Source organism: Paraburkholderia domus (assembly GCF_905220705.1).
Classification (GTDB): Bacteria; Pseudomonadota; Gammaproteobacteria; order Burkholderiales; family Burkholderiaceae; genus Paraburkholderia; species Paraburkholderia domus.
In genome coordinates, this window is sequence record NZ_CAJNAT010000014.1 from 1 (window position 1) to 56,120 (window position 56,120).

At 60.0% G+C, this 56,120-nt stretch carries 53 protein-coding genes and 8 pseudogenes (1 of these 61 running past the window's edge); 32 read left to right on the top strand and 29 right to left on the bottom strand.

The window, feature by feature from the left end:
• The 7 genes and pseudogenes from KHO31_RS22235 to KHO31_RS22265 all read left to right on the top strand — a co-directional run.
• Positions 1–280: pseudogene (locus KHO31_RS22235) on the top strand (ABC transporter substrate-binding protein); the annotation flags it as partial.
• Positions 277–1,260, top strand: a complete 984-nt coding sequence (locus tag KHO31_RS22240) for an ABC transporter permease (protein WP_201085421.1) — start codon at positions 277–279, stop codon at positions 1,258–1,260. The pseudogene KHO31_RS22235 and the gene KHO31_RS22240, both read left to right, overlap by 4 nt.
• Complete coding sequence (locus KHO31_RS22245; protein WP_201078280.1) at positions 1,257–2,138, top strand: ABC transporter permease; 882 nt, start codon at positions 1,257–1,259, stop codon at positions 2,136–2,138. The genes KHO31_RS22240 and KHO31_RS22245 overlap by 4 nt, the downstream gene beginning before the upstream one ends.
• A 49-nt stretch (positions 2,139–2,187) precedes the next feature.
• On the top strand, positions 2,188–3,261 hold the full coding sequence (locus KHO31_RS22250; RefSeq protein WP_211624187.1) for an ABC transporter ATP-binding protein: 1,074 nt from the start codon (positions 2,188–2,190) through the stop codon (positions 3,259–3,261).
• Between the two features lie 53 nt (positions 3,262–3,314).
• Complete coding sequence (locus KHO31_RS22255; RefSeq protein WP_201085420.1) at positions 3,315–4,139, top strand: transporter substrate-binding domain-containing protein; 825 nt, start codon at positions 3,315–3,317, stop codon at positions 4,137–4,139.
• A 67-nt stretch (positions 4,140–4,206) separates the two neighbouring features.
• Positions 4,207–4,959 (top strand): amino acid ABC transporter permease, encoded by a 753-nt coding sequence (locus KHO31_RS22260; RefSeq protein ID WP_201085419.1) that lies wholly within the window; start codon positions 4,207–4,209, stop codon positions 4,957–4,959.
• Positions 4,960–4,961: 2 nt separating this feature from the next.
• A complete protein-coding gene (locus tag KHO31_RS22265) occupies positions 4,962–5,618 on the top strand; it encodes an amino acid ABC transporter permease (RefSeq protein WP_201078273.1) in 657 nt (218 codons plus the stop codon).
• A 77-nt stretch (positions 5,619–5,695) separates the two neighbouring features.
• Here KHO31_RS22265 and KHO31_RS22270 read toward each other — a convergent pair whose 3' ends face one another.
• Genes KHO31_RS22270 through KHO31_RS22280 form a run of 3 tightly spaced genes read right to left on the bottom strand, consistent with a single transcriptional unit; the run spans position 5,696 to position 9,689 of the window.
• Positions 5,696–6,976 carry a c-type cytochrome gene (locus KHO31_RS22270; protein WP_201078271.1) on the bottom strand — a complete coding sequence of 427 codons (1,281 nt, stop codon included), beginning with the start codon at positions 6,974–6,976 and terminating at the stop codon, positions 5,696–5,698.
• Positions 6,977–6,988: 12 nt separating this feature from the next.
• Complete coding sequence (locus KHO31_RS22275; protein ID WP_211624189.1) at positions 6,989–9,232, bottom strand: xanthine dehydrogenase family protein molybdopterin-binding subunit; 2,244 nt, start codon at positions 9,230–9,232, stop codon at positions 6,989–6,991.
• Between the two features lies 1 nt (position 9,233).
• Positions 9,234–9,689, bottom strand: a complete 456-nt coding sequence (locus KHO31_RS22280) for a (2Fe-2S)-binding protein (protein WP_201078267.1) — start codon at positions 9,687–9,689, stop codon at positions 9,234–9,236.
• Between the two features lie 126 nt (positions 9,690–9,815).
• Here KHO31_RS22280 and KHO31_RS22285 point away from each other — a divergent pair, with 126 nt between their 5' ends.
• From KHO31_RS22285 to KHO31_RS22295, 3 genes are all read left to right on the top strand, one after another.
• Complete coding sequence (locus tag KHO31_RS22285) at positions 9,816–10,013, top strand: hypothetical protein (RefSeq protein WP_201078265.1); 198 nt, start codon at positions 9,816–9,818, stop codon at positions 10,011–10,013.
• Positions 10,014–10,133: 120 nt separating this feature from the next.
• Positions 10,134–10,532 (top strand): hypothetical protein, encoded by a 399-nt coding sequence (locus tag KHO31_RS22290; RefSeq protein ID WP_201078264.1) that lies wholly within the window; start codon positions 10,134–10,136, stop codon positions 10,530–10,532.
• A gap of 454 nt (positions 10,533–10,986) precedes the next feature.
• Positions 10,987–11,805, top strand: a complete 819-nt coding sequence (locus tag KHO31_RS22295) for an alpha/beta fold hydrolase (protein WP_201139031.1) — start codon at positions 10,987–10,989, stop codon at positions 11,803–11,805.
• A 138-nt stretch (positions 11,806–11,943) separates the two neighbouring features.
• On the opposite strand, the gene KHO31_RS22300 is transcribed toward KHO31_RS22295, so the two are convergent.
• The 6 genes from KHO31_RS22300 to KHO31_RS22325 form a co-directional block, all read right to left on the bottom strand.
• Entirely contained in the window at positions 11,944–12,885 is a 942-nt protein-coding gene (locus tag KHO31_RS22300) for a peptidoglycan DD-metalloendopeptidase family protein (protein ID WP_201078260.1), read from the bottom strand.
• A gap of 503 nt (positions 12,886–13,388) precedes the next feature.
• Positions 13,389–13,805 carry a hypothetical protein gene (locus KHO31_RS22305; RefSeq protein ID WP_201078258.1) on the bottom strand — a complete coding sequence of 139 codons (417 nt, stop codon included), beginning with the start codon at positions 13,803–13,805 and terminating at the stop codon, positions 13,389–13,391.
• A gap of 298 nt (positions 13,806–14,103) precedes the next feature.
• On the bottom strand, positions 14,104–15,363 hold the full coding sequence (locus tag KHO31_RS22310) for a c-type cytochrome (protein ID WP_407945955.1): 1,260 nt from the start codon (positions 15,361–15,363) through the stop codon (positions 14,104–14,106).
• On the bottom strand, positions 15,363–16,091 hold the full coding sequence (locus tag KHO31_RS22315) for a (2Fe-2S)-binding protein (RefSeq protein ID WP_201085414.1): 729 nt from the start codon (positions 16,089–16,091) through the stop codon (positions 15,363–15,365). The genes KHO31_RS22310 and KHO31_RS22315 overlap by 1 nt, the downstream gene beginning before the upstream one ends.
• Positions 16,088–18,916 carry a xanthine dehydrogenase family protein molybdopterin-binding subunit gene (locus KHO31_RS22320; RefSeq protein WP_211620583.1) on the bottom strand — a complete coding sequence of 943 codons (2,829 nt, stop codon included), beginning with the start codon at positions 18,914–18,916 and terminating at the stop codon, positions 16,088–16,090. Before KHO31_RS22320 ends, KHO31_RS22315 begins: the two co-directional genes overlap by 4 nt.
• Positions 18,917–19,291: 375 nt before the next feature.
• Positions 19,292–20,047 carry a DeoR/GlpR family DNA-binding transcription regulator gene (locus KHO31_RS22325; RefSeq protein WP_201078250.1) on the bottom strand — a complete coding sequence of 252 codons (756 nt, stop codon included), beginning with the start codon at positions 20,045–20,047 and terminating at the stop codon, positions 19,292–19,294.
• A gap of 123 nt (positions 20,048–20,170) precedes the next feature.
• Between KHO31_RS22325 and KHO31_RS22330 the strand changes: the two genes are divergently transcribed.
• The gene (locus KHO31_RS22330; RefSeq protein WP_201108695.1) at positions 20,171–20,758 is read left to right on the top strand and encodes an NUDIX domain-containing protein; all 588 of its coding nucleotides are present in this window, start codon (positions 20,171–20,173) and stop codon (positions 20,756–20,758) included.
• 346 nt (positions 20,759–21,104) lie between these two features.
• Positions 21,105–21,404, top strand: a complete 300-nt coding sequence (locus KHO31_RS22335; RefSeq protein ID WP_236071394.1) for a hypothetical protein — start codon at positions 21,105–21,107, stop codon at positions 21,402–21,404.
• Between the two features lie 47 nt (positions 21,405–21,451).
• Here the strand turns inward: KHO31_RS22335 and KHO31_RS22340 are convergent, their stop codons facing one another.
• Complete coding sequence (locus KHO31_RS22340) at positions 21,452–22,624, bottom strand: porin (RefSeq protein WP_201078244.1); 1,173 nt, start codon at positions 22,622–22,624, stop codon at positions 21,452–21,454.
• A gap of 579 nt (positions 22,625–23,203) precedes the next feature.
• Here KHO31_RS22340 and KHO31_RS22345 point away from each other — a divergent pair.
• The gene (locus KHO31_RS22345; protein WP_201078242.1) at positions 23,204–24,313 is read left to right on the top strand and encodes an OpgC domain-containing protein; all 1,110 of its coding nucleotides are present in this window, start codon (positions 23,204–23,206) and stop codon (positions 24,311–24,313) included.
• A gap of 161 nt (positions 24,314–24,474) precedes the next feature.
• A complete protein-coding gene (locus tag KHO31_RS22350; protein ID WP_201078240.1) occupies positions 24,475–25,335 on the top strand; it encodes an alpha/beta hydrolase in 861 nt (286 codons plus the stop codon).
• 45 nt (positions 25,336–25,380) lie between these two features.
• Here KHO31_RS22350 and KHO31_RS22355 read toward each other — a convergent pair whose 3' ends face one another.
• On the bottom strand, positions 25,381–26,463 hold the full coding sequence (locus KHO31_RS22355) for an AI-2E family transporter (protein ID WP_211624192.1): 1,083 nt from the start codon (positions 26,461–26,463) through the stop codon (positions 25,381–25,383).
• Between the two features lie 345 nt (positions 26,464–26,808).
• Between KHO31_RS22355 and KHO31_RS22360 the strand changes: the two genes are divergently transcribed.
• Positions 26,809–27,096, top strand: coding sequence for a DUF3331 domain-containing protein (locus KHO31_RS22360; protein ID WP_074289999.1), 288 nt, complete (start codon positions 26,809–26,811; stop codon positions 27,094–27,096).
• Positions 27,097–27,232: 136 nt separating this feature from the next.
• Here KHO31_RS22360 and KHO31_RS22365 read toward each other — a convergent pair whose 3' ends face one another.
• The 3 genes from KHO31_RS22365 to KHO31_RS22375 form a co-directional block, all read right to left on the bottom strand.
• Positions 27,233–27,664: a hypothetical protein gene (locus tag KHO31_RS22365; protein WP_201108975.1), complete on the bottom strand. Its 432-nt coding sequence runs from the start codon at positions 27,662–27,664 to the stop codon at positions 27,233–27,235.
• A 637-nt stretch (positions 27,665–28,301) separates the two neighbouring features.
• On the bottom strand, positions 28,302–29,060 hold the full coding sequence (locus tag KHO31_RS22370; RefSeq protein WP_201078234.1) for a molybdate ABC transporter substrate-binding protein: 759 nt from the start codon (positions 29,058–29,060) through the stop codon (positions 28,302–28,304).
• Between the two features lie 64 nt (positions 29,061–29,124).
• Positions 29,125–29,724, bottom strand: coding sequence for a cupin domain-containing protein (locus KHO31_RS22375; protein ID WP_201108976.1), 600 nt, complete (start codon positions 29,722–29,724; stop codon positions 29,125–29,127).
• A gap of 416 nt (positions 29,725–30,140) precedes the next feature.
• On the opposite strand from KHO31_RS22375, the gene KHO31_RS22380 reads away from it, so the two are divergent.
• Together KHO31_RS22380 and KHO31_RS22385 are read left to right on the top strand one after the other, a co-directional pair.
• The gene (locus tag KHO31_RS22380; protein ID WP_407945956.1) at positions 30,141–30,404 is read left to right on the top strand and encodes a hypothetical protein; all 264 of its coding nucleotides are present in this window, start codon (positions 30,141–30,143) and stop codon (positions 30,402–30,404) included.
• 133 nt (positions 30,405–30,537) lie between these two features.
• Positions 30,538–30,735 (top strand): hypothetical protein, encoded by a 198-nt coding sequence (locus KHO31_RS22385; RefSeq protein WP_201078230.1) that lies wholly within the window; start codon positions 30,538–30,540, stop codon positions 30,733–30,735.
• Positions 30,736–30,789: 54 nt separating this feature from the next.
• On the opposite strand, the pseudogene KHO31_RS40040 reads toward KHO31_RS22385, so the two are convergent.
• Together KHO31_RS40040 and KHO31_RS22390 are read right to left on the bottom strand one after the other, a co-directional pair.
• Positions 30,790–30,987: pseudogene (locus KHO31_RS40040) on the bottom strand (hypothetical protein); the annotation flags it as partial.
• 106 nt (positions 30,988–31,093) lie between these two features.
• Positions 31,094–31,396 carry a hypothetical protein gene (locus KHO31_RS22390; RefSeq protein ID WP_201108977.1) on the bottom strand — a complete coding sequence of 101 codons (303 nt, stop codon included), beginning with the start codon at positions 31,394–31,396 and terminating at the stop codon, positions 31,094–31,096.
• A 399-nt stretch (positions 31,397–31,795) separates the two neighbouring features.
• Here KHO31_RS22390 and phaP point away from each other — a divergent pair, with 399 nt between their 5' ends.
• On the top strand, positions 31,796–32,302 hold the full coding sequence (gene phaP / locus KHO31_RS22395) for a TIGR01841 family phasin (RefSeq protein ID WP_201078226.1): 507 nt from the start codon (positions 31,796–31,798) through the stop codon (positions 32,300–32,302).
• 176 nt (positions 32,303–32,478) lie between these two features.
• Here phaP and KHO31_RS22400 read toward each other — a convergent pair.
• From KHO31_RS22400 to KHO31_RS22430, 7 genes and pseudogenes are all read right to left on the bottom strand, one after another.
• Positions 32,479–33,120: pseudogene (locus tag KHO31_RS22400) on the bottom strand (IS6 family transposase).
• 852 nt (positions 33,121–33,972) lie between these two features.
• Positions 33,973–35,325, bottom strand: a complete 1,353-nt coding sequence (locus KHO31_RS22405) for a hypothetical protein (protein WP_211624193.1) — start codon at positions 35,323–35,325, stop codon at positions 33,973–33,975.
• A 168-nt stretch (positions 35,326–35,493) separates the two neighbouring features.
• Positions 35,494–35,889 carry a type II toxin-antitoxin system VapC family toxin gene (locus tag KHO31_RS22410; protein ID WP_201078222.1) on the bottom strand — a complete coding sequence of 132 codons (396 nt, stop codon included), beginning with the start codon at positions 35,887–35,889 and terminating at the stop codon, positions 35,494–35,496.
• Complete coding sequence (locus KHO31_RS22415) at positions 35,889–36,101, bottom strand: AbrB/MazE/SpoVT family DNA-binding domain-containing protein (RefSeq protein ID WP_201078220.1); 213 nt, start codon at positions 36,099–36,101, stop codon at positions 35,889–35,891. Before KHO31_RS22415 ends, KHO31_RS22410 begins: the two co-directional genes overlap by 1 nt.
• A gap of 261 nt (positions 36,102–36,362) precedes the next feature.
• Positions 36,363–36,809 (bottom strand): annotated as a pseudogene (locus KHO31_RS22420) (SET domain-containing protein).
• Positions 36,810–36,882: 73 nt separating this feature from the next.
• The gene (locus KHO31_RS22425; RefSeq protein WP_201078218.1) at positions 36,883–37,236 is read right to left on the bottom strand and encodes a hypothetical protein; all 354 of its coding nucleotides are present in this window, start codon (positions 37,234–37,236) and stop codon (positions 36,883–36,885) included.
• Positions 37,237–37,271: 35 nt separating this feature from the next.
• Positions 37,272–38,315, bottom strand: a pseudogene (locus tag KHO31_RS22430) (DNA-binding protein).
• 364 nt (positions 38,316–38,679) lie between these two features.
• Between KHO31_RS22430 and KHO31_RS39380 the strand changes: the two are divergent.
• The 5 genes and pseudogenes from KHO31_RS39380 to KHO31_RS22445 all read left to right on the top strand — a co-directional run.
• Positions 38,680–38,925, top strand: a pseudogene (locus tag KHO31_RS39380) (type IV toxin-antitoxin system AbiEi family antitoxin domain-containing protein); the annotation flags it as partial.
• A 34-nt stretch (positions 38,926–38,959) separates the two neighbouring features.
• Positions 38,960–39,271, top strand: a complete 312-nt coding sequence (locus KHO31_RS39860) for a nucleotidyl transferase AbiEii/AbiGii toxin family protein (RefSeq protein WP_321207351.1) — start codon at positions 38,960–38,962, stop codon at positions 39,269–39,271.
• A gap of 19 nt (positions 39,272–39,290) precedes the next feature.
• Positions 39,291–39,479 carry a nucleotidyl transferase AbiEii/AbiGii toxin family protein gene (locus tag KHO31_RS39865; RefSeq protein WP_321207350.1) on the top strand — a complete coding sequence of 63 codons (189 nt, stop codon included), beginning with the start codon at positions 39,291–39,293 and terminating at the stop codon, positions 39,477–39,479.
• 27 nt (positions 39,480–39,506) lie between these two features.
• Positions 39,507–39,896 (top strand): hypothetical protein, encoded by a 390-nt coding sequence (locus KHO31_RS39870; protein ID WP_321207349.1) that lies wholly within the window; start codon positions 39,507–39,509, stop codon positions 39,894–39,896.
• A gap of 215 nt (positions 39,897–40,111) precedes the next feature.
• Positions 40,112–40,384 carry a type II toxin-antitoxin system CcdA family antitoxin gene (locus tag KHO31_RS22445; protein ID WP_211624194.1) on the top strand — a complete coding sequence of 91 codons (273 nt, stop codon included), beginning with the start codon at positions 40,112–40,114 and terminating at the stop codon, positions 40,382–40,384.
• Between the two features lie 186 nt (positions 40,385–40,570).
• On the opposite strand, the pseudogene KHO31_RS22450 reads toward KHO31_RS22445, so the two are convergent.
• Both KHO31_RS22450 and KHO31_RS22455 read right to left on the bottom strand, forming a co-directional pair.
• Positions 40,571–41,675: pseudogene (locus KHO31_RS22450) on the bottom strand (IS5 family transposase).
• A gap of 85 nt (positions 41,676–41,760) precedes the next feature.
• Positions 41,761–42,645 (bottom strand): LysR family transcriptional regulator, encoded by an 885-nt coding sequence (locus KHO31_RS22455; protein ID WP_211624195.1) that lies wholly within the window; start codon positions 42,643–42,645, stop codon positions 41,761–41,763.
• Between the two features lie 259 nt (positions 42,646–42,904).
• Here KHO31_RS22455 and KHO31_RS22460 point away from each other — a divergent pair, with 259 nt between their 5' ends.
• The 9 genes and pseudogenes from KHO31_RS22460 (at position 42,905) to KHO31_RS22500 (ending at position 52,110) form a co-directional block, all read left to right on the top strand.
• Entirely contained in the window at positions 42,905–43,786 is an 882-nt protein-coding gene (locus KHO31_RS22460; RefSeq protein ID WP_407945957.1) for a glutamate/aspartate ABC transporter substrate-binding protein, read from the top strand.
• Between the two features lie 220 nt (positions 43,787–44,006).
• Positions 44,007–44,735 carry an amino acid ABC transporter permease gene (locus tag KHO31_RS22465; protein ID WP_201085405.1) on the top strand — a complete coding sequence of 243 codons (729 nt, stop codon included), beginning with the start codon at positions 44,007–44,009 and terminating at the stop codon, positions 44,733–44,735.
• A 9-nt stretch (positions 44,736–44,744) separates the two neighbouring features.
• The gene (locus KHO31_RS22470; RefSeq protein WP_201078208.1) at positions 44,745–45,428 is read left to right on the top strand and encodes an ABC transporter permease subunit; all 684 of its coding nucleotides are present in this window, start codon (positions 44,745–44,747) and stop codon (positions 45,426–45,428) included.
• Entirely contained in the window at positions 45,425–46,159 is a 735-nt protein-coding gene (locus KHO31_RS22475; RefSeq protein WP_201085404.1) for an amino acid ABC transporter ATP-binding protein, read from the top strand. The genes KHO31_RS22470 and KHO31_RS22475 overlap by 4 nt, the downstream gene beginning before the upstream one ends.
• A 187-nt stretch (positions 46,160–46,346) precedes the next feature.
• Complete coding sequence (locus tag KHO31_RS22480; RefSeq protein ID WP_236060922.1) at positions 46,347–47,543, top strand: pyridoxal phosphate-dependent aminotransferase; 1,197 nt, start codon at positions 46,347–46,349, stop codon at positions 47,541–47,543.
• 101 nt (positions 47,544–47,644) lie between these two features.
• Positions 47,645–48,430, top strand: a complete 786-nt coding sequence (locus KHO31_RS22485) for an SDR family oxidoreductase (RefSeq protein WP_201078202.1) — start codon at positions 47,645–47,647, stop codon at positions 48,428–48,430.
• 20 nt (positions 48,431–48,450) lie between these two features.
• On the top strand, positions 48,451–49,149 hold the full coding sequence (locus tag KHO31_RS22490; protein WP_236071396.1) for an RraA family protein: 699 nt from the start codon (positions 48,451–48,453) through the stop codon (positions 49,147–49,149).
• Between the two features lie 766 nt (positions 49,150–49,915).
• Positions 49,916–51,063: pseudogene (locus KHO31_RS22495) on the top strand (zinc-binding dehydrogenase).
• Positions 51,064–51,405: 342 nt separating this feature from the next.
• The gene (locus tag KHO31_RS22500; protein WP_201085569.1) at positions 51,406–52,110 is read left to right on the top strand and encodes an IS6 family transposase; all 705 of its coding nucleotides are present in this window, start codon (positions 51,406–51,408) and stop codon (positions 52,108–52,110) included.
• 238 nt (positions 52,111–52,348) lie between these two features.
• On the opposite strand, the gene KHO31_RS22505 is transcribed toward KHO31_RS22500, so the two are convergent.
• The 4 genes from KHO31_RS22505 to KHO31_RS22520 form a co-directional block, all read right to left on the bottom strand.
• Positions 52,349–53,098 (bottom strand): GntR family transcriptional regulator, encoded by a 750-nt coding sequence (locus KHO31_RS22505; protein WP_201123218.1) that lies wholly within the window; start codon positions 53,096–53,098, stop codon positions 52,349–52,351.
• Between the two features lie 84 nt (positions 53,099–53,182).
• Positions 53,183–54,565, bottom strand: a complete 1,383-nt coding sequence (locus tag KHO31_RS22510; protein WP_407945958.1) for an MFS transporter — start codon at positions 54,563–54,565, stop codon at positions 53,183–53,185.
• A 175-nt stretch (positions 54,566–54,740) separates the two neighbouring features.
• Positions 54,741–55,550 (bottom strand): sterol desaturase family protein, encoded by an 810-nt coding sequence (locus KHO31_RS22515; protein WP_201085399.1) that lies wholly within the window; start codon positions 55,548–55,550, stop codon positions 54,741–54,743.
• 47 nt (positions 55,551–55,597) lie between these two features.
• A protein-coding gene (locus tag KHO31_RS22520; RefSeq protein WP_201085398.1) for an iron-containing alcohol dehydrogenase crosses the window boundary here: on the bottom strand, positions 55,598–56,120 show its final stretch. 755 nt of this gene lie beyond the right edge of the window; only the last 523 of its 1,278 coding nucleotides appear in the window; the start codon falls outside the window, past its right edge; its stop codon occupies positions 55,598–55,600.

Sequence of the window (56,120 nt, forward strand, 5' to 3'; positions counted from 1 at the left end):
ACAGCTCATGTTCACGGTGATCCCGAAGTCGCATCCCGCTGACAGCGATCTGATCCACGCCTTCATTAACCATTCGCTTGATGCCGGCGTGCAAGGCCGCATGGCTGCCGATGTGCTGAACGGCCCGGTCAATTCGAAAGCGGTGATTCCCGCCGAGAGCCGCGCGTTCGTGCCGAGTCCGAAGCAGATCGCCGAGAAAGCGATCCTGCATGACGACAAGGCGCTCGCTGTCGTGCAGCCGGCGTGGATCAAGCGCTACACCGAGATCTTCGCAGCATGAACGCGATGCTCGCGCGCTTTTCGCGGCGTGCTTCGGCCGCGTCGGACGTGGCGTCAGATGGTGCGTCGGATGCGGGTTCCGGATCGCCCGGCACCGCATCCGGCGCACCGGACAAGCAGGCGTCCACGGCGCTCGCGAAAGCACGCCCCTGGCTGCTGCTCACGCCGATCCTGCTGTTTCTCGCCATACTCTGCGCGGCAGCGCTCGTCGTGCTGCGTATGAGCTTCGGCACGCAAGGCAACGAATGGCATGGCTTCACGCTGCAGAATTACGCCGATCTCCTCGACGGCTATTTCGTGAAGTCGTTGTGGCTCACGTTAAAGCTCGCCTTCCAAAGCATGATCTGCGCAGTGCTGCTGGCTATTCCCGTCGCTCTGGCGATGGCGCGCACCAAGTCGCGGCTGGCGCGGCGGCTGTTGCTGGCGGGCGTGCTGCTGCCCTTGCTCGTCAATCTGCTGCTGCAAGGGTATGGCTGGCTGATCATTCTCGGCCCGGCTGGCCTGCTCAACCACGCGCTGCTCGGCAGCGGCCTCGTCGAGCGTCCGGTGATGTGGCTGTACCGCGAACACGGCGTGTTGCTCGGCTTGATTCAGACAGCGTTTCCGCTGGCCGTGCTGCCGTTGTCGAGTGCCATGCGGGCGGTCTCGAGCTCGTATGAAGAAGCCGCGGCGACGCTCGGCGCCACGCGCTGGCAAACGCTGCGTCACGTGTTGCTGCCGCTCGCCATGCCCGGTCTCGTGTCCGGCGCCCTGCTCGTGTTCGCGTATAACGCCAGCGCCTTCGCGGTGCCCCTGCTGCTCGGCGGCCGCCGCGTGCCGATGCTCGCCGTGCTGGTCCACGACCAGGTCGCGCCCTTGCTGAACTGGCCCGCCGCTTCCGCTTCAGGTGTCGTATTGATGATCGCCACGCTCACCGTGATGGCGCTGTCGCAGCGACTCGTGCGCCGTACGCAACGTCTCGCCGAGGAGTCTCACGCATGAGCACGCCAATTCAAACTCCGCGCCTGACACGCCCACCGCGTTTGCCACGGTTGCCGATGACCATGCCCGGCCAGCTCGGCAAGGCCACCGCGCTGCTTGCCGCAATCGTGCTGTTTCTCGCCGCGCTGCCGATTCTGACGATGATCACGATGTCGTTCAGTGCGGCCGACACGCTCGAATTCCCGCCGCACGCCTACGGTTTGCATTGGTATCGCGCGGCGTGGCACAGCTTCGTCTCGCCGGATGCAAGCGACTCGCTCTCGATGGGCGCCGCGCTCAGCACGAGCCTGATCGTCGCGCTCTCGACGATGGTCATCGCCACGCTCGTCTCGGTGCCTGCCGCCTACGCACTGAGCCGCTACCGCTTTCGCGGCAAACCCGCGGTCGAACAACTGGTGGCGTTGCCGCTCGTCTATCCGCTGGTGATGCTCGGCTTGTCGTTGCTGTTGGTGTTCAACGTGCTGCCGGTCGAACTCGGTGTATTTCGCCTGATCATCGCGCATGTGATTCTGGCGCTGCCGTTCACCGTAAAAAATTGCGCGGCGTCGGTGGCTTCGATCGGCCCTGAGTTCGAGGAAGCGGCCTGCGTGATGGGCGCGAGCCCGAGCCGCGCGCTGATCGACGTGATCCTGCCGCTCATGCGCCCCGGCATTCTCGCCGGCATGCTGTTCGCCTTCATCATCTCGTTCAACGAATTCACGGTGACCTTCTTCCTGTACGGCATCGACACGATGACGCTGCCGGTGTGGCTTTACAGCCGCACGGTGTCGTCGCTCGATCCGACCGTGTTCTGTTTCGCCGTTTTCATCGTCGCGATCGACTTCGCGCTGATCTGGCTGCTCGAAAAGCTGATCGGCGACGAAGGGGTGGCGCTTTGACCATCCTTTCGATTCGCGCTGTGCTGATGTCTTTTTGCTGGAGCATTCGATGACCCATCTGACCTTGCAGGCTGTGACCAAGCGCTTCAACACGGCCTATGCCGTCGACAGCGTCGATCTGAGCGTGCCCGACGGCAAGCTGGTGTGCTTTCTCGGGCCGTCTGGCTGCGGCAAGACCACGCTCTTGCGGATGATCGCCGGGCTGGAAACGCCGAGCTCAGGCGGCATCAATTTTGCCGGCCGCGACATCACGCATCTGCCCGCCAACCAGCGCGACTTCGGCATGGTGTTTCAGTCGCTCGCGCTGTTTCCGCATATGACGGTGGCGCAGAACGTCGCGTATCCGCTCAAGCTGCGCAAGACCGCGAAAGACGCGCAAGCGCATCGCGTCGCTGAATTGCTGGAACTGATCCAGTTGCCGCATATGGCGAACCGGCCGGTCACGCAACTCTCCGGTGGCCAGCGGCAACGCGTGGCGATTGCGCGCGCCATTGCGTCGCAACCGAAATTGCTGCTGCTCGACGAACCGCTCTCCGCGCTCGACGCCAAGCTGCGCGAAGCGATGCAGGTCGAGATCCGTTTGCTGCAACAGCGTCTGGGCATCACGACGATCATGGTCACGCACGACCAGCGCGAAGCGATGACGATGGCCGACGAAATCGTCGTGATGGAGAAAGGCCGGATTGCGCAAGTCGGCAAACCGCTCGATATTTATCGCGATCCGGTCAGTGAATTCGTCGCGGACTTCATCGGCCTGGGCAACATCCTGCCGGTCACCTACGACGGCGCGGGCGGCGTCAGTCTGCCGGGCGGAAGGCGCATTGCCGTTGTGCAACCGGCGCGGGTGCCGGAGTCGAACAGCGATATCCGTCTGCTGATCCGGCCGGAAGACGTGTGCGTCAAATCGGCGAGCGGCGATGCGGGACAAAACAGGCTCGCGGGCACGGTGACTTTTATCCGCGACGTGGGGGCGTCACTCGAAGCAACGATCGATTGCGCAGGTTTCACCCTGACTGCCGCGACCACACCGCGCGAAACGCCGGGGTTGACGCTCGGCATGCCGGTGTTCGCGGAATTGCCACCGCACGCGTGCAAACTGATTGCCGCCCGCGCGGCTCGTTGAAACGTTCACACTAAAACCCATTCCAATACCGAGTTTTCGACAGAGGAAAGACCATGAATCAGCCTCAAGTTGCCCAATCGAACGCACGCCGCGTCTTCGCCACTCTTGCCGCGACGCTCGCCTTCACCGGCCTCGGCGCACTAGGCGCCTTCTCGTCGGCCGCGCATGCCGATGCGCTAGACAACATCGCCAAATCCGGCACGGTGCGCATCGGCGTATTCGAGGACTACCCGCCGTTCGGCTCGATCGGCCCGGACATGAAGCCGATGGGCTACGACATCGACGTCGCCAACCTGATCGGCAAAGCGCTCAATGCCAAGGTCGAACTTGTACAGGTAACCGGCGACAACCGCATGGCCTACCTCGCCGATCACAAGGCTGACATGCTGCTTTCAGTCGGCCAGACACCGGAACGCGAAAAGGTGATCGACTTCTCGCAGCCTTACGCGCCCTATTACCTCGCCGTCTTCGGTCCGAAATCGCTGCCCGTGAAGAACGCCGCCGACCTAGCCGGCAAGTCGATTTCGGTCGCGCGCGGCACGCTGGAAGACCTGAGCGTGACCAAGATCGCACCGCCCACGGCGAACATCAAACGCTTCGACGATCCTAACGGCGCAATTTCGGCGTTTCTTTCTGGTCAGGTACAGTTGATGGTAGTCGGCAACGACGTCGGCGCAACCATTCTCGCGCGTCATCCCGCGAACGATCCCGAGCAGAAGTTCTCGCTGTTCAGCTCGCCGGATCACGTCGGTTTGAACAAGAACGAGCCGCGTCTGAAGCAGAAAGTCGACGAAACGATTGCCAAGGCCCGCAAGGACGGCACCATGAACGCGATTTCGCAGAAATGGCTGCGTGCGCCGCTGCCGGCCGACCTCTGAACCTTGTATGCGTGGACCGGCTTGGCCGGTCCGTGCCGGAGTTTGACCTCACGATGAGCGCCACGCCATGACCTATGCGTTCGATTTCAGCGGCTTCGGCCTCTATGCGGGGTTGCTCGCGCGCGGCGTCGCCGTCACGCTGGGGCTCACCGCCGTGTCCACCGTGCTTGGCGGCCTCGTCGGCGTTGGCGGCGCGAGCATCGCGGTGGCCGGCCCGAAGTGGGCGCGCTGGGTGGTCGCGACTTACGTCGAGTTGATCCGCAACACGCCCTTCATCGTGCAGTTGTTCTTCATCTTCTTCGGCTTGCCGAGCCTCGGCATTCATATCGACGAAGTACAGGCCGCGATTCTGGCGATGACCGTCAATCTCGGTGCGTACGCGATCGAGATCGTGCGTGCCGGTATCGATTCGATTCCGCGCGGCCAGGTTCAGGCCGCGCAGGCGCTCGGCTTGCATGGACGGCAAGTTTTTCGCTACGTCGTGCTGCCGCAGGCGGTCGCCAACGTGTTCCCCGCGTTGTTAAGCCAGGTGCTGATCGTGATGCTCGGCTCGGCGGTGGTCTCGCAGATCTCGGTGCCCGATCTGACCTACGCGGCCAACTTCATCCAGTCGCGCAACTTCCGCTCGTTCGAGAGCTACGTGATCATTACCGCGACGTATCTGGCGTTGTCGATCGTGTTGCGGCAACTCATGAACCGGCTCGGCCGCGGCCTCTTCGCGGGCCGTGTGGCCCGCGGCGGCGGCAGCGACAGCGCGCCGCGTAACTGGCGCACCCGCCTGATATGGCGCGGCGCCCGCACTCTGCCGACGGAGCGTTGATCATGGTCGAATTCACGCTGTGGGACATCGCCCGCAATCTGTTGCTCGCCGCCCGCTGGACGGTGTTGTTGTCGCTGATCGCGTTTGTCGGCGGCGGCATTGTCGGGCTGATTCTGCTGGCCATGCGCGTGTCGCCTATGCCGTGGCTGCGGCGGATCGTCGTGGTATATGTTGAACTGTTTCAGGGCACGCCCTTGCTGATGCAGCTGTTTCTGGCGTTCTTTGGCCTGCCGCTGCTGGGTGTCGATGTTTCGCCCTGGATGGCCGCTGCCGTCACGCTGACGCTTTATACCAGCGCGTATCTGGTCGATATCTGGCGCGGGTGCGTGGAAGCCGTGCCGCGTGGTCAGTGGGCCGCGGGTGCAAGTCTGGGCATGACGTTCAGCCAGCAATTGCGCTACATCATCTGGCCACAGGCGCTGAAGATCGCCGTGGCGCCGACGGTCGGCTTCCTCGTGCAGGTGGTGAAAAGCACGGCGCTCGCGTCGATCATCGGCTTCACGGAATTGACCAAGACCGGCACGATGATCACGAACGCCGCGTTCCGCCCGTTCCCGATCTACGGCATGGTCGCGATGATTTACTTCGCAATGTGTTTCCCGTTGACGTGGTATGCGCGCGTGCTGGAGAAGCGTGCGAAGGTCGGGCAGCACCGCTAGCGTTTTCTGCAGATCCGCAAAAAAAGCGGCAACCGTTTTGCACGGTTGCCGCTTTTTTCGTTGTCAGCCCGATGTTTCTATCGAGCCGCTTGCGTCGATTTTCGCAATTTCGCCACGTCGCCCGGCGCGACGGCCAATCCACCGTTATTCCACCCGGCCCGCACGAAGGTCAATACATCGGCGATCTGCTGGTCGTTGAGCACCGGCGCGTACTTCGGCATCGGATACGGCGCGGGAATGCCGCCGATCACCAGGTCCCCCGTACCATTCAACGTCACGTTGATCAGCGACGACGGATCCTTCTCGAGCACGTTCGGATTTCCGGCCAGAGGCGCCAGCATCGGCGCAAAGCCGCGTCCATCGACGCCATGGCAGTGCATGCAATACGCCGTATAAACGCGCGCACCGGCATTGTTTGCGGGACGGTTCAGCGACACCTTCGTCGCTTGTGGATCGTACGTGTAGGGCGGGGCGCCACTGCCGCCCGCCGGCGGTAATGACTTCAGATACGCGGACATCGCGGCGATGTCGGTGTCGTTCATGCCCTGCGTGCTGTTGTTGATCACGCTGGTCATCGAACCGAACGCCGACGCATGGCGATTGGCACCGGTCTTCAGGAACGCCTGCAGATCCTGATCGTTCCAGCGACCCAGGCCGACGTTGTGCTCACCGGTCAGGTTCGCCGCGAACCAGCCGTCGAGCAGCCCGCCGGTCAGGAACGCGCTGCCGCTTTCATCCAGCGCCTTCTCCTGAAACGCGATGCCGCGCGGCGTATGACACGAACCGCAGTGCCCCAGGCCCTGAATCAGGTACGCACCACGATTCCACGCGACATCCTTGCCCGGTTTGTCCTGATAGACGCCCTTCTCCAGGAACACCATGTTCCAGAACTTCAACGGCCAGCGCATATTCAATGGCCATTTGATGTCCGGCTCGCGGTTCGCCTGCTGCACCGGCGCCACACCGCTCATGAAGTACGCGTACAACGCTTTCATGTCGTCGTCGTTGACCTTCGCATACGACGGATACGGCATCGCCGGATACAGATTGTGGCCGTCTTTCGCGACACCTTCACGCATCGCTGTCGCAAAGTCCTCTTCCGTGTAATTGCCGATGCCGGTTTGCTGATCCGGCGTGATGTTGGTGGTGTAGATCTGGCCCATCGGCGTGGTCATCGGCAGGCCGCCCGCGAACGGCTTGCCCTTCGGCGCCGTATGACAGGCGACGCAGTCGCCGACTTTCGCCAGATAGGCGCCGCGCTGCACCAGCGCCTGATCCGCTGCTTGCGCCGGGGCTTGCGTCAGGAACGGCAACGCCACGCACAGCGCCGCACTGAAACCCTTGAGTGTGCTTTTCATGTTGGGCTCCAGTCAGGCGGTTTGAAGTTGGCTGCCGACCGGCAAGTGCCGCAGCCGCTTGCCGGTGGCCGCGTATATCGCGTTCGTCAGAGCGGGCGCGAGCGCCGCCGTGCCCGGTTCGCCGATACCGCCCGGCGCCTCGCTGCTCTTCACAATGTGCACCTCGATAGGCGGCGTTTGATCGATCCGCAGCATCCGGTAGTCGGTGAAGTTGTTCTGCTCGACGCGGCCGTCCTTGATCGTGATCTCGCTATAGAGCGCGGCCGTGATGCCGAAGATGATGCCGCCTTGCACCTGCGCTTCGATCGTGTTCGGATTCACCACCATCCCGCAATCGACCGCGCACACGACGCGCTTGACGGCCACCTCGCCCTGATCGACCGCGACGTCGACGACGATCGAGAAGAAGCTGCCGAACGCATGCATCACCGACACACCGCGTCCTTGGCCCTTCGGCACCGCACTGCCCCAGTTCGCCGCTTGCGTGGCGGTATTGAGCACGTTCAGCGCGCGCGGGGTTTTGCCGAGCAGATCCTGACGGTATTTGACTGGATCGACTTTCGCTTGCGCGGCAAGTTCGTCGATGAAACTCTCGACCACGAAGGTGCCGCGCGTCGGACCCACGCCGCGCCAGAATGCGGTGGGAACGGCATGCGGTTCCTGGCGCACATAGTCGACCAGCTGATTCGGCAGGTCGTACGGCAGGTCCGCTGCAACTTCCACGGCATCGGGGTCGAGCCCATGCTGGAACGCCGGCGGCGCAAAGCGCGCCATGATCGACGAGCCGACAATGCGATGCTGCCACGCGATCGGCTTGCCGTTCGCGTCGAGGCCGGCCGAGATCTTGTCGTAGTAGTACGGCCGGTACATGTCGTGCTGGATGTCTTCTTCGCGCGTCCACAGCACCTTCACCGGCGTCGACACCTGTTTGCCGATCTTGACCGACTGCGTGACCATGTCGAACTCGAGCCGCCGGCCGAAGCCACCGCCAATCAGATGGTTGTGCACGACGATCTTGTCAGCGGGCAAACCGGTGACGGCAACCGCTGCGTCCACCACCCGCGTCGGCACTTGTGAGCCGAGCCAGACGTCGCAGCCGTCGGGTCGCACGTGCACCGTGCAGTTGATCGGCTCCATCGTGGCGTGCGCGAGAAAGGGCTGCTGATACACGGCGTCGACACGTGTTTTCGCGTTTGAAAACGCGTTGTTCACGTCTCCGTCTTTACGCGCCACCGCACCATTGCGCTGCGACGCATTGGCGAGATCATCGACGATCTGCTTCATCCCTATCTGCGCGCCCGCGCCTTCGTTCCATTTGATATCCAGCGCCTGCAAACCGCGTTTGGCGGCCCACGTGTGGTCGCCGATCACGGCAACCGCGTTATCGAGCTTGACGACCTGGCGCACACCGGGAATCTTCTTCGCGTTGGTATCGTCGACGCTGGCGAGCGTGCCGCCGAACACAGGGCAATTCGCGATGGCCGCGTAGACCATGTCGGGCACGCGCACGTCAAGTCCGAACATGGCGGTGCCGTCCACTTTCTCCGGCGAATCGAGGCGCTTGACCGCGGTGCCGATCAGCTTGAAATCTTTCGGGTCTTTCAACGGCACGTTCTGCGGCGCGGGCAATTTAGCGGCGGCGTTCACCAACTGACCGTAGCTGACGCTGCGATTGCTCGCCGCATGAATCACCTGCCCGGCTTCTGCATGACAGCTTGCCGGATCGACTTGCCATTGCTGCGCGGCAGCACTGATCAGGACGGTGCGTGCAGTCGCGCCGGCACGGCGCATCGGCTCCCACGCATAGCGGATCGACGTCGACCCACCTGTGAGCTGGCCGCCGAGCAGCGGGTCCATGAAGAGCTTTTCGTTCGGCGGCGCGTGATCGAGCGTGACCGAGTCGAGCGGCACTTCGAGTTCTTCGGCGATCAGCATCGGGATCGACGTGTAAACGCCTTGTCCCATTTCGACCTTCGGAATCACCAACGTGACTTTGCCCGCCGTGTCGATCTGGATGAAGGCGTTCGGCGCGAACACGCCGTTTTGCGGCGCCTCATCCCCATCGCCTCCGATCACTGATTTGCCGGCCTCCTGATCCTGACTGACGGCCGGCATGCTGAAACCTAGCAGCAGGCCGCCGCCGGCTGCCGCGCCGATCGTCACGCCGAACTTCAGAAAGGTGCGGCGCGAGATACTGCCTGCGCCGCCCTTCGACGGCCGCGCGCCGTTTTGCGCATCGAGCAATCCCCGGGACATGTCAGGCCCCCTTCGCGGCTTGCTTGATCGCCGCGCGGATGCGGTTGTACGTCCCACAGCGGCAGATGTTGCCGGCCATGGCGGCGTCGATATCCGCGTCAGTGGGATTGGGATTGCTCGCGATCAGCGAAGCCGCCGACATCACCTGCCCCGACTGACAGTAGCCGCATTGCACCACGTCCAGCTGACGCCACGCCTGCTGCACCTTCTGCCCGGCCGGCGTGCTGCCGACCGCTTCGATGGTGGTGATTTTCCGGTCGCCGACAGCCGCCGACGGCAGCACGCACGAGCGCACTGCGACGCCATCGAGATGCACGGTGCATGCGCCGCATTGCGCAATGCCGCAACCGAACTTGGTGCCGGTCAAGCCGACGAGGTCGCGTAAGACCCACAGCAGGGGCATGTCGGGCGGCGCGTCGACCGTATGAGTCTGGCCGTTGATGTTGAACGTTGTCATGGGCGGCTCCGAGTGGGGTTTATTGTTTATCAGGCGGCTGTTTAGACAGAGACGTCGAACCAAAACACAAAGACTTGCCGTATTTATTCGACAAGTCGTGCTAATACGCAATGCGGCTACAGCTCAATGAGTTCAGTAGATCATGCGCAGCGCGAGTGCGCTGGAAAAGACCGGGAAATTGTAGCCGTGGATAAAGAAGTTCGCCGACAGCGTGCCCATGTCCGCATGCGTGTCCGCGACAAAAAAGATGCAGCCGCAACCCTTTCTGGAAGTGAAACGAGATTCAAATCAATGCGTTACCATTGCCGCATTGGTTTGATCTGATGCACTTCGCGTACGCGTATCATTCTTATTGGTGCATCCTCGAGCGATTTTGTTAGCATGGATCTGGTTTGACCCGATCGCCCGGTTTGATCCGACATGACTATCCGAAGGAGCGGCACGATGAACGACCAGCAATGCACTCAATTCCTCTCGGAAATTCGCAGACCGCTGTTGGCACTGCATAAGTCGATTCTCGATCACGAACGCGCGTCGTACGAAAAGGAATTCGGCCCCGTGACGCCGGCAGCCTTTCTGCAAGTGCTCATCAACGGCTCGGGGTTCCGCTGGCTCACGCCGCTCTCCACCGTGATCGCGAACGTCGACGAGATTCTCGACGACAAGGAAGCGGAGGCTGCCGATCGACTCGCCGCAGCCGAAGCAATCTCCGGCCTCTTTTCTCCCGACGATCCCGACAACGCGTTCCTGCCGCGCTACTTGCCACTCCTGCAAGCCGACCCGGCGATCCTGCATCACCACGGCCAGGTCTCGCAATTACTGCGCGGCATTGAAGCGAAGTAGCCGGCTGCGCGCTACTGCGCCAGCTTCGTTGGCGCTGGCTGGACGTCGTCGCTGTTAATGCGCGGCAGCGCGACGTCCGGTCATGGTTGTGCCTTCGGCTCCCGAATTCGCTCACCATTGCAAGACGCGAATTTCGATCGACCCCGCGTCGTCCCGGTGAATACCGAGTCGAGCCGTCCTCGACGATTACCAGGCTTTACGAATCCAGCCAACACAACGACACCTTATTTCAAGGTGATTTATGCTCGTTTCGTAATAGTGCGCTGTGCCTGCACCGCTCACCGATCAATCCGACGATGTAGTGTCTGACAATTTTTTGAATTTGCCTGGCTTTGCTGAATAAAACAAAGGTGAGCTTTTGCGGGAGGCGCTCAGAAGACGCTACGAAAAGCCGATCAGCGCGCTTTGGAGCACCCTGCTAAGGTAAGCAGACTTTCTCGCGACGCTCACCGCTATGCAAAACTGGCCGCTTCCCGAAAGCTATACGTTCCGTAATCAAACCGTGCATTTTCGCGTGACCGGCAACGGCCCGCCGCTGGTGCTGGTTCATGGCACACCGTTTTCTTCGTATGTGTGGCATCGCATCGCCCCACATCTCGCGCAAGTTCGCACCGTCTATTACTACGATCTGCTTGGCTACGGCCAATCCGAGCAACGCGACGCTCAGGACGTCTCGCTCGGCGTGCAGAACGTGCTGCTGGCGGAATTGCTCGCGCATTGGCAACTGACGAATCCGGATGTCATCGCGCACGATTTCGGCGGCGCGACTGCCTTGCGCGCGCATCTCATCGACGGGTGCGACTATCGCAGCCTCACGCTGATCGATCCGGTCGCCGTCGCACCATGGGGTTCGCCGTTCGTGCAGCACGTACGCGAACACAGCGCGGCGTTCGCCGGGCTGCCACCCTATATCCATGAAGCGGTAGTGAAGGCCTACGTGCGTGGCGCCATTGCCCGCGACATTCCGGACGAGGAGCTCGCGCCTTATGTGACGCCGTGGCTCGGCGCAACGGGACAAGCCGCGTTCTACCGCCAGATCGCCCAAATGGATCAGCGCTACACGGACGCGGTCGAAACACGTTATTCGCAGATGCGTTGCCCGACGCAAATCCTGTGGGGAGAAGAGGACCAGTGGATTCCGCTCGAGCGCGGCCGGCAACTGGCGGCGGTCATACCTGAGGCCCGCTTCCAGTCGGTGCCTAAGGCCGGTCATCTGATGCAGGAAGATGCCCCCGAAGCGATCGTCGCAGCGGCGCTGCGCTGGTTCGATTGAAAGCGCGCAGCCGATAGCCGTTCGGTTCAGTACTCAACCCGGACGCATGGATGTGACAAAGCAGCGAACCCGGCAAATGATTTACCGGGTTCGCTGCTCGTTTGGCGTTGGCGAAAATTCGCCGGCTAATGCTAATGCCTAGCCGCGGCCCTGCGGCAAATACGGCATCGGATCGATCGGCTTGCCGTCATGGCGCAGCTCGAAGCCCAAGGAGACGCGCGAGTTATTTTCGTCGCCCATTTCGGCAATCTGCTGACCTTGCCGCACGATGTCGCCGATTTTGACCAGCAGCTTGCGGTTATGCGAGTAGGCGGTCAGAAAGTCCTTGTTGTGCTGGACGATGATCAGACTGCCGTAGCCATTCAGACCCGTACCGGCGTACATCACCTTGCCGTCGGCCGCGGCCCGCACCGGATCGCCCGGCTTCCCGCCGATTTCGATGCCGCGCGTTTCGCCCGGCTGGAAAGCCTCGACGACGCTGCCGCCCGCAGGCCATGCCAGCGACACACCGTTCGCATGCCGGGAAGTCTGCTGCGCGACTTCGCGCGCCTCGGCGGCGCTTGGCGCGGCTGATTGCGCCGTTGCCTGCGTCATGGTTGCCGCCGGCGCCTGCTGCGCGGCGAGCGGAGCAGCCGGCGCGGACGCCGCGGCAGCTTTCGCAGCGGCCGCTGCCGCGTTCGCCGCATTGACCGCCTGCACCGTTTCCGGCGACGCGACGCGCAACACCTGCCCGTGCTTCAACCGTGAGGAAGACTTGAGGCCGTTCCACGCCTGCAACTGCCTGACACTGCAATGATGATGCTGGGCGATGCGTGCCAACGTGTCGCCACGCTTGACGCGATACACCAAAGGCGGCGACTTTTTAAGCGGCGTGCCGTCGTTAGCGGCGAGCTGGACCGACGTACCTGCAACCGCGTCGGAGGCTGGCGCTGCAACCACCGTCGGCACACCGGACGCAGCCGATGCCGCGCCAGTTTGCGCGCCCTGCTGCCCCACATTCGCGCAACCGCTTACCGTCAGAGCGACCCACACGCCAGCCAGACTGGCCATCATTGTTCTGTCGAAACGCATTCCCAACATATTCGACTCCTGCTTTTTATTGGCGGCCCGGGTGTTGCCCTGTCGCGTGCGATCCGCGCGTTCTGTCGAAGCGCTGCTTTCTTTCGCGACACAGCGAGGCCGCCTCGTGCGGCGCCCACCCATGCCCTGCCGTCCAACCCAACCCCGTTCGTCTTGCCAGACGCCCGATACGCCATTCCCAATAACAGGCGAACTTCCGCGAAAAGGGCCAGATTGCCGATTAAAATTCACGCGGAATTGTAAAGTGCGTTTTGCAAAAAACGCCCCGCCCCACACACTCTGATACAACCCTTACGCACGGTGTTGCAGACACAGTTGCGTGTGCAACCAGCAAAGACTTGTCAACGGTTGCGCCACCGGGCGACCGGACGGCAACGTTTGCTTATCGGCAGAACGCTGCGAAAACTTGAATTGCTGGTACTCGAGACGGCGAGCGAGGAGGGAGAAATGCGTAGGCGAGCGGACGGGCAGGCGTCCGCCCGGCTCGCAGCGACCGGCTTGAGCTAGCTGTAGTTATGACCTTGATACAGCACGTAGCCGACCGGGTGATGAGTGAAGTGCAGCACCGGCAGAACGGGATTGTTGTTGTCGGCGGTGGGATAGGCGCTGGCTTGGGCAATGTATTCGCCTTGCGCCTCGATCGGCTGCCCGACTTGCAGTCCGGGGATGGCCTGCGCGAGCCCTTCGCTATCGCCATAGCGCACGGCGACGAATACTTCGGTGCCGACGAGGTTCTGCGTGCCGCCTTCGAACTTCACGACGGTGTCGATCTTGATGACAAATTGCTGGTGCTCGGCGGCGTGGTGAAACTCAGGGCTGAGGAACACCTTGCTGATCGTGCCCTGTACGCAAGCCAGCGGCGCGCCCAGCGAATGAGGGTCACTATGATGAGGAAGCGTCTGCGTTGCGAGATTACTCATGAAGTCTCCGTGAAGGGCATCAGATTGATCTACGGCGAAACGTAGCGCGCGCCGCCGGGCGGCAGCGGCGCGATACCGTTTGAGCAGCCCATGACGCGTGAGTTCATTGCGTGTCATTCACAAGCGAAGCGATGAATCAATCTGCGCAGGCGCAAATTATTGGCCTGGCGGTCTGCCGGTCTGCCGGTCTGGTGGCTTAACGGCCAGCACATAAAAAAAGCCGGTGCCCTTATCGGCACCGGCTCTTTCTTACGTAACGATCAACGCCCTACTTCCAGCGTCCATCGCGTGGCACGCTTTAACGCAACGCTTTCACCGCATCCGCCGTCACGTCGGCAGCCTGGCCGCCGTACGTTGCACGCAGATAATTCGCGAGCTGCGCGAGTTCCGTGTCGCTGAGTTGCGTGGCGAAGCCAGGCATATCCTGCATCCGCTCGAGACCCGGGAAATCCTGCGCGCCGATGCCGTCGAGCATCGCCACGATCAGGTTGTGCGCATCGCTTTGCCGCACCGTCGAGTTGGCATGCATCGGCACCGCGACGTGCGGCTTGCCTTCACCGCCAAGGCCGTGACAACCGGCACACACCGCGAGATACACATTGCGCCCCGCCTCGAGTTGCGCGGCATCGGCGGAGACCGACTGCAACGGCTGTGGCGCCGGCGCCTGATCGCCTAGCAGATACGTCGACATCGCGCGCAGATCGTCATGCGTCATGTACTGACTGCTCAGATGCACGACCGGATACATCTCGCCGAAGGCGGAACCTTGCGGCGCGATGCCGGTGGCGAAGAACGTCTGCAGGTCCGCAGCCGTCCAGCCACGCGCCGCCAAACCATGCGGCGTGATATCCGGTGCGGCGATCCGGCCGAGCGCCGCACCCGTCAACGGCTTCGCGCCGTCGAGCTGACCGAACTTGCCGCGCGGGGTGTGGCATTCGGCGCAATGGCCGAGCGCGCCCGCCAGATAGCGTCCGCGATTCCAGTCCGCGGTTTGCCCTGTCGATGCGTCCGGTAACGTGTCCTTCAGGAACACCCAATTCCAGAAGCGCACACCAAAACGCATGTTGAACGGGAACGACAGTTCGGGCTCATGGTTCGCCACTGCAGCCGGCTTCTGTGTCATCAGATACGCGTAGATCGCATCGCTATCCGCGCGCGACAGCTGGCGGTAGGACGTATACGGCATTGCCGGATACAACTGCTTCGTCGGCGAAACGCCGTCGTGCAGGGCCTTGTACAGATCGTCCGCGCTCCAGTTGCCGATGCCGTGGTCCTTGTCCGGCGTGATGTTGGTGCCGTAGAAAGTGCCGAACGGCGAGGCCAGCTTCACGCCGCCGGCGAACGGCGCGCCATCCGACGTGGTGTGGCAGGCGGCACAGTCGGCGGCTTTGACAAGGTAACGGCCGCGCGCGAGCGGATCGGCGGCGGTGGATTGCGGCCCCAACGCGGCCGCTGCCTGCATCGCAGCGGCGGAGTCATCGTGTTTGCCGCAAGCACTCAGCAAGGCAGCCGTGCCGAGCAACAGCAGCGCGCGACGCAAATTCATCGAGCGGTTCATCATGCGGCGTCCTTTACGAGGCCGGGTGTCGTCATCACGACTTCTTTCACGGCTTCGTAGTAGCGCACGTAGCCCGTGCAACGGCAGATATGGTCGTTCAGCGCTTCGGTGATGGTTTGCTCGACCTTGTCTTTGGCAATCGGTTGACGCTTCAGACGTTCGATCAGCACGGTCGCCGCATTGACGAAACCGGGCGTACAGTAGCCGCACTGAAAACTGAAGTGCTCAAGAAACTTCTGCTGGATCGGCGACAGTTCGACGACCTCGCCGGCTTCGTTGCGTTTCGCGTGGCCTTCGATCGTGCGGATGGTTTTACCATTGAAGAAATTCGCGCCCGTGATGCAGGTGCGCACTTCTTCGCTGGTGCCGTCCGGCTTGTCGACGATCACGACGCACGCGTGGCAGATGCCCTGGCCGCAGCCGAGGCGCGAGCCGGTCAGGTGCAGATACTCGTGCAGATAATCGATCATCATCAAACCGGCGGGCAGGTCGGTCGGGCCGACGATCTCGCCGTTCACCTTGACCGACACCGGCAGCGTGCGGAAATGCGTCAACGGACGCTCGACCACGGTCGCGGCCGGCGCGCTGGCCGGAACGCCGGCAGACGAGGCAGCGGCAGCAGCACCGGAGGAGCCGGAAGCGGCAGAGACAGCGCCGGAAGCAGCAACGGCGCTGGCCGTGTTAGCGCCGCCCGCGGCGCTGGCGGGAGTTTGAGTGGGGGCCGTCATGCGAGCACCTTCTGAATACGTTGCGGGGTGACCGGCAGGTCGGTAAATCGATGGCCAATTGCGTGCGCGATACCATTCACGATGGCGCCGACCACCGGAATCATCACGACCTCGGCGATGCCCTTCGGCGGATCGGTCTCGGTCAGCGGCGGCAGCACTTCACCGGTCTGGGTCCAGACGGCGACGTCAGTCGCGCGCGGCAAGTGGTAGCGGTTGAAGTTCCATGTGCCGTTGCCCGGGCCGTCCTCATAGAGCGGCAAATACTCGTGCAGCGCATGGCCGATGCCCATGGCGAGGCCGCCTTGCAGTTGGCCCGATACGAGTTGCGGTGAAAGCTGATTGCCGCATTCCATGATCGAGTGATGCGCGAGCAGGTCCACCTTGCCGCTCACTTCGTGCACCGACAGTTCGACCAGCGTGCCGACCGCGCTGTAGTACGTGACCGCCGCGTTGTTGCGCTGAACCGGCGGATAGAACACGCGCTGACGGTCGAGCACGCGGTAGCTGTTCGTCGTGGTTTGCAGCTTCGTTTTATCGGCCGAAGCGTTGTCGCCATAGCGAAGCGCGAGCCCGTCGAGCGGCAGACGTTCGACGCTGCCGTCGATCTCGAAGTCCGACTCAGTCCATTGCCAGCGATTGAACACGTGCACCGTCGCGCCTGTTACCAGACCCAACTCGTGCGCCTTCTTCGCGAGCTGTTCGAACGGCAGCGCTTCGAGCCCCGCCGCGGACAGCTTGCCGTCGACCCAACGCGCGTCCTCGATGCGCACCACCAGCGGCGCGGCTTGACCACCGCCGCCACCCTGGCTCCAGATCGCCATCGCCGCCGGCCACAAGCCGTGCGAGAAGACGACCCGTGCTGCTTCGCGCGTGCTGTGCGTGAAGTAGAAGGCGGAATTCGTCGCGCTCGACGGCGACGCATAACCCGGTGACCAGCGCGGATTCGAGGCCAGCTTGTCCTGGTCCGCTTGCGACATCATGTACGGATCGCCGCTCGTGACGACCGGCAGATCGGGCCAATCGGTGATCGCGACATGCACGTCGGTGGCCGGCATGCCGAGCCACTTCGCGACCGCGACGGCCTGCGAGGTCGACATGCCGGTGCCGATTTCGGCAGCCGTATGTTGCAGGCTGATCTTGCCATCGGCGCTGAACTCGACCTTCGCAAACGAGGTCTCCGCACCCGTGCCGAAGTCCTTCTGCACACACGCAAAACCGACGCCATAACGCTTGCCCGGATTCGCGGCTTCGAACTCGGCTTTACGCTTCGTGCGATTCACCCACAGCGGATGAACCTTCGCTTTCTGCAACACATCGTCGACACGAATCGCGCCGGCGGGCACCGCGCCCTGGGTGTTCTTCATGCCCGAGCGCAGCGCGTTTTTCAGGCGGAAGTCGATCGGATCGACATTCAGCTGCGCGGCGATTTCGTCGATCATCATTTCGGTCGCGGCCATGCTTTGCAGCGTGCCGTAACCGCGTGCCGAACCTGCGTCGATTGCGCGCGAGGCGATCGCCACCGCCGAGAGATCGTTCTTCGGAAAGTAGTAGATCGATTGCGCGGCCGTCGCGCCGACCATCGCCACCGACGGCGAGAAGTTGCAGCGACCGCCGCCGTCCGCTTGCATCGCGGCCGTGAACGATTGCAGCAGACCCGTGTTCTTATCGACCGCGATCCGGTAGTTCATCTTGAACGCGTGGCGTTTCAAGGACGTCTGGAACTGCTCGTAGCGATCGTTGGCGAGACGCACCGGACGGCCGTCCGCATACATCGCGCAGACGAGGCCATAGAACGGCACGTTGAAGTGGTCCTTCGAACCATAGCCGACGGTGTAGCACGGGTGAATGAACAGGTTCTTCACCGGGAACGCGCACTTCGCGACCATGCCCGCGGCACTATCGGCGACCTCGGACGGCGCCTGGGTCGGCACGACCATGTGCAGCGATTGCGTCGCGGCGTCGTACCAGCAGTTCGCGTTGTCGGGTTCGAGCGCGGCCGTGTCGATCGACTGCGTGTTGTACTCGCGCTCCATCACAAGCCAGTCCGCCGACGGATGATCCAGTTCCTGCTGGATCTGTCCGGCATGGAACATGCCCTGCTCGTCGAGCTTGCCGTGTTCGACGCCGTCCGGCCACACCGGCTGATGCTTACGCATCATGCTCGGGAACACCGGCGCATCTTTCAGGCTGGAGAAGATGTCGTCGTCATACGGCGTCTTGCCGCCGACGCGCACGAAACGGAACGTGCCCCACGGATCGCGTTCGAGCGGCCCGCTTTGCGCGCCGTAACGGATGATCTGATCCTGGAACTTCAGTTTGTCTTTCGCGAAACGGAAGCGCGCGAAGTCGTGATAGATCAGGATCGCGACCGCCTGGCCGAGATACGCGGGCGTCTTGCCCGGCGGCAGCAACATGTCGTCGCCATAGAAGGCCGGGAAGATCAGGCCGTCGCGCGTCAGATCGTCTGCCGTCACCACACGGTCAGGCTTCAGTTCGTCGCCGAGCAGCGAGAGATCGAAGCCTTCGTAGCTGCGGTCGGCTTGCGTCGTGCGCAGGATGAAAGCGTGCGACTGCTGTTGCGGCCAGTGCGGCATGTCGGTGGCGCGGACGTCGCGCGCGAACACTTTCGAGCCGGTCACTTTGGCGATCCCGTCGATACGGAATTTCGCCTGACCGTGTGTCGCATCCCACTGAACCGGCGTCAGAATTTTGTCTTCGAACAACGCAGCGAATGCGCGGCTGCCCATCGGCGCGATATACACCGACACACCCGCCAACACGCTGGCCTTCAGAAAACTACGACGCGAAAGGTCGAGTTTCCCCATGGACTTCTCCTTTAGTGAACACAGCGGCAACCCGATAGCAGGACGGACGCGGAACACAGGCCGGCGCGGCCGCGTACTAGATTACACGCGACGGACCTGCGCTGGACTGCTGTAAACCACGAGGGAGGTGTTCGAACCGCGAGCGCTTACGTGTGCCCGGGCATGCAGGCGACGTGCAGCGGACATCACGTCGGCGATGCCGCAGTCGATCTGATTTACCTTGAACTGCAGTGAGTTGCCTTTTCCCTGCCCTACAGAGGGCAAGGGGCCGGATTATCTCGCTGTTTAGACACACGGTGCGTCATTTTTTGTCTTCTATCGCGAAAATAACGGATCGGGTATGGACCGCTATAACAGCGGGCTTATAACGCTCAACTAAGCACGCAAGATCGTGATGCCCAATGCCTCGAACGGCACGGTAAGCGCCTCTGGCGTGGTCCGCTCAACGACGATCGTGCTGGCCGCCGACACGTCCGCAATCTTGTAGGCCGACGCCGCATTGAGTTTTTCCGCCGACGCCAGCACCACCGTTTCCGCCGCATGTTCCGCGAGCGCGCGCTTGACGTAAGCCTCCTCCATATCGCCGGTGCTCAAGCCCGCTTGCGGATGTACGCCGGTCACGCCCATGAAATAGAAGTCGGCGCGAATATGACTGAGCGCTTCGATCGCCGCTGCACCCACGTTGACCATCGAATGCCGGAACAGGCGCCCGCCAATCATGATGATCTCGAGTTCCGTATGCTCCGCCAGTTCGACGGCAATGCTCGGGCTGTGCGTGACGATCGTCGCCCGCAAGTCGCGCGGCAGGTGACGCGCCAGTTGCACGGCAGTCGTGCCGCCGTCAATGAACGCAATCTGCCCGTGCGCGATCATGCCCGCTGCCGCCCGGCCGATCGCCGCCTTCGACGCCGATTCGATGCGCTCGCGCCCGGCAAAATCCACCGCCGCCGGCGACGCCGGCAACGCACCGCCATGCACGCGCTGAAGCTGCCCCTCGGCGGCGAGTTCGCGCAAATCGCGCCGGACGGTGTCTTCGGAGACGTCGAATTCCGTGCTCAGGGTTTTGGCAATCACCTGGCCATCACGCTTGAGCGCTTCAAGAATCAACTGTTTTCTTTGCGATGTGAGCACGGTGGGGGTCCTGGAAGCAATTTGGCAAACTGCACGAAATTTCTTGTTTTTGCACGATGCTGCACGATACCATGAATTGTGCGCGGTGCGGACCGCGTTTCCCAACAGGACAGGATGCAAACCATGAACGAAATTGCCGGCCGGGTGCGAATCGTCGACGTGAAAGTGCTTTCGGATGACTGGTACGTGCTGAAGAAAATCACCTTCGACTATCAACGCGCGGACGGCAGTTGGCAACGCCAGAGCCGCGAAACCTACGATCGCGGCAACGGCGCAACGCTGCTGCTCTACGACGCGCGCCGCCGCACGGTGGTGCTGACCCGGCAATTCCGTCTGCCGGCTTTCGTCAATGGCCATCACGGCATGCTGATCGAGGCGCCGGCGGGGCTGCTGGAGGCGGCCTCACCTGAGGAACGGATTCGCGCTGAAGTCGAGGAGGAAACTGGCTACCGCGTGCACGAAGTGCGCAAGGTATTCGAAGCCTTCATGAGCCCCGGTTCGGTGACGGAAAAGCTGCACTTTTTCGTCGCTGAATACGATCCGGTGGCAAAGGTCGGCGCGGGCGGTGGAATTGCCGACGAAGGCGAAGATATCGAGGTACTGGAACTGCCGGTGGACGAAGCACTGGCGATGATCAAGCGTGGCGAGATCGTCGACGGCAAGACGATCATGTTGTTGCAGTACGCAAAATTGAATCTGTTCGACGCCTAGGCGCCGGCTCACAGGTCGTTCGGCTGGATCAACGGTGGCGGGTATGGGCGCTTGCCCGAAAAGTGGCGAGCGCCCGGCTGCCTCTATGGCTGTTCTGTCAGCGGCCCAACTGCGAGCCAGGCATTTCAGACTGATCCCACGCGACGTTGGGAAAAGGCCGATATGTTGAAGAACATCAAAAAAATATCCTTACGGGTCCTTTTAAAGTCTGCCTCGCTGTCAAAGCGATACAAGTTTTTAAACGGGACAACTATTTCCGTCAGCATATTTTTTACTTCGTCAGCTTGATCGAGCCGGCGGATGATTTGAGGTTTAAGTGGATTCTCTTAATTCAGCGAACAGATTCATGGGTGGCATCTTTTTCGGCACCGTGGTCGCTGCAGTCGTCATGGTGTTGCTGTGCAACGCCGGTGAATTTTCGCCGTTTATAGCGAAGCTGCATGCTTTGGAGCAGGTCGTCCTGACCGCGCTCATCTCCCTCGTTATCGTCGATTCAAAGCCATTGGCCTATAAGACCGTCTGGCGTGACCGCCGCTGCAGTTTCGTACTCGATGAAGATCTGAGCGCGACTATTCGCGGCCGGACCTTTGGCATTCCTGCTGGCGTAGTAATCGGGATTCTGATTCAGAACCATGTCATGAACTGAACCGGCCGCGCCCGCCAGACGTACGCGACCGGCATACCCTGCTGCCCCTAGAACTTATGCCGAATCGCCGCGCGCACCACGACCTGCTTCGACGTCGATGACGGCGACTGGGTGCCGGGCGTGAAAGCATCGTCCAGAATCGAGTAGGTGGAGTCGCCCGTCACCTGCTGATACTCGCCCTGAATGTACACATCGGTACGTTTGGACAGGTTGTAGTCCGCCATCAAGCCGAACGAATGAATTTTCGGCTTCACGCCGCCGCTCGAGGCGTCGTAGGTTTCCATCGTGTAGACGTACTGCGCGCCGACGAACAGCATCGGCGAAATCTGATACTTGCCGTTCACTTCGAAGTTCTGATACTTCAGCGAGTTCAACAACACGCCCGGTGGCGCGAGCGGCATCACACCGAGATAGCCGTTGCCGGTCGGGTCCAGATAGTTCGAGTTGGTGTACACGAAGCCGGCAGTCGCTGGGCCGAACGTGTAAGTGATGCCGCCGCCGAACACGCGCATGCGGGCGGCGATAAAGCTGGCGTCGTTCGCGGTGATCGCGCCGGTTGAGCCGTTGCCGGGATTGTCGGCCTGCAGATACGCCGCGGCCACCAGCAGCCCGCCATAGGTGTACTGGCCGCCGAAACTGTACGCGCGATTGTTGGCAAAGTTGGTGTCGTTGCTGAAGCTGTAGACGCCGCCGAACTGGAAGCCCGAGAGCGACGGGCTGGTGTACTTGACGCTGTTGTCGAGACGGAACGAGTTGTCGGTGTTGTCGTTATCGTATGGATGCGAGAACAGTGCACCGGCCCAGTTGCCGTTAGCCGTAGTCTGCGCCAGATAGTCGACCACCGAGTCGTACTGGCGGCCGAATGTCAATGTGCCGTACGGCTCCGAACTCAGGCCGACGAAGGCCTGGCGGCCGAACATCCGGCCGCCCTGGTTGAGCCGTCCTGAACTGACGTCGAAGCCGTTTTCCAGCTGGAAGATTGCCTTCAGGCCGCCGCCCAGGTCCTCGGCGCCTTTCAGGCCCCAGCGGCTGCCTTGCGCATAGCCGCTCGCAAGTTCATAGACATGGCCGCGGCCGACATTGTTGGTGTAGTTGATGCCTTCATCGAGTACGCCATACAGCGACACACTCGTCTGGGCGAAAGCAGGCGGGGAGAAAATGGCTAGCGAAGTGGCGGACAAAGCGGTGGAGACAGCCAGCGCGAACACTTGCTTGTTCATGATGATCTCCCTGAGCTCGAGCAATGGGACAACTCGATCCGACCGCTTTCTTTTTGACGCTTCTCGAGGCGTTTAGCGACCCCGGCGCGCTTTCAGGAAATCCTCACACGCCGTTGCGTCGCCGTCCATCGGGTGTCACGCCCATATCTCAAAACGTTGCGAAATCTCCACTGCGAGGGGCAGCCTCTTTTGTCGCGGCGCTTATTCAGGTAAACGGCGCTGCGCCGCCAGGACTTGAGCCGGCTGCCGTATTGACCGCCTTGGCCCTGCACGTCCTGTAGCCGCTTTGTCATGGAAAGAAATATAATCGAAAGCTTTTGCGGCGGCGCAGCGGAACTCCGCGCCGCCCACCGGGTCACTTTTACTGGCCTCTGCAACCGAGCCTCGCGCGGCCGGTTCAAGCGGCGACACGGATGAGCGCCCCGCGGGTCGCGCATCCACGCGGCGGCCATCTGCGGTTCGGCCACCCGCGGGGCGGCCGTCCGCCGCAACACCTGATCCAATTTCAAAAAGCTTGGTGAGACGCCTGCCGCGCTGGACTAGCGCGCCGTCGCACGGGGCTGCTTTTGGCGCCACACAATGCAAAAGTCGCAATCCCGCTTGATCGAGCTCGATTTTTTTCGCGGGCTGGTCCTCCTCATCATCGTCGTCGATCACATCGGCGGCAGCATTCTGTCGCGCGTCACGCTGCATGCGTATGCGCTGTGCGACGCGGCTGAAGTTTTCGTGTTCCTCGGCGGCTTCGCCACCGCCACGGCCTACGCGGCGCTCGCCGAACGGCGTAACGAAGCAACTGCCCGCAGCCGCTTCCTGCGGCGCTCGCTCGAAATCTATCGCGCGTTCCTCATCACTGCCGGCTTGATGCTGCTGGTCAGCGCGGTGCTAAGCGCGTTCAGTATCGACGGCCCGAATCTGGCCACCACCGATCTCGACGATCTGATGACCACCCCCGTCGCCGCCCTGCGCGACATCCTGCTATTCCGCCGTCAGCCGTATCTCGCTTCCGTGTTGCCGATGTACGCGTTCTTCGCGCTGCTGGTACCCATGATCCTGCCGCTCGCGCGCAGCAAGCCGTGGCTGCTGCTGGCCGGCAGTGTTGCGCTGTGGGCGGGCGCACCGGCTGTCAACGCCTACCTGCCCGCCGCACCGGACATGCACTGGGATTTCAACCCGTTTGCCTGGCAGTTGCTGTTCGTGCTCGGCGTGCTGGCACGTTGCCAGCCGGTTTATCAACGGATCAGCACACACCGTCTCGGCTGGCTGGTCAGCGTGCTCGCGTTCGCCGTGGTGGCTGCCGCGGCCTACTACAAGCTGTTTATCGAACGCGAGCCGCTCGACGGCAGCTTCAAGCAAAATCTCTCCTACCTGCGCGCTGTCAATTTTCTCGCGATTGCGTGGCTCGTCGCGAACCTGATCCAGCTCGGCTGGGCGAGGAAGCTCGCGCAATGGGCACCGTGGGTCGGCATGATCGGCCGCAAAGGGCTGCTGTGCTTTATCGCAGGCGCCGTGATTTCGCTGGTCGTCGATTCGGTGCTGTATGCCGCCACCGATGGCTATCTGAACTATCCCCTCGGGCTGCTGGCGGATGCCTGCGCGGTCGGCGCGCTGTTCGCCGTCGCCAAAGCGTCGGAGCCGCTCAAGCGCTTCATGACGCATCTGTGGAGTTCGCGTCTCAGGACGTCGCCCTGAGTGAGTGAGCAGCTTGCGCACGCGCGCGAGCTTTTGCCTTGTTGTCGCTTGCCGCTCGCTTATCTAACGAGTTGCACCCCACTGGCGCTTGCCGATTTCCACCGCCGATACTGATAGCATGACAGCCGCGCTCGACCTGCGCGACGGCCTCCTACCCTGAAATGCGTCTATTACTCCATTCCGCACTCCTCGCGCTCTGCGCCGCCGTCGGCGCGCCGGCGAGCGCCAGCACCGTCATCAGCCGAAGCTTCCATTCCGAAGCGCTTGGCCGCGACTGGGCCTACACGATCTATCTGCCCACCGGCTACCGCCACGACGCCGCACGCATTCCCGTGCTCTACCTCCTGCACGGCAATAACGGCGACGCCAACGATTGGCTCACGCAGGGCCACCTGCAAACCACCGCCGACGCGCTGATCGAACGCAAGGAGATGCCGCCGGTCGCGATCGTGATGCCGCAAGGCGGCACGGACTGGTATGTCGATCGCAAGGAGAAGATGGAGACAGCGTTCTTCGGCGATCTGCTACCCGAGATCGAAACGCGCTACGCGGTCGCGACGCAGCGCGGCGGACGAATGATCGGCGGCGTTTCGATGGGCGGTTTCGGCGCATTGCGTTACGCCATGACCCAGCCCGAGCTCTTTTGCGGCGCGCTCCTGCTAAGCCCCGCGATTTATGCGAACGAGCCGCCGCTCGCTTCGGCGGCGCGCCGCGTCGGCGTGTTCGGCGACCGGCAGTTCGATCCGCACGTCTGGCATGCGCTCAACTATCCGGCGCAATGGGAGCGCTACATGAGCCAGCCGTACCGCCTGCCGATGTTCATCGCCGCCGGCGACGACGACCTCGCGATCCAGGCCGATGCATCATCCCTTTATACGCATCTTCGGCTGGCGGGAAATCCGGCGGCGCTGCGCATCATCGACGGCGGCCACACCTGGGATGTCTGGAGCGCGCTGCTACCCGCCGCGCTGAAATACACGCTGGGTTGCGCTAAACAGCCGGCGCGCGATCAGGAAAAGTAACCCGATGAATCAGCAGTGCTGATCGCGCCGGCACATTGCGTGCAACTATTGCACCAGATCGGTCCACAGCACCATCAGCACAGTCATGAGCGCGGGCCCGATGAAGAGGCCGAGAAGACCGAACGTCTCTGCCCCGCCGAGAATGCCGAACAGCACCAGCAGGAAAGGCAAGCGCGTCGAGTTACCGATCAGCACCGGTCGCACGAAATGCTCGGCGATGAACACCACGACCGAGCCGAACACCGCGAGTCCAATGGCCGCGGCAACCGCGCCTTGCGAGAACAGCCACAAAGCCGCGAGGCCGAACGTGATCGGTGCGCAGAACGGCAACATCGCGGCGATCGCCGTGATGAAGGCGAGCAGCGCGACGTGCGGCAAGCCGGTCACGAAATAGGCGACGCCCAGCAACACGCCCTCGCCGAGCCCGACCACCACAAGCCCCGACACCGTACCGCGCACGGCCGCCGCCATACGCTCGAGCAGCTGCGCGCCGTCGTTGCCGAAACCGCGCCGCACGCCTTTCATCAGCGAGCCGGACAGGCGCGGCCCCGCCTGAAAGATCACGAACAGCGTGATCAGCATGAAGGCGAACACCATCACGCCATGCGCCGCGCGCGCGCCGAAGTGGCGGCCAAGCGTCATCACTGTAGTGGTGTGCAACCCTTTCATTGCCGCCGAGTCGCGCAGCGGCTGGGCGAGATTGGCCTGCCACCAGGCTGAGATCTGTTGCACCCCGAACGGCAACCGCTCGATGATGTCCGGCATGGGAATACCATTTTCCTGCACGGTCTTGAACCACTCGGTCATGTCATGCGCTTCGCGCAATGCCTGCGTGATGCCGATACCGACCGGCAGCACGACCAGCAACGCGATCGCGAACGTCAACACAACGGCGATCAGCGTCGTACGGCCGGTGAACCAGCGGCTGCCCTCCACCTTTTGCAAGAACGGCCACAAAGCAATCGCAATGACAGCGGCCCACGCGACCACCGCAATGAAATCGCGCACGACCCACAGCGCCAGCAACACAAGTGCGATGTAAAGGGCGAGAGACGCCGCCTTCTGCTTTTTCAGGCAATCAGGCGGTGTCGGCGATTCGGGCGGCGCTACGGGGGGACGTGAAATCATGAAGGCTCTTAGGGTTTTGTGGATATGCGCGCGAGCCGTCCAGAAAAATGCAAACCCGTTACACTTGCGTCGCACGGTCGCTCATCAATAACCACATCTTAAAGGAAGCACCGGCGCCCTTTGCAGGCGGTACTCCCGTCGCACTGCGGACAACACTGCGTTGCAAAAATCCACGCTATCGCAAATTCACATCGCATATATCCCGCAAAGCCCCGTCGTTTCAGCTAAGCGTGAATGTCAAGTTTCATTGTTGCTGTTTGGAGAACAGTGTTTCAACTGCTGCACAATGGCTATCTGGCGCGCGCGGGACTACATTCGGCACACCACAATACGGAGCCGACGATGATGACCTTAGAGTCCATCCCCCTTGACGGAACCAATGGCGTACGCATCGAAATTCTCGAGCGCTCCGACACCACGCTGGTGATCCGCTGGGTCGAACCGGGGCGTTGTCACTATGGCGAGCAGCGGTGGCGGCGGCGGTCGGCGCATACGTCGGGAACGTGCGCGGTGACACGGCGCAAGATTCGCCGCGGCGACGCGGTGTTCAAACCGGCTGAACGGCCGGCACCTTCCAATGCTTCTGCGATGATTTGTGCTGAGGTGTTGGGCGCGCTCGCTGCTGAAGTTTGATTTTTTGCTTTGATTTTATTGCCAGTGCGACTGGCTGCGCGGCGTCTGTATGCCTACAAGCCCGCGGCACTGGCCTTTCCATTTCTGGATATCCACATTAGGCGGTTGATGCTTATGGTTCACGGGGTGCGCGCAATCAATGGTACGTCGTCATAGACGACTGCAGTTTCGTCAGCACGCCGCGTTTTAATCGGAACCAGCCTTCCGAGCTTTGCATCACGACTTCATCGTCTTGCCAGAACACGCGCTTGACCGTCATGCGCTTACCCGAGCGTTGCACAAGTGGCGGCTGGTGGCGAAAGTCGTACAGCACCGGGCCCGAATCAGTCTGCACGAGCGTGCGCGTGACGCTGTCATTTTCGTTGCCGACGTCATCGAAATGCGTGAGCGTGCTCGCGCTGAAACGATCGAAAATTTCCTTGCCGAGCATCCCCCCGAAATCGCGGTCGACGCGCAGGAATTGCACGTTACCCGTGGGCGTGACGAGCGGGCCGGACGCGTTGCTTTGCGCATGAACGCCAGCAACGAACGAGGTGGCTGCAAGCGCAGCGAGGAGCAGTCGTCTCATGTTCTCTTTTAGATTCAACGGCGTCTCCGACGATGGAGCCCGACCCGCAATCGTTCCTTGGGAATATTGTCGTCAATTTTGGTCGACACGTCGAAGGACTTTAACTGGCTGCGCCCGGTCCTGCAGTGACCGGCTCAGGTCGACCCGCAACCGTCACTCGACTCAGCGGCACGGTAACGGCAGTTCCCTGGATGACTCCGGGCACTGACAAGTCTTATAGACGACGTCGTCGGCCTGTTGTCGATCGACCTCTGTCATATCAAACGCCTGCAAGTATTTCAGAGCTATCGGTCTTCCGCAGTAGAACCCGGAGGCAGACCCGCTAGGGAGGTCGAAGTGGCGGGCTACACTGAGGCCAGCCAAGGGCGAGGCCCGGCCAGCTCCGATCGTGAGACGTTCCATGATCTCGTTCCCGACTAGCCGACATTGCCGCCGCCTCCCGAATGAATGCTAATCACAACGCCGCTGTCGCCCCCGCGGCGCATCTCACCGGCCCGTCTGGATAAGGGCATCGCGCTGCCCGAAATTACGTGCTGCGTCTGTCCGAATGCCTCGTCAGCGAAGGGTTTGTCTGGAACTCGACCCTGTTGCGGTCGAGCCAACCCCAGTCGCTGAGTTTATTCCGCGGGCTGATAATTCACTTTGCGCCGTTTACGGCGAAAATCTCCTTTGCCTGCGGCGACATCAGGAATTTGATGAACCCTTCAGCCGTATCGCGTTGTGAGGTGTTCGCCAGGAGCACGGCTGTGTACGTGAGAGTGCTCTGAAGATCACCTGGAAGCGGACCAAGCAGCTTGATGCCGGGTGTTGTCGCGATGAGCGGTATCGTACCCGCCACCATGTCGTTGCCCTTGCCCTTTAACACAGGTTCAAAGATGTCATTGGGTGCCGTACGCACAATCTTCGGCTTCAGCGTTTCTGCAATTCCCAGCCGCTCGAGGGCGTTTGCAAAGGCCTGTCCGGACTTAACACTGTTAAAGACAATGAGGTCTGCACCGAGCAAGGTGTTTTTAAGTTTCTCAACAGTTGAAATGTCGTACCCCGGAGCGTCCTTTCGGTTACCGAGGCCGACGCCAACGTGAGCGATGATCGGTCTGTCTCCGGCATTCACCTTGCGGGATTTCGTCAGATCTTCAGCGAAGTCCGGTTGAACGATAACTACGTCGGCCGCTTCGCCGCCCTCAATTCTTTTCTTCACAACGGGCGAGGGAGCGAACACCAGGATGACCTGATTGTGTGTCTGCTGGCGATAAAGATCGACCACCTTGGTCAATGCAGGCTCGAGGGGGCTATCGCTCATGACCATGATGTCTGCTGCTTGAACTGTCGCTGTGAACATGGATAATGAGCCGGCTAGGAAGGTACTCAGGCTGATGCGCTTAAGTCTTGCGTTCATGGTTTTCCCCCTGTGGGCGGACTCCCGGTGTTGGTCGTTGCGCGTTGGTGCAGGACGCCGCCGCTCACGGGAAGTTTGCGGGAGATGAAAACGGTTTGGTGGCGTCGAGCACGAACATCACTAGGGCGTGCAGTTCCGTCGAGCCACTGGACGAGACTTGCATCGCCATTCCAGCGCCGTGGCCGGGCTCGGCATGGCCTGCCTTGACAACCATCACCCCGTCTGGAGTACGAACGCTTTGTGCTCCGGTAAGTACGAAGAAAGTCTCCGAGCCCGGATGAGTATGCACAGGAGTCGTGCTGCCAGGAGCACCGCTAGCCGCATTGATCCTGAGTAGATATTGCGGCGCAGTAAACCGGGGGATGGGCCCAACCTCGGCCACCTTCGTGCCACCTGCGGACGATCCGCCCGCCGGCCCGAGCGTGAAAAGCCAGGCTTTGCCCGCCGACTCGGCGACAAGTGCCCAGGTGCCTGCGGCGGATTGTGCCTTCTCACGTGTCGGAAAGCTTTCTATCCTCCAGAAAAGTTGTCCAGGCGGTAACTCGGTGAGCTTTTTCTCGGCCAGCGACTTGACGACCAAAGGCGTCTGCGCGACCGCCGCCGATGGCAGTAAGCACTGTCCCAACGTCAAAACCGACAGCAAACTGATGAGCAATCGTTTCATGAGAACACCGCCGTTCGTGCATTGATACAAGCCTTTCTGGAGCGTCAGCTTGCGCAAATGAAGCACCCGCTCCGAATGTAAGAACGCTAGTGCACGAAGCGCGGCTTAGTCAGGCTCGTTTTCCCGCATCGCGAGTGACCGTTAACCAACCCGCAACCGCCTTCGAGACCGGTGAACAACGAAGCTGGCGACTGTCGCTTCCTGGCCGGTCTCTGCCAGTCCTGACCGGCTCCTGCCCCCCCCCAGGAAATCATCGGGAGCACACCGCCGGTCCTGCTCGCGAGCCGCCCGTAACTATTGATAAAAGCGGTTACCAATAGTAGTGTCTCGACCCTTTGTAGTGTCTCGACCCTTTCGGTGAGTGGATTCGGGAACAACAAGTGGCACAACTGTCGATCAAAGGGGCTGCAGGCGAAATGAGCTTGCTGATGCAACATGAGGTGAAGACGGGACGACTCTGTCGTTCATTGACACTGCGCGCCAGCGAGGACGGCAGGAGCGTGCAGCTGATCGAATGCGACGAGCGAAAAGCCGGAACCCAGCGCGAATACCGATTCGAGATCACCACGGGCGAACTGATCGCCCTGATTCGCTCGCACGGCGCCGAAGTGCCCGGAGAAAATCGGGGCAATCCTGCATATTCCGCGGCCATCCCGGTAATCACACAGGCGAAAACATGAGCGGGCTTCTTCAAAGCGCCCGCGCGTTACTTCGACGCGGGCAGGTAGAGCGCGAAAGCTCTGTCACACAGGTGACGGATTGCAAAGACGCGATTTTGCTAAAGTCAGCGCGCGTTCTGCCGAAAACGTCATCATGAACACACCGAAACCCTCCGACGCCGCGATCATCCATGCCGCGGTACAAACCCTGAAACTCCTCTGCAGGATTCGCGGGATGGAGCCAGACGATCTCGACGATGCAGTGATCGACAAGCTTCTCTGGAGTTCGTTCGAAGAGTATCTCGGCAGCGGCTCGATTGTCGCAGATACGGCTTTCGCCAGGCGGCCCTAGCGGATGCCTACCGCATGGCTGATAGTTTGGGTACAGTTCCGCGTGTGCGGGGGTTCAATCTGTGACCGTCACCTCAATTGCCTGGGGCTTGTCCAGCCGGAATTCGCGAATCCGGCCCGCTCGGACATCAAGTAGCAGGCGGTCTAGCGTATCCCGGTCCTGTAGCCTCAAGTCAGCCTCGCCAACCCGCAGGTTGTCAATCCCATCTGGTGTCGCGCGACGCATCCCAAACAGATAGGCAACGGCCTCGCTCGCGTCAAGAAAAAACGTTGCATCCTGGCCGAATCCTCACTTCTGAGGGCAGCATGGTACGGGATGCTGGAATGGAAGTGGTCGCCCCAGCAGATCTCAGGTGCCCTCACTCGTCCTTGCGCGCCCCGAAGAGCAGCGGCATCCAGAGCGGCTTGAACCACTGCGCCCACAGGGGCTCCGCCTTATGTGGAATGACCGGCTCGGCGCTCGGCGGCTTGCGAGCGAGCAGTTGTTCAAGCGTGACTTCCGCTATCCGGCGTCCCTCCGTAAAGCTCATATGAGCCGGCATCAGTGCGTTCAGTCCAAAAGGATCCGCGAGCAGCGAGCGCAACGCCTGCTCGTCCATCGCTTCGAGCTGCAGTTCGTACTCGATTTGCAGCGTGCTTTGCAATTCGGCCAAAGTCAGCATGTCGTCCGCCTCCAGGGTTCAGCGACGAAGGTTCATCGCATCTTCGGGCACACGGCTCACGTGGCTCGCCATTGACGAGCGCCAGCGACCGCAGCCGTCTCCACCATGCTGCCGTCTGAGCGCTTCGCGTGCTGCGCATCGCTTCTGTAGATGAGCAGTATGGCGCATTTGTGCGAAGCAGCAAAGACCATTTTCATGCCGAGACGCACTCGGGCTAATCAGCCCCGCTTTCAGCCACAAATCAATGGCTTACCCTTATACCCACCCACTAAATCCGACCTAAGATTGACATGGTGCATTGCACCATATCTGCTTGAGCTTCATCGTGGCTGAGCTCCCATCTGTGCCTCACCCAAGCGCTTCCCCACAAACCCGCGCGGTTTCACCACTGGAGAAATGATGAGCACGCCGATTCCCGAGCAGTTTGTCGCAGCACAGAAGGCCGGCGTGGAAAGTTTTTTTGGCCTGGCGAATAAGGCCTTTGGTAGCATCGAGCAGGTGACCGAACTCAATTTCAAAGTCGCCAAATCGACGCTTTCAGAGAATCGGCAACTCGTGGCCAGCCCGCGTTCGCCCAAAAACCCACAGGAATGGATCGCGTTGCCGGCCGGGCTCGCGCCGCCCACCCTCGAAAAAGCAACGTCGTATGGTCGTCAAGTCGGCGAAATTGCGTCGAACGCCTATTGCGAATGCTGCGCCGCTGTCACCGCGCAGCTTCAACAATACCAGCATGCGGCGCAGGCATGGATGGAGAACTTCTCGAAGCAGATGCCGACGACGGCCAAGCCGTTCGTGAATGCCTGGAAGTCAATCCTACCCGGCAGTGCAGCGCAGGAATTCGTCAAAAAAACGAAGCAATTCCCCGAGACGGCAACCGCAATCGCGACGTCTGCCGCGGGCGAATGAGGCGCGCGCCAAGGCGCCTCACCGCCTGGCGCGTTCCGCGAGTACGCTAGTATCGTCGCAAGTCTGCAATGGTCGCCATCATTGCCCGTGGGGCGTGCATGGCGATCAGTCGACGGGGCAGACCGGTGTCGCAGTAAAGAAATCAGCAAGAGTCAGGGCGAACCAGAGAGGAATGCTTATTTCGCAGGATTGTAGAATTGCTCGGGGACTGAACGATGCCGTCCATCTCACTCTTCATCTGGCCTTTCGCCATCATGTGCATGGGTTCGATATCGCCTGAAATGATGCGGGCGCAACGAAAGCTCTTAAATACCCGCATAGATCGTGCGATGCGTTTGATAGCTCGATGGTCTTGCTCCACCACGTTGTTCAGATACTTCGATTGTCGAATTTTGATCGGCACTTGCGATCAGCATTGATCGCACTTAGCCCTGCGAGATTTGCCCCGCTCCTGTCGATCGTCTCCGTCTCTGGTGCGCCGCTACCAGCGACCGCCTTTTCGACATAGCACCGGGCAGCGGCATTGTCCCGCTTGGCGCCGAACATGAAGTCAACTGTGTCGCCGGCCTTTATCGACGGCCCGACACAAGTACGTCCATTCGCTTGACTTTGATGTGGATCTCGTCCATTCGCCAACTTCGGCCGACCTCTTGCTCGCGCGGCCCGAATGTCTTTCCGAGCGCAGGTAGCTGCTTGCTAGCGCACCGGTGCACCGGTGCACCGGGAATGATCGACCGACACTGCCCGCCCGGACATCAGTTCTTCGAAATGTCGAAGGCTCAGCGGGCAGGCGACATACCAACGTAGCATGCCAGCATTATGGCCAGCGGGTAATGCAGCGTTCGAGCGCCCTGCTCACTGCGGCGTTCGGGGTCTTGATCAGTCACATCGTTCGTCTCGGGACGCTCACCATAGCAGATCGGCTTGCTGCTGCAGAACCTCTTCGGTCAGTTGCTCCTCTCGCGACACAACAGCCGTCACGTCGAGGATCTGGCAAAATCGCTGTACAGTCTAATGTCCGCGCAAACCGCCGCGCAGGCAGACAAGAATAATTAAAGTGACGGACGGGACTGGCGCAACGGATACCAGTTGAAGACCCGTCTGTTGAGTGAAATGCACGTTCATGCAATCACTCTCCCCTATGGACAAGAGTAGCCAGCTTCATCCAGGTTTGGTACTTGTTCTTTGCTGCCAGATCATTTGCCTGGGAGCGTTCGCATACAGTGCCGACGCGCACCGGCACAGTACGTGGCTGGGATTGGCTACGGGGTTTAGCATGCTATTCGGACTGGTTCTCTCACTCTGCTTTTTCGGAATGTGGCGCAACCGTTTGGACGAAACTGATCTAGAGGCCTCATGGCCAGCCCACCGGGGCGCACAGGCGGTCCGCCAGACAGATAGCGCACTCGTGCGAACGACTATGTCTAGCTTAGCCTTTCGGCGATGCCCTCAATTTGATGTATTTTCCCGTCGACAATCCAGGGGCGACATTTGCCGTGAGCGTGCGCGCGCTCACTGAAGCAAAACGGATGGCATCAAGGACCGCCTGTGCGCGCTTTGCGATTATCGATTCGGCCTCGTCTGCAGCTTCATGATGCGGTGCTGAATCTGCTCCGAGGTAGCCATCGTCGGTTCCTCAATTCGTTCGATTTGGATTGCACTACGCCGTGTCAGAACAAGGTCTCCTGCGCCGCAAAGACGGGCCTTAGCGGGCCTTCAACTACGAGACCAGCGTCCCTCAAGAACGCGAGCACGCTTCGTGGAGGCGCGTGCAGTTTCCGGGCGAGCGTCGAAGCATACTCGCCGACCGGAAAGGCGGGATGACAGTCATCGAACGATTCGAGAAGTTCCTGGACAAGTTCGATTGGAACCTTAAGCCCCGCTTGTACAGACAGCACGCGCAACTGGCTCGCCGACAGCGTGGCATTCGCCACCCACGTAAGGTCGTCGGCGGCAGCAGACGCCTTGATGCCCGCCACCAGATAAGTCGGCTCTTCCATATCCTCGATAAAGGGCAACAGAGCGCGACGCTCGGCCAAGCCTTGCAGATAATAAAAGAGCGCCATTCTTGCCGCGTTTTTCTGGTCCGCCTCGACCCAGTAACGTTCGCTGAGATATCGCAGCACATCGGAAAACGCAACTTCGCGCACCGCTGCATCAGTGTTGGCTGACAAGATGAAGCGACTGAATACATCAGCCTGCCAGCCGCGACGGTCCATGCCAAACGCGTCTTCTCCGCAAACTTCGATATCGACTTCGGCAGGCCACTGGTCACAAGGCAATGCCATTTGCTTTTGCAGCACCGCCAGCTGTTGCGCGCGGCTCAACTGTAGGTAGAAAGCGTTGTCGGCAAAAACGAGAGGCGACGTCGACGCCGACGACGCCTTGTCAGCGGCTCCCGGAATAGAAGGGGCGTGCCACTCTCCGGCCGGCAACGACGCCGAGCGTCGCTGAGCCTTCTCAAAAGGGACGAGCCAACTCTTGTTCTCAATCGAGTGAAGCACGTACTGCCGTAAGTCAGCCCATCCGTGGATGCGAGCGGGCTCCGGTAGGCTTACAATAAGCGTCGGCACCTCGAGCTTCTCGACGCGGTCGAGAGGCACCGTAAGAGGCAATCCAGGGATGGCGATTTCAACGATAAGTTGACCGTCCGCTGTCTCAGCCACAAAGTCGACCGGAACGTGAACGACCTTGATGTCAGCTATGGAGTCGGTCCACTGGATGAGGAAGCTCGGAACGCGACCTGCGCCCGGCTCCCCGCCGACAAGCGGCGCTTTGATGAACCTGCTTTCCAGAAGGATGTGCTGGGCGGCTGCGCGCAATGCATAGTGTGCCGATAGTCGGCACGTTGCCCGGTGTGCGTGTCTGAAATATGGAAAGCCGTTTTCGGGGGCTGTGCGCTGCAGTTCTTTGCCGCAGGCAACGCAGAAGTAAGCGGAGCGATGGGACGCAAATACATCGCTCGCAGCGGCCACATTCGCCGCCGAGTCCCTTGCAAAAACGATACGCGCAGCCTTGGGCATAGGCAGTACCGGTTCGTTCGTACGTCTCAGTTTTACCGCACATGGGTTGAATTTGCCTAACCGTTAAGCAAAAAGCGTTGTGAATTGCATACGCCGGTTGTCATCGATTTCTGACACTGCTGCGGCAGCAGCGAAGCATGCGCAACGCAACCCGGCATTACTTCTCGCTTAGGCGTGGCTCGTCTTCGGAAAGAACACGACGTTTGGCAAACCCTCGAAATGCCGGTCGCAGGTCAGTAAATCCGCATCTTGATTTCGAGCGGTTGCGTAGACGATCGCGTCGGCCGTCGCCAGCTTGTGTTCCCGATGCAGGTCAGCGGCCAGCAACGCGATCGTCGTGTCCATCGGGACAACCCGACATTTTTGTGTGTAGGCGATAACTTCGTCGGCTTTCTCCTCCCCGACTTCCCGTACCAACCACTTTGACAGTTCGAGCTGCACGATTGTTGGCACGACGCAATAGGGCTTATCCGGCAGCGCGTCGCTGAGCCTTTTGCCAAGCACGCTACCCGTCAGCCATTCGATCCAGGCCGACGTGTCCACTACTCGAAACGGTGCCGTCATCAGTACCGGTCCTGCCGGTCACGGTAATCACTCGTGTCGGCGCCCTTCGCCATTCCAGCCAGTTGCCTCAGCTCGGGCACGGGCATTAGCAGCACGCCCTTGCCTTTGAGAATAAAAACGAATTCCTGACCCGCCTCCCAATGCTGTTCGTCGCGAACTTCCTTGGGGATGGAAATTTGAAACTTGCTGGATAACGTGGCAAGCGCCGTCACTTTTTACTCCGAGTCGATCGATATGCTATAGGTAAGAATACACTTTATCGTGCACACTATCAACTCAGCCGTGGTGCGTACCCGCGCACGCCGCGCGGCTGCGGTGCATTGAAGGGAAAGTAGCAGCGCTACGGAAGTAAAATTAGAAGCGGTACAGCAAGCCGCGGGCGGCGAGTCGACGCGCAGGTTCGCGCCTATGGTTCGTCCGACGCCGATCTGACTTCTAGAGGAGTAACTGCATGCGTCCGGCAGGGACGCTTACTATCGGCTCGCCAAGGCCAGCATCGAACCAGTACATCGCTTCGTTCCACAGCGGCATGAATAGTCGGCTGCCAGTTCCGGAGTAACCGCTTCATCGATCGTGAGTCCATAGGCGATACAAAGCTCGTCGCCCGGCATCACATCCCTGAGCGTCTAGATGAAGACCCTCCCCCGCTCGTCCTCGATCGCCTCACAGTTCGGCTGGCAGGAGTGGTTCAGCCAGCGGGCGCTGTTGCCGCCGACGCTGCCGTCGATCACGCGCCCTTCAGCCAGGCCGAAAATAAACGTGTGGCCGGGCACTCCGGAGCGCCGGTACCGGGCCGAGGCCCGCCGCCACGAGGTCACCTCACCGCGATATTCGATGATCCGCTGGCCGGCAGGAATCGCCTGTAGCGCGAACACGCCTCGCCCGTGAACCGATGATTTCCTGACCGTCACACGCCGCACTTCATCACTCCCGATCCGTTGAAGGCTGCGAGCATAGCGAGCGGCGCGCTGCACGGCAACCGGTACCGTCGCGTCAGAACAGCCTGGTCTGTCTCGGATCGCGTGGCGGGGGTCGCGATACGTCGCTCCGGCTGGTTTGTCGGCGTTTGCCGCTCCTGTCTCCGACGCGCTGCAGCCGGGCCAGCATCAGGCATTCGACTGCGCCATCGTTGAAGCGCACCTCGAACACGCCGGTTTCGCCGGATGGACACGGCGCCGTTGCGCGGAACGACAGGCGCAGGCCCCGCTGTTTCGCGCGGGCAATCATCTGCGTGCGGCTCATGCCCTGCCAGCAATCCGAGATGAAGCGCGACACCGTCCCGGGCATCGACTCATGCGCGACGCCCTGTGGAAGCGTCAGTCCAGTGAGCAGATAAATGTCAGCCATGCAGCCGGTTTCCCTGTTGGCGAGTCAGTCTGCATTTATACCGCCTTCTTGCGACGCGTTGCAGCTTTGGCGGTCGGCCCGGTGCGGGACGAACCGGTCGGCCGTGGTGCCTTCCGCACTCCAGCCGAGGCGGCCAGGGCGGCCGATGGCCGGGTTTCCCGTGCGCGCGCTTCCGCCTCCCGCAGCGTCATCATCTCCGTCTGCAACCGCACATTTTCTGCCTGAACGGCATCCAGTCGCCCCTGCAGCACGCCCGCCTGATGACGCGCGTCGCCGAGTTGCGCCTGCATGGTCTCAGAGGCACGACGATGGTCGTCGTCCTTCCGGTCCGCACGACGCGAGGCTTCTTCCAGCTCCTTCTGCAGCTTCGCGGCGGTACTTCGCTCGCGATCGATCTCCAGCAGCGCGCGCTTTTCGGACGCCCTGAGACGCTCCTCGGCGCGCTCAGCCGCTTCGCGCTGCTTTTCCAGATCGCGCGAAAACCCTTCCCTCACCTCCGCGAGATCGCGGTCGCGCGCAGCCAGCGCCGCGCTGACCCGCGCCAGTTCTGCCTCGAGCGCCTGCCGCTGTGCGTGGCCCTCGGCCTGGGCTTTTTCCAGATCCCGCACCTCAACCTGCGCGGCGAGCAGGGCGGCCGTGCGTGACTCGAGCGCTGTCTCGGTGCGCTCGAGTTCGCCGCGGGCAGCCACCACCGCCGCCTGCGCGTCGGCCTTCTCCACCTCCACCTCCGCGCGCAGCGCCTCGAGTGCAGTCTCAGCCGACGCGGTGGCGCGCGTCCAGAGGGTGGCGACCAGTTCCCCGGCGGCCGCACCGAGATCGGCGGGCAGGTCGGGATGGTCGATGCGCACCCGGCTTTTCTCGCGCAGTTCCGCCTAGAACTCACCGAGCACGGCGGTCGGCGTGCCCATGCTGCCGCGCCGTACCAGTTGATAGAGCCGGTTGGCGGTCGGCGTGATGCCGTAACGGAAGAACAGCAGCGCGCACACCTCGCGATACAGCTCGCGGGTTTTCGGGTGCGCGCCCTTCAGGCGCTCGATCTCGGCGGCAAGACAGGTTTCGTCGGGCAGGACGTCGGACATGGGCGGAGGTTCTGGAGAATCTGTAAAATAATGCTACGTAAAACGCACTATTTTTTACTACATTTTCGTCATACACGACATTAGGCAGAGATTTTTTTGATTACCGGTCGCGGATCAGGTCCGACGACATGGCGATGCGCTGGTTGCCGCGACCGCCAACCAAAAAAATCTCTGCCTAATGTCCATATTGTTTATGTCGTTGCCTGCAGCAAACGCACGGCACCCCAATCCACTTCAAAACACTCCAAAGACTGCCCTGCTGGTCCCTCCGCAGCCCATCGAAACGCAGACCGTCCCACCTGAACAGAATGGCAGCGCGGGGAAAAATCGCGCAAAGAACGGCATCGTAGGCAAACGACGTGCGAAGGGGCCGTCGCTTGAGGAGGCCATGAGCCTCGCGTCCTCGCTTCGCAATCTCCGGCCGACGGTCCTGGACACCCTCCTCTCGCACTGCACGCGCGTCAAGGTCGTCAAGCTGGCGCGCGATCTTGGTGAGGCGAGCGGCTTTCCCTGGGGCCAGGACCTGCAGAGGCACGTCGACCGGCTCGGGCCCGGCCGGCGTTGGACGAGTAGCCGCAAGGGCGGCCCCCGCCTCACGCTGAAGGCCTGATCTGCACGCCCCCTTAAGGATCAACGTCCTCTCAATGAACGATCAATACCTCAATACGGTTCGCCTCATGCTGGCGATTGCGCCAGATGTTTTTGACACGCCCCACTTCGCGATGAAAGGCGGCACCGCCATCAACATGTTTGTTCAGGATCTGCCCCGCCTGTCCGTCGATATCGACGTGGTCATGTGTTCACATGAGCCGGGCCGCGACGAGGCTCTCGCCATCATTCATGACGAACTCGCTCGCGCCCGGCAGGCCATCGAACGGCAGGGGCACACGGCTACCGTGGCCGCCGCCAGCGGCAGAAACAAAGGCGACGACGTGAAACTGACTGTCGTCCGCTGAAGCCCAGGTCAAGGCCGAAGTGAACTACGTTTTTCGCGGCACATTGACACCGACGGTGACACGGAGTGTCGTGCCGCGCGCACAGGCGATGTTTCGCGTCGACTTCGAAGTGCCGACGCATGCCGACGCCGAGCTTTACGGCAGCAAACTCGTTGCGGCATTGGACCGGCAGCATCCGCGCGATATTTTTGATGTACAGCACATGTAAGACACTTATGGTCTGCGCGAGGATGTCGTGACCGCTTTTGTCGGCTATCTGGCTGGTCATAACCGCCCCGTCCACGAGGTACTCTTTGCGAAGCCGCGCTCGCTTGAGGACGAATACGAGGCCGGTTTTGTTGGCATGACCGTTGATCATGTCGATCTGGCCACACTTGAGGCCGTTCAGGCCCGACTCCACCATGACCTTCCACGGGCGCTGACCGCGGAGCACCGCGAATTTCTCACCTCGCTCGTGAGACTCGAGCCAGACTGGTCACTGATGCCGTACGACGATCTACGCGACCTGCCGGCAATCCGCTGGAAAATCGAGAATCTTGGCAAGCTAAGGACACGCGACGCGACCCGCTTTGCTCATCAGGGCGCGCTACTGGAGGAAGGCTTCGCGGCGCTTGATGACGGCTAGACGTGCAGGCGTGCTTCAAACCGACAACGGACAACAGTAGCCCGTAAACCAAAATCGACCGGCACCGGTGCGAGGTTGTCCGCAATTCCACTTTCGTTGTCATAGGCTCGTCGGGGCGGCCGCAACGCCGGATCTTGCTAGCGATTGCCTGCGTAGTGATCCTGCACACTTACTGCGAGATAATATGCACATGGTTATGCGCATGGGGGTCTTACATGATTCACGCACAAGCTCTGCCAGCGGGCAAATCATCGTCATTTCAACCAGCTCGGCGCAAGCGCACCAACGTGTCATTGCCGTCTGACCTGCTGGACCGCGCTAAAGAAATGGGCGTTAGCATCTCGCGTGCAAGCGAGCGAGGGCTGCGTGAGGAGGTTCACGAAGCTGAGATCCGTGCTTGGGCAGCGGAAAACGCAAGCTTCATTGCCGAGATGAACGCACGCATCGAGCGCGACGGCCTACCGCTCGGTGAGCGCCGGATGTTCTGATGGCCCGTTTTGATCGGTACACAACCAGTCATCCGGGTCTAGCAGGCTGCGGAAATACCCGAAGCAATCGCGAGCGACTTTCCTCCCGAAGGGGAAGCTGGAGTCGCTTTTTCCACCATCCGGGAATTGATTGCCCGATTCCCGTCTCTGGTGGCTAGTCGGTGCCGTTTTTAGCCCCGATTTAGCTTATTGCGCCACCTGCGCACGGATTTGTCCCAAGGTGCGCATACGAACCGGGTTGTACGCCGCCATCGTCAGCACAAACATCTGATCCACTTTCTTCAGGCCGCGCACCATCACCTGTCGCATGCCCCCAACGGTCTTGGCCCAGCCGAATCCCTGCTCGATCAGCTTGCGCTTTTGCTGTGAGACGGCGTAGCCCTCGCTTTGGGCAATCGCATCCGGCACCGCCGAATGGCGTCCCGACTTGTTCTGCGCCATATGCGGCGTGACCTTCATGTCCACACAGGCTTGCACGAACTCCTGGGCGTCATAGCCCTTGTCAGCTCCGGGCGTGATCTCACGAGCCGGGTCACCGAGCGCCTGTCTGGCATCGTTAATCATGACCCTGGCGGCTTCGCGCTCGGCATAGCCATCTGCGATTCGTCACCACGGCATTGGCCACCAGACCGTGGCGGTTGTCGCTCAAGGTATGGCCTATGTAGCGCAATTCACCGGCTGCGCCGCCTTTGCGATAGAGTCGTGCATCAGCATCGGACTTCGACTCATGGGTGTCGTTGCTGCGCTTCTCGCCTTTGAAGTTGCCCCCATCGCCGTTGGCCTGGTCGTCATCGTCACGGCGCACAAAGCTCTTATGGCCGGCCCAGGCCTGGATCAGCGTACCGTCGACGCTGAAGTGCTCGCCGGATAGTCACGCTTTCTGTTGTGCAATGGCCAGCACCTCATTGAAGAACTCGATGACCGCGTCATGTTTAATCAGCCGTTCCCGGTTCTTGGTGAACACGGTCGGCACCCACACGCTGTCGTCCATCGACAGCCCAATGAACCAGCGGAACAGCAGGTTATATTGGACCTGCTCCATCAATTGCCGCTCGGAGCGCACGCTGTACAGCACCTGCAACAACATCGCCCGCAGGAATTTCTCCGGCGCTACGCTCGGGCGGCCGCCTTTGACGTCAGCTTCATACATGTCGGCAAACAGTCCGTTCATCTTCGACAACGCGGCGTTGGCCATCTTGCGAATCGCGCGCAGCGGATGATCCGCTGGAACAAAGTCTTCCAGCTTACGCATCGTGAACAAACTCACGGTGAACGTGTCGGCGCCGCGCATCATTTCTCAGGGTAGTGGCTTCCTCAGCATAACGTTTCGTCCGACTCATCCGCTGACTTGCCGTCGTCGGTATTCCCGCAGCCTGCTAGGTGGAACGCCCGTCAGCTTGCGCTTGCGCAGCTTCGAGAATTCGCAACGCCAACAAATTGGCGGCTGGCTGGCGGCTATGGGCAGGACGCTCGACCAAGCCAACTTCCCTGAAAAAGGTGGCTTCGCCAAGACTCAAAGCAACAACCTCCTTCGGAAGCGACAACGCAGATGTCGACGGAAGTAGCGCCACTCCCGCACCACGCCGAACGAGTTGAACAATCCCCTGAAGTTCGTCAAGTTCGATTGCCTCTTTCACGGAAATTTTCGAGCGGCGCAGAAATTGATCGACCAACCTGCCGTCGAAAGCGTTTCGATCGTAGCGGATGAACGGCTCCGACTCCAGCAACGCTCGCCACGTGAAATGTTGATGGGTTTTCGGTGCCAGGAGGAAGAACGGCTCAGATAACAACACTCTCCACTGTAGATCCGCGGGGAGGGTGAACCTGGGTTTGATTATCACTGCCATGTCCACCTCCCCGGAATCCACTTGTCCCAGCAGATTCAGGGAAACCCCTGGAACCAGCCTCACACGGCATTCGGGATTCTCAGATCGGAAAATTGCAAGTGCATCCGCAAGAAAAGACGCCTGCGCCGAGGAGATGGCGCCGACCCGGATCAGGCCGGCACGGGAGCTTGCCGCGCCACGGCCAAGCTTTGAATAGGCCGCCATGATTTCGTCCGCTACGGCAAGAGCCTCGTAGCCGGCCGAATTGAGCACGGCGTGACGGCCGCTCCGATCAAACAACGAGAGGCCAAGTTCCTCCTCAAGCCTATGGATTTGCGCACTAACAGCCGATTGCGTGAGCCCGATATTGGCGCCAGCGCTAGCGAACGACCCGTAGCGCACCACGGCCAAGAAGGTCTGAAGTTCCCGAAGCATCGCGACTCATCAAAAAAAATGTTCACAAGGGCAAAAACATATCGTTTTCGGTGCTTTATTTTTCGCCATAGACTACCCCTAACGATCCATCTTGAGAAGTGAAGAACTGCATGCACCACGCGACCTTCTAGGTGTGAACCCTATGTGAGCCACGAACGGCATTGCGGCTTGTGCGGCCATCTGCTCGCGCATTTCAAAAAAGATTTTCAAGTCGAGACCAATGTAAAGAGGAGTATTAACCATGATGAAGAGCCTTAAGATGTTCTCAGGAATCGCCTTGCTTGCAATTGCTTGCAATGCCATGGCTGACGATCTGGGCCCCACCCTGCAGAAGATCAAAGACACCGGAATCATTTCGCTTGGCGTGAGATACGACTCGCCCCCGTTCAACTACAACCTTGGTGGTAATCAACAGGCTGGATATTCATACGATATCAGCACGAAGATCGTCGAAGCCGTCAAGCAGCAACTCAATATGCCGACGTTGCAGGTGAAGGAACTGAGCGTCACGTCCCAGAACCGGATCCCGCTGCTGATGAATGGCACAATTGATCTCGAGTGCGGTACGACTACCAACAACCTGGAGCGCGAGAAGCAGGTGGGATTTTCAACCACCATCTTCATCATTGGGACTCGTCTTCTTGTAAAGAAAGACAGCGGCATCAAGGATTGGGCGGACCTGAAGGACCACAACGTGGTTGCTGCGGCAGGATCGACGGGTGAGCGCCTGCTGCGAGACATGAACGACAAGAAAAAACTGGGCATGAACATCATCGGCGCCAAAGACGTCGGCGAAGCATTCTTGATGTTGGAGTCTGGCCGTGCGGCCGGATACATGGACGATGACGCAATCTTGTACGCTGAGCGCGCAAAGGCGAGATCGCCCCAGGACTGGACAATAGTCGCCAAGCCTTTCACGCGGGAAGCTTACGGCTGCATGCTCAGAAAAGATGACGCGTCGTTCAAGAAGTTGGTGGACAACGTTATTTCCAGAATGATGACGGATGGTTCGATCAATAAGCTCTACACAAAATGGTTTATGCAGCCGATCCCGCCACGAGGATTCAACGTTGATTTCCCGATGTCCGCTGATATGAAAACGCTTATCGCCAACCCGAACGATAAGGCGCTTGACGAGTAGGTAGTGTGCCTCTATCGAATATTGACGACCGGAAGGCAGTCGCCTTCCGGTATGGCAAAGACCGGTACGCACAAACTCGTTACACCATCGGCGCGCAGGCGTGTGGCCATGACCAGTGACCACACGAAGCGCAAGATCCATGCTTTACATTTGGCGAACGCCGAAAGACCGCGAACTAGCATGAAGAGCTGCGCGGCCGGGACGCGGTCATACGGATACCATGCCTTACCTCTTCCATTGGGGCGTATTTCTTGAAAGAGCCTCGGCCAGCGAGACGTACCTTGATTGGATAGTATCCGGGCTGAAGGTCACCATCGCCGTCGGGTCGACTTCCTGGATCATCGCCCTTTGCATTGGCTCCATTCTCGGTGTGATGCGCACACTACCAAACAAATGGGCCTCCGGGTTTGCCAGCGCGTACGTTGAACTCTTTAGAAACGTTCCATTGCTGGTGCAGTTGTTTATCTGGTATTTCGTCGTTCCAGAGCTGCTGCCTTGGGGAACAGCAATCAAACAGATGAACCCTGTCACCCAGCAATTCCTGGCCGGCGTCATCTGTTTGGGAACATTCACGGCCGCCCGGATTTGCGAGCTGGTCCGCTCCGGGATTGGTAGTCTTTCGCGTGGCCAGGGAAACGCAAGCCTCGCTCTGGGTTTGACATCTCTACAGACATATCGATACGTCGTACTACCGATGGCGTTCCGCATTATCGTGCCGCCACTCACAACGGAGTTCGTCAACATCTTTCAGAATTCTGCCGTGGCCTCAACCATCGGCCTTCTGGATCTGGCTGGCCAGGGACGCCAGTTAGTCGATTACACGGCCCGTCCTTACGAGTCGTTTATCGCGGTAACGATGTTGTACTGCCTCCTGAACGTGGCTGTCATGATGCTGATGCGCTGGATCGAACGACGCACTCGAGTTCCCGGATATATCAGCACCAAATAAGAGATCAATATGGCCTACGCATTCGATTTCAGTCTGATCAATCCCGCCAACCTTAAAGTGCTTGGCGAAGGCATGGTGGTATCCCTCGAGATTACGTTGACGGGCGCAATCGTCGGCATTGTCTGGGGCGCCATTCTCGCGATGATGCGTCTATCCTCGATTCGGCCGTTGAGCTGGTTTTCGGAGGGGTACGTGACCGTATGCCGCTCCATTCCACTGGTGATGGTATTGCTGTGGTTCTTTTTGATCGTCCCGCAGTTGCTACAGAAGGTATTAGGCCTGTCGGCCGCCTCGGATCTCCGGATGACGTCCTCTCTGATCGCTTTCTCGCTGTTCGAGGCCGCGTACTGCTCAGAGATCATCCGCGCGGGTATCCAAGGCGTTCCACGTGGCCAGCAATTCGCCGCACAGGCGCTGGGAATGCATTATGGACAGGTCATGCTATTGGTTATCCTGCCACAGGCCTTTCGCAATATGGTGCCGCTGCTTCTGATGCAAGGGATCATCCTCTTCCAGGACTCATCTCTCGTCTACGTCAGTGCACTAGCAGACTTCTTCGGCCGAGCCTACGACATCGGTGAGCGCGACGGACGTACGGTTGACATGCTGCTGTTCGCCGGCGTCGTCTATTTCGTGATCTGTTTCTTCGCTTCCCAGTTGGTAAGGCGTCTCCAGAAAAGGGCTTCCATATGATCGAGATAAACAACGTATCCAAGCATTACGGGGCTTTCCAGGTACTAACCGATTGCACCACCCAGGTCGCTAAAGGTGAGGTGGTAGTGGTATGTGGCCCGTCTGGATCAGGCAAATCCACGCTAATCAAGACCATCAATGGCCTGGAACCAATACAGAAAGGCGACATCCTGGTGAATGGGACGCCCGTATGCAGCCCGAAGACGAATCTTTCGAAGCTTCGGTCGAAGGTAGGCATGGTGTTTCAGCACTTCGAGCTATTTCCACACCTGACGATCACCGAGAACCTGACGCTCGGGCAGATCAAGGTGCTGGGCCGCAGCAAGGAAGATGCGACCGATAAGGGCCTGAAGCTGCTCGAACGCGTCGGCCTCAAGACGCAGGCGGACAAATACCCCGGTCAGCTATCGGGCGGCCAGCAGCAGCGCGTGGCCATTGCCCGTGCGCTCTCGATGGCCCCGATCGCCATGCTGTTCGATGAGCCGACGTCGGCGCTGGATCCGGAGATGATCAACGAGGTGCTTGATGTGATGGTCGAGCTTGCGCGCGAAGGGATGACAATGATGTGCGTGACGCACGAGATGGGATTCGCGAAGAAGGTTGCACACCGCGTGATCTTCATGGATCAGGGAAGGATACTGGAAGACACCCCGAAGGATGAATTCTTCGGCAACGTTGAGCAGCGAACCGATCGTGCGAAACAGTTCCTTTCGAGAATTCTCCACCATTGAACTGTTTTCGACGAAGGTTGCACGCTGCCGCGGTGATCTGATGACGGTTGAAGTTTTTTGTTGATCATTCAATCCATCAAAAGAATTGGTGAGTGGCAAGGATATATATTGATTTTCCTCTGAGCGGCTTGCCACTACCATTATGATCACGCTGTAAGTTAATTTAGGAAAACGAATGTTATCGCCCATGCTTTCCAAACTTCTTGGTGCGGTGAAACCTTCACCGACACTCTCCATTACCAAACGTGCGGCCGACATGCGTCGAAGAGGTATCGACGTTGTCAGCCTTTCTCAGGGAGAGTCGGACTTCCCTACGCCCGAACATATCTGTGATGCAGCGAAACGCGCAATCGACTCTGGTGTCACACGCTACACCGACGTTGACGGCACCCCCGAGTTGAAGGAAGCCATCGTTCGAAAGTTTTGGCGTGACAACAGCCTTTCCTACGATGTCAGCGAAATCAGCGTTGGCACGGGTGGCAAGCAGGTTATTTTTAATGCGCTATTCGCCTCACTCAATCCTGGCGACGAAGTCATTCTCCCGGCACCCTATTACGTCTCGTACCCCGACATGGTCCGATTGATCGGCGCTGTGCCTGTCGAAGTCCAGTGCGGCGAAGCACAGGGGTTCAAGATCACTGCAGAGCAGCTTCGCGAAGCCATTACGCCTCGCACCAAGTGGTTGATTCTCAACTCGCCAGGCAACCCCACCGGGGCAGGTTATACGCGCGCAGAACTGGGTGCCCTTGCAGCTGAGCTCCTCAGGCATCCGCACGTTATGGTGATGACGGACGACATTTACGAACACATTCGTTATGACGGATGGCAGTTCTCGACCATTGCCTCCGACGCGCCAGAGTTACGGGAGCGAATTCTTACTGTCAATGGCATGTCAAAGGCTTACTCGATGACCGGATGGCGCATCGGATTCGCCGGTGGTCCAAGGTCGCTAATCGAGGCGATGGCAACCGTCCAGTCACAAAGCACCAGCAATCCCTGCTCCGTCTCCCAAGCTGCCGCGCAAGCCGCATTAGACAGTCCGATGGATTTCATCAAGGAACGCAATGACGCTTTCCAACGCAGGCGTGATACAGCGTTAGAAAAGTTGAACGCGATCGACGGCATTCTCTGCAGGCGCCCGGAGGGCGCGTTCTATCTCTTTCCGTCGTGCCAAGGCCTGATCGGCAGGGCAACGCCAGAAGGAAAGATCCTGCAAAACGATGTTGACCTTTGTGACTACCTGTTCGACTACGCGCGCGTTGCAGTGGTGCCTGGAATCGCGTTCGGCACGGGTGGCCATTTCCGGATTTCGTTTGCTACGTCAGACGAGCGTTTAGCGTTGGGGTGCGATCGAATCAGCCAGGCTTGCGAACTGCTGACGTAAAAATCTGGCGGGTTTTCATCTGCATATAGCTGGACTCTGCACAAGCGTGCTTGCCTGATTGTCAGGCACTTTCGTATCTATTGAACACTAGTGAGTTCTCCATGGACCTGGGTATCAAGAATCGCGTTGCGCTTGTCATGTCAGCTGGCGGTGGGCTGGGCTCAGCCATTGCTCTCGCGCTCGCTCGCGAAGGTGCAAGGGTTGCAGTATCGGATCAGAACAGCAAAGCGCTGGAAGACACCGTATCGCGCATTCGTGCGACCGGAGCAATCGCCCACGGGTTCCATGCCGACCTTGCCGACCTCGAGAGCATTTCGGCCATGGTCGCAGATGTCAGGAGCACGATCGGCGACGCGGACATTCTGATCAACAATTCCGGCGGACCGCCCCCCTCGCTGGCCGCAGGCGTGCCACCAGACCAATGGCGAAACCAGTTTGACGCGATGGTTGTGTCATTGATGCATCTCACGGACCTACTGTTGCCAGCGATGAAACAGAAAGGCTGGGGCCGCATCATCACCAGTACATCTTCAGGCGTCGTCGCACCGATACCCAACCTGGGCATGTCCAATGCGTTACGTCTGGCCCTGGTGGGCTGGTCGAAGACGCTGGCCAATGAAGTCGCCGCCGACGGCATCTGCGTCAATGTCGTCCTGCCAGGACGAATCGCTACCGACCGCATCCGCTCATTGGACGAGGCGCGAGCAAGCCGTGAAGGCAAGACCTATGAGGAAGTCGTTGCCGCGAGCACGGCGTCGATACCTGTGCGGCGCTACGGCAAACCCGAAGAATATGCCGACACAGTGGCCTTCCTCGCCAGCGAACGCGCAGCTTTCATTACGGGGTCCGTCGTACGTGTCGACGGCGGCATGATTCCCAGCATTTAATCAACATTTTTAAGGAACAGATGATGGAAACAACGCCAGTAGTGCGAAGCGCCGAGGATCGCGAGGCCATTCGCCAACGCTTCCTGTTAGTTGATACGTCCAACGTCGCGGACGTGCTCGACACGCTCGGTTTGTTCAACCAGGGGCTCTCGTCAGTCCTTACCCCATATCCAGCCTCCAGCGGCAAGCTGGCAGGCTGGGCATATACGATTCGCGGCCAGATGTCACCGTATGAGCTCGGTGGCGACCCGGACAAGATGAAAGCCTGCTCGGGGGTGTCGACAGGTGATGTCACCGTCTGGAGCGGCGACGGGGAAGGCGTCTGTTATTTTGGCGAGCTCATCGCCATCGGAATGAAAGAACGAGGCTGCGTAGGGTCGTTAGTCGACGGCGGCATTCGCGACATTCGCTGGATTGCCGAGCAGGATTTTCCGGTGTTCGCGCGCTATCGCACTCCGGTACAGTCCATTGCGCGCTGGAAGGTCAATGGCTGGCAAGTGCCCGTCAGCGTGCGTGGAGCCACTTCTCAGTGGGTCACGGTGCGCCCTGGCGACTTCGTGCTTGGCGACGAAGATGGCGTGCTGGTCATTCCAAACGACATGGTCGATACCGTGCTGGTTGAAGCGGAACGTCTGACGGAGAAGGAACGCCTTATCCGCACGGAATTGCAGCAAGGCCTTAGTCTGGCTGAGGCGTTGGCGAAGTACGGACATGTCTGATCAAGCGGCTTCGCGCGGTTAAACTGCCGTAGCCTTCAGGAATGGCCCGTAAGAGTCGAGCTGCAGTCGTTCAGCTCGACTCTACGACAGTCGCTTAGTGGTCGAACTCCACTCGATGCAGATAAACCAAGCACCTTACACGAGGAAGGTGCTGCACTTCAGAATTGATCGCGCCCTCCCAACGAGTTTCTGCACACATCGAATGTCTTACGAAGGCACGCAACAGCAAAGTCGCCGACTGCATGCGTCGTGTAGTGTCCGAGGCTCAGGCCGTCTTCGTCGAGTCCAAGTGTGTTCAGAACATGAGACGGTTCGGCCGCTGCGGAATAGCATGCAGACGTCGATGAAACTTCAATCTGTTCGGTCAGCATGAACGAGAAGAAGTTTTCCAGCCCGACCGTGAGACTTACGATCTTGGAATACGCGTAGCATGCGCGGCATTCTGCGTGACGTCGCGTAGAGCAAGCGTTGACGCAACAAGATATTTGCTGAGCTCTCCGATCCGTTCGGCCTCGCAAACTTTGGTGCCGGGTGACGGTGGTGCATTGGTAACTCCTGTGCTAACCGCAGCGCACTTTGGAACTGCACGACCAGTGCAAGAAGTCCAGATGTTGGCCGACAGACCGCCGCGGCGGCATCGCATCCGTGATGGCGTTGAGCTTGCAGCGCCTTCAAACTGATTGCAATGGGCCCGTTCGCTCAGTCCGAGAACGACGGCCGGTGAAACGCGCGGGTAGCCGCCATATTGCTCTCCTGAAGACATCCAATGGCCACCGAAAAGTCCCTCACAGGCGTTCAGCTCTTTTCACTGGTCAGGCCGAGCAGCGAGCTGGAGTTGTCGCTTCAGCGCGTCAATGTGCCCCCACCGAGACGCTACGAGGTCACGGTAAGAATCGAAGCGGCTCCGATCAATCCGTCCGACTTCGCGCTTCTGTTCGGCGCCGCCGACGTGAGCTCGGTCAGGCTGTCGGGCACGACGGACAGCCCCATCGCCACGGCGTCGATTCCCGATTTTGGGATGAAGGGCATGGCGGCCCGACTCAACTTACCGCTACCTGTGGGCAATGAAGGTGCCGGCATAGTCATCGCCGCGGGCGCGTCGGCCGACGCGCAAGCGCTCCTTGGCAAAACAGTGGCCCTGCGCGGCGGCGCGATGTACGCGCAGTACCGGAATATCGCTGCAGATCAGTGCCTCGCGCTGCCGGACAATGCAACGGCGGCCGAAGGCGCGGCCAGCTTCGTCAACCCCCTCACTGCGCTTGGCATGATCGAGACCATGCAGCGCGAAGGTGTTACCGCGCTCGTGCACACGGCGGCAGCGTCGAACCTCGGACAGATGCTCAACCGGATCTGCCACAACGACGGCATCGGGCTCGTGAACATCGTGCGCAAGCCAGAGCAGGCAGACCTGCTCAAGTCGATCGGCGCGGCGCATGTGTGCGACACCAGCGCGGCAACGTTTGCCCAGGACCTCACCGACGCGCTCGAGTCCACCGGCGCGACGATCGCATTCGATGCGACCGGCGGGGGCACCCTTGCCAGTCAGATCCTTGGCTGCATGGAAGCTGCAATGAATAGAACCGCCAAACCGTACAGCCGCTACGGGTCGACGACACACAAACAGGTCTACCTCTATGGTGGGCTGGACACGAGCCCGACCCAGTTCGTCCGCAATTTTGGCATGGCGTGGGGAATGGGTGGCTGGTTGCTGACTGCGTTCCTGCAGCGGGTCGGACACGAAGCCGTGCAGCTGATGAAGCGGCGCGTGGCGGCGGAGTTGAAGACAACCTTCGCAAGCCACTTCGCGGGCGAACTGTCGTTGATCGAGGCACTTCAACCGGAATGGATCGCGGCGTATGGCCGACGCGCAACGGTTCTAAGTTCCTGACCAATCCCAACAAAGACCCGGCCTGAACCGGAGATCACGCGAATGGAATATCGCAAGCTGGGGCGCACTGGTCTGCTGGTCTCGAGGGCTTCGTCGGTGGCTCCTTCATCGGGGAGTTCCGGAACGAGAAATCAACGCGGCACTCGGTGAGTACCGCCAGGGACCGCGGAGTCGCCACCTTTTGCTCGGCCGACACGTAGTACAACAGGTGCGCCGAGGTGTTGTTCAGAACGGCCATCCGCTCGCGGCGCGACGAGGTGAACCCGGTCAGCAACCCAGGCATGCGATTGAGAATCGCCGACGCTCCGAGTTCGAACGAGAAGTGGAAGGCGACGCCGCGGCGAGTCGGTGTCGACAATACCCTGTTCATGAAGAAGGGCAAGCGTCTGCATTATCCGCTTGATGTAATCCTTTCGTGCGTGCGCTGGTACGTTGCCTATCCGCCGAGTCTGCGCCACCTTGAGCAGATGATGGCCGAGCGAGGAATTTTGGTTGACCATTCGACCGTGCATCGCTGGGCGCTCAAACTGTTGCCAGTGCTGGAGAAAGCGCTCCGACGGTGCAAGCGGGCGGTCGGCAGGAGCTGGCGTATGGACGAAACGTACATTCGGGTCAGAGGAGAATGGAAATATCTGTATCGCGCAGTAGACAAAGGGGGCAACACGATCGATTTCCTGCTGCGCGCCCATCGTGACAAGGTTGCGGCCCGGCGCTACTTCGAAAAGGCGATCGCCCAGAACGGCGAACCGGAGACCGTGACGACTGATAAAAGCGGATTAAATCTGGCAGCGCTACAGGCGCTCAACGCTGAACGTGAGGCACCGATCAGGATTCGCCAGAAGAAATACCTGAACAACGTCGTCGAGCAGGACCACCGTGCTATCAAGCCTCGAACGCGACCGATGCTGGGTTTCAAGAGTTTTCGTTGTGCACGCATCATTCTGGGCGGCATCGAGCTCATGCACATGATCGTCAAAGGCCAGATGAAAGACGGCGGGATCGCGCAAACTCCTGCCCAGCAGTTCTATTCGCCGATCGCATCAGTAGTCCTCATCATATCAACATTTGTTTGACCCGCCTTCCTTATCGCGACAAAACCCACTGATCACCACCACACTGTTGTTCGAGTGCAGGTCTATTCCGCAGAACTCCATGTCGGCCTCCGTCAGGTAAAAACGGTTTGTCACACCCTGACTCTACCTCCGCGCCTCTCGCCGCGATGCCGAGGCCCGCTACATGATTAGCAATGCCCTCGCGCATAGGGGCAAGCTGGCACCTTAACATTATGAGGCTTGAAAGGGCGACCGAACGTTAAAACTCCACGAGCGTCGCGCGGGTAAAAGCCTCGATGTTGTCGAGCAAGGCGTCGAGTGTGTCCCCGGCCGCATCGACGTTACCTTTGGCGATCGCCTTGGCAACCGCACCATGAAGACGTGCCATCTCAGGAAGATCGGCCGCTTCCCTGTAATGTACGTACCAGAACCGTCTAGCCAGGCCGTGCATCAAGCGCATTGCAGCCTCGGCGAATTCATTTCGCGCGGCGATCAGGCATAGCTCGTTGAATTCGCGATCGAGCCGCACAAAGCTGACATCATCATTCGCCTTAGACGCTTCCTCGAACTCCTCGGCCAATTGCGCGAAAACGTCGCGCTCCTGGGGCGTGGCGCTCTTGGCGGCACTTCGGCAAATCAGGCGCTCAACCTCCCTGCGCGTTCTAAGCAGCTTTAGCTGCTTTTTCACATCTATCTCGGGAACCAGCAGGCCGCGCTGGGGCATGATCACGATCAGGTGCTCCCGTGCCAGGCGCTGAATCGCCTCGCGAATCGGCGTGCGACCGATGCCCGTCATTTCACTGAGCGAGAGCTCGGAGACCGTAGAGCCCGGCGCAAGCTGCAGCGTTACTATGGCCTCTTCGATCTGTGTATAAGCCTGTTCAGTCAAGCTCTCTTTGGCACCGGGCCGCTTGTTGCCCGCTTTCGGCGCGCGTGCGGGCGTCGACGGACGCGCACGAAGCGTTTTCGGTTGAGCGACGGCCTTTCGGGCAACGATATGTTCAGCCATGGGTACACCTGCAGATGCGTTCATCAGATATCCGCATTGTATCGCAGTTGCTTCACAGTGTTCTCGTGTGTGGCGAGCGTGCGCCTATTGCGAAAGAGCCTCGAGCGGGCGCCCCTTCGTCTCCACACCCAGGATCACTACGACGGCTGCCGCGATCACGAACGATATTGCACCGAGGGTGAAAACACCTGATTGACCCGTATGAGGCAAGACCATCCCGACAATGGACGGACCCAGCAACGAGCCAAGGCGCCCGATCGAAGATGCAAAGCCTGCTCCGGTCGCCCGGATACGCGTTGGATACAGTTCCGGTGTGTAGGCGTAGAGCACCGACCACATTCCGAAAAAGAAGAACTGCATGCATAGGCCGGTGCCGACCAACTGAATCAAAGGTGCATGCGTGGCCGCCGCCTGCCCGTATAGATACGCAAACGCAGCGCTGCCTAATAACGCGAGCGCACACGTCGGTTTGCGGCCCCACGCCTCCAGTAGCCACGCGGCAAACATAAATCCAGGAATGCCTGCGAGCGAGATGATGATCGTATAGAACACGGACTTGGCTATTTCATAACCTGCGCTCTGCAGCAGCGCGCCTAACCACGTTGTCAGGCCGTAGTACCCGAGGAGCGCAAAAAACCACAGGGACCACGTCATGACGGTACGGCGTGCATATCCATCGGTCCACAGTTGTACGAAACGTGCTGCACGGGGAACTGCAGAGACAATTGCCGACGACACGGCCGCAACCGGTGGCAGATCCCTTCCGCGCAAGCATTTCTTCACACTCGCCTCGATGCTCGCAACAACCGAATCGGCTTCGACCACCCGGCCCGCGCTTTCCAGCCAACGCGGCGACTCCGGCACATAACGCCGGACAACGAAGACGAAGACCGCCGGTACGGCAAGCGCGATGAAGATGCCTCGCCAGCCGATCATCGGCAGCAGGAAATAAGTGGCAATGCCTGCGGCGATGAACCCAATCGGCCAGAAGCCCTCGAGCACAGCCAGATACCTGCCGCGATTTTTGGCCGGGACAATTTCCGAGACAATCGACAAACCGATCGGAAACTCCATTCCCATTCCGAATCCAAGCAGTATCCGAAACACCATCAGCCATCCGACGCTGGGTGCGAAGCCACACAGCAGACTCCCTACTCCCCAAAATAGCATGCTGACCTGGAACACCGGCTTGCGTCCGAACCGGTCCGCCAACATACCCGCAATCGCCGCGCCGATCAGCATGCCAAGGAAGCTGGAACTGGCGAGCATCCCGGCCTGTGCCGAACTCAGGCCAAACTCCGCTTTGATCGAGCCCAGCACGAACGTCATGATGCCGAGGTCCATTGAATCAAACAGCCACGCGGTCGCAATGACGGTGAAAATCAACTTCTGATAACGCGTGAGGGGCAACCTTTCCAGCCGCGCAGCTACTCCGTCTCTCACGTTGACTACGGCAGGGTTATGCATTTCCATTGTCTCTCTCCAGCCTGTCGAGCAGGTATTTGCGGAATATATTAATTCGTAATACTTATAATTGTGCCATAAAAATCAGATCGTTAATTATCGAACGAAGGTCATTCAACAGTTGACACAGGTACTACAAGCAGCCCCTGAAACGGGGCCGCTTACCGGGGCCGTTTAGTTAAATTGCTGTCATGACTTGACGCTCGTTTTCGGAGAGTTCCGGTCCGTCGAGCGTCACACGTGAGTGGTCGTTTCTGAATTTGGCAATCACTGGCCGCAGCTCTTCCTTGACATGTTTGTCGCTATATCCATTGAAAAGCGTTCCAAGGAAACCACGACGCAAATCGCTCGACCCCAACACCCAATCAGCAATGGGAAAGGTGAGGTTCATGTTGTACTTCATCATGATTCCCATATTGTGGTGCGCGGTATGGTGACGGCGGATCGTATTGATAAACGGCATGTTCCGGACGAACCAGTTCTCGTGAACGTGGCAGCAGTAGTGGAACGTCTCATACACCAGATACTGCGCGACCATGGTCAGAAAGACGATGCATCCCGCGTTCAGGTCAATCAGACGGGAAGCCGCGAAACCCAGGATCGTTCCTCCAACACCAAGCGTGATCAGGACGCGCCACGGGAAAAACACGATGCGAAACTCGCGCGTCGTATCAATCGTCGGTTCAATATCCGAGAAGTACTGGTGATGCTCACGAGTGTGCCGCTCGTAGATCGCCCGCAGGGCAAAAACGTCAATGCGACGGTGCATCACGAAGCGATGCATGCCCCATTCGACAAAGTTGCCTGCAAGAAAGATCGGAATAACGAGAAGCCATTCCCACCGCGCTGCGTTCAGATGCGACAGGCAGTAGTAGATCGCCGCAGCGCCCGTCAAATACATCACCGAAATGTGCAGCAGTCCGTTGTACATCGGACTGATATTTGCCTTGTAGTTCTCACGGAATTTTCGTTGTCGCTCGGTCATCATGATTTGTCTCCTGTTGCGTTAGCCGATACTAATATATTAGTTGAATACTAGATTCGATCAAGTAGTTTATTAGCTTCCCTTCTAGGGAATTTCCCTAGATCGCCGTGATAGGCATTTCGCACAATCCGGCTGTACGCCTCCTCGACATCGGGTACCGGAAATGACTTCGCAAGACGCGTCACGGTGAGCCCGTCGCGGGTCAGCGAATCGAGTGAGCCCTCCCCGATTCCGAGGTCCCTGAGGTTTGTCGGGATACCCAGGTCGGCAACGAGGTCGCGCAAAAACTCACATAGCGCGCGCGACGTGTCGTCAGGGTTTTCGCCGCAAATACCGAAGATCTGCGCGATCTCAACCATCTCCACCGGGCGATACGGACTAAGCGCTTCCATCGCGTACGGGAGGACCACCGCATTCGTAGTGCCGTGCGATCGGTGCGTCAGGCCCGCGACTGCATAAGCAATGCCGTGCATGGCATTCAGACCGGCACTTCCATAGGACAAGGCGGCGTAGATGCTCGCGTAACACATGCCGGTCCGTGCTTCGACATCATCGCCGTGGTCATAGCAACGT

Excerpts from the sequence above, each read along its gene's own strand:
- KHO31_RS22250 (WP_211624187.1), top strand. The coding sequence starts at position 2,188 with ATGACCCATCTGACCTTGCAGGCTGTGACCAAGCGCTTCAACACGGCC.
- KHO31_RS22365 (WP_201108975.1), bottom strand. The coding sequence starts at position 27,664 with ATGAGACGACTGCTCCTCGCTGCGCTTGCAGCCACCTCGTTCGTTGCT.
- KHO31_RS22500 (WP_201085569.1), top strand. The coding sequence starts at position 51,406 with ATGAAGAAGGGCAAGCGTCTGCATTATCCGCTTGATGTAATCCTTTCG.
- KHO31_RS22350 (WP_201078240.1), top strand. The coding sequence starts at position 24,475 with ATGCGTCTATTACTCCATTCCGCACTCCTCGCGCTCTGCGCCGCCGTC.
- KHO31_RS22380 (WP_407945956.1), top strand. The coding sequence starts at position 30,141 with ATGAGCTTGCTGATGCAACATGAGGTGAAGACGGGACGACTCTGTCGT.
- KHO31_RS22320 (WP_211620583.1), bottom strand. The coding sequence starts at position 18,916 with ATGGGGAAACTCGACCTTTCGCGTCGTAGTTTTCTGAAGGCCAGCGTG.
- KHO31_RS22280 (WP_201078267.1), bottom strand. The coding sequence starts at position 9,689 with ATGACAACGTTCAACATCAACGGCCAGACTCATACGGTCGACGCGCCG.
- KHO31_RS39860 (WP_321207351.1), top strand. The coding sequence starts at position 38,960 with ATGAACGATCAATACCTCAATACGGTTCGCCTCATGCTGGCGATTGCG.
- KHO31_RS22460 (WP_407945957.1), top strand. The coding sequence starts at position 42,905 with ATGTTCTCAGGAATCGCCTTGCTTGCAATTGCTTGCAATGCCATGGCT.
- KHO31_RS22285 (WP_201078265.1), top strand. The coding sequence starts at position 9,816 with ATGAGTTCAGTAGATCATGCGCAGCGCGAGTGCGCTGGAAAAGACCGG.
- phaP (WP_201078226.1), top strand. The coding sequence starts at position 31,796 with ATGAGCACGCCGATTCCCGAGCAGTTTGTCGCAGCACAGAAGGCCGGC.
- KHO31_RS22345 (WP_201078242.1), top strand. The coding sequence starts at position 23,204 with ATGCAAAAGTCGCAATCCCGCTTGATCGAGCTCGATTTTTTTCGCGGG.
- KHO31_RS22330 (WP_201108695.1), top strand. The coding sequence starts at position 20,171 with ATGAACGAAATTGCCGGCCGGGTGCGAATCGTCGACGTGAAAGTGCTT.
- KHO31_RS22510 (WP_407945958.1), bottom strand. The coding sequence starts at position 54,565 with ATGCATAACCCTGCCGTAGTCAACGTGAGAGACGGAGTAGCTGCGCGG.
- KHO31_RS22370 (WP_201078234.1), bottom strand. The coding sequence starts at position 29,060 with ATGAACGCAAGACTTAAGCGCATCAGCCTGAGTACCTTCCTAGCCGGC.
- KHO31_RS22315 (WP_201085414.1), bottom strand. The coding sequence starts at position 16,091 with ATGACGGCCCCCACTCAAACTCCCGCCAGCGCCGCGGGCGGCGCTAAC.
- KHO31_RS22270 (WP_201078271.1), bottom strand. The coding sequence starts at position 6,976 with ATGAAAAGCACACTCAAGGGTTTCAGTGCGGCGCTGTGCGTGGCGTTG.
- KHO31_RS22355 (WP_211624192.1), bottom strand. The coding sequence starts at position 26,463 with ATGATTTCACGTCCCCCCGTAGCGCCGCCCGAATCGCCGACACCGCCT.
- KHO31_RS22295 (WP_201139031.1), top strand. The coding sequence starts at position 10,987 with ATGCAAAACTGGCCGCTTCCCGAAAGCTATACGTTCCGTAATCAAACC.
- KHO31_RS22405 (WP_211624193.1), bottom strand. The coding sequence starts at position 35,325 with ATGCCCAAGGCTGCGCGTATCGTTTTTGCAAGGGACTCGGCGGCGAAT.
- KHO31_RS22300 (WP_201078260.1), bottom strand. The coding sequence starts at position 12,885 with ATGTTGGGAATGCGTTTCGACAGAACAATGATGGCCAGTCTGGCTGGC.
- KHO31_RS22475 (WP_201085404.1), top strand. The coding sequence starts at position 45,425 with ATGATCGAGATAAACAACGTATCCAAGCATTACGGGGCTTTCCAGGTA.
- KHO31_RS22485 (WP_201078202.1), top strand. The coding sequence starts at position 47,645 with ATGGACCTGGGTATCAAGAATCGCGTTGCGCTTGTCATGTCAGCTGGC.
- KHO31_RS22390 (WP_201108977.1), bottom strand. The coding sequence starts at position 31,396 with ATGCTGACTTTGGCCGAATTGCAAAGCACGCTGCAAATCGAGTACGAA.
- KHO31_RS22265 (WP_201078273.1), top strand. The coding sequence starts at position 4,962 with ATGGTCGAATTCACGCTGTGGGACATCGCCCGCAATCTGTTGCTCGCC.
- KHO31_RS22305 (WP_201078258.1), bottom strand. The coding sequence starts at position 13,805 with ATGAGTAATCTCGCAACGCAGACGCTTCCTCATCATAGTGACCCTCAT.
- KHO31_RS22360 (WP_074289999.1), top strand. The coding sequence starts at position 26,809 with ATGACCTTAGAGTCCATCCCCCTTGACGGAACCAATGGCGTACGCATC.
- KHO31_RS22335 (WP_236071394.1), top strand. The coding sequence starts at position 21,105 with ATGGGTGGCATCTTTTTCGGCACCGTGGTCGCTGCAGTCGTCATGGTG.
- KHO31_RS22310 (WP_407945955.1), bottom strand. The coding sequence starts at position 15,363 with ATGAACCGCTCGATGAATTTGCGTCGCGCGCTGCTGTTGCTCGGCACG.
- KHO31_RS22455 (WP_211624195.1), bottom strand. The coding sequence starts at position 42,645 with ATGCTTCGGGAACTTCAGACCTTCTTGGCCGTGGTGCGCTACGGGTCG.
- KHO31_RS22255 (WP_201085420.1), top strand. The coding sequence starts at position 3,315 with ATGAATCAGCCTCAAGTTGCCCAATCGAACGCACGCCGCGTCTTCGCC.
- KHO31_RS22505 (WP_201123218.1), bottom strand. The coding sequence starts at position 53,098 with ATGGCTGAACATATCGTTGCCCGAAAGGCCGTCGCTCAACCGAAAACG.
- KHO31_RS22490 (WP_236071396.1), top strand. The coding sequence starts at position 48,451 with ATGATGGAAACAACGCCAGTAGTGCGAAGCGCCGAGGATCGCGAGGCC.
- KHO31_RS22240 (WP_201085421.1), top strand. The coding sequence starts at position 277 with ATGAACGCGATGCTCGCGCGCTTTTCGCGGCGTGCTTCGGCCGCGTCG.
- KHO31_RS22260 (WP_201085419.1), top strand. The coding sequence starts at position 4,207 with ATGACCTATGCGTTCGATTTCAGCGGCTTCGGCCTCTATGCGGGGTTG.
- KHO31_RS22275 (WP_211624189.1), bottom strand. The coding sequence starts at position 9,232 with ATGTCCCGGGGATTGCTCGATGCGCAAAACGGCGCGCGGCCGTCGAAG.
- KHO31_RS22385 (WP_201078230.1), top strand. The coding sequence starts at position 30,538 with ATGAACACACCGAAACCCTCCGACGCCGCGATCATCCATGCCGCGGTA.
- KHO31_RS22245 (WP_201078280.1), top strand. The coding sequence starts at position 1,257 with ATGAGCACGCCAATTCAAACTCCGCGCCTGACACGCCCACCGCGTTTG.
- KHO31_RS22445 (WP_211624194.1), top strand. The coding sequence starts at position 40,112 with ATGATTCACGCACAAGCTCTGCCAGCGGGCAAATCATCGTCATTTCAA.
- KHO31_RS22290 (WP_201078264.1), top strand. The coding sequence starts at position 10,134 with ATGAACGACCAGCAATGCACTCAATTCCTCTCGGAAATTCGCAGACCG.
- KHO31_RS22425 (WP_201078218.1), bottom strand. The coding sequence starts at position 37,236 with ATGGCTGACATTTATCTGCTCACTGGACTGACGCTTCCACAGGGCGTC.
- KHO31_RS22375 (WP_201108976.1), bottom strand. The coding sequence starts at position 29,724 with ATGAAACGATTGCTCATCAGTTTGCTGTCGGTTTTGACGTTGGGACAG.
- KHO31_RS22470 (WP_201078208.1), top strand. The coding sequence starts at position 44,745 with ATGGCCTACGCATTCGATTTCAGTCTGATCAATCCCGCCAACCTTAAA.
- KHO31_RS22340 (WP_201078244.1), bottom strand. The coding sequence starts at position 22,624 with ATGAACAAGCAAGTGTTCGCGCTGGCTGTCTCCACCGCTTTGTCCGCC.
- KHO31_RS22515 (WP_201085399.1), bottom strand. The coding sequence starts at position 55,550 with ATGATGACCGAGCGACAACGAAAATTCCGTGAGAACTACAAGGCAAAT.
- KHO31_RS22410 (WP_201078222.1), bottom strand. The coding sequence starts at position 35,889 with ATGACGGCACCGTTTCGAGTAGTGGACACGTCGGCCTGGATCGAATGG.
- KHO31_RS22480 (WP_236060922.1), top strand. The coding sequence starts at position 46,347 with ATGCTTTCCAAACTTCTTGGTGCGGTGAAACCTTCACCGACACTCTCC.
- KHO31_RS22465 (WP_201085405.1), top strand. The coding sequence starts at position 44,007 with ATGCCTTACCTCTTCCATTGGGGCGTATTTCTTGAAAGAGCCTCGGCC.